Origin of the sequence: Qipengyuania gaetbuli (genome assembly GCF_009827315.1) — a bacterium.
Classification (GTDB): domain Bacteria; phylum Pseudomonadota; class Alphaproteobacteria; order Sphingomonadales; family Sphingomonadaceae; genus Qipengyuania; species Qipengyuania gaetbuli.
The window spans coordinates 207,610-265,280 of the sequence record NZ_WTYF01000003.1; the positions used below are offsets into that span (position 1 = coordinate 207,610).

48 protein-coding genes (2 of these 48 only partly in view) are annotated in these 57,671 nt (G+C 65.2%); 28 read left to right on the forward strand and 20 right to left on the reverse strand.

From position 1 onward, the window contains the following. The 15 genes from GRI42_RS01220 to GRI42_RS01290 form a co-directional block, all read left to right on the forward strand. A protein-coding gene (locus GRI42_RS01220; RefSeq protein WP_160606248.1) for a UDP-N-acetylmuramoyl-tripeptide--D-alanyl-D-alanine ligase crosses the window boundary here: on the forward strand, positions 1-872 show its 3' portion. 595 nt of this gene lie to the left of the window's left edge; only the last 872 of its 1,467 coding nucleotides appear in the window; its start codon lies beyond the left edge, outside the window; the stop codon is at positions 870-872. A gap of 17 nt (positions 873-889) precedes the next feature. Next, positions 890-1,960 (forward strand): phospho-N-acetylmuramoyl-pentapeptide-transferase, encoded by a 1,071-nt coding sequence (mraY, locus tag GRI42_RS01225; RefSeq protein WP_160606249.1) that lies wholly within the window; start codon positions 890-892, stop codon positions 1,958-1,960. Further along, entirely contained in the window at positions 1,957-3,276 is a 1,320-nt protein-coding gene (gene murD, locus GRI42_RS01230) for a UDP-N-acetylmuramoyl-L-alanine--D-glutamate ligase (RefSeq protein WP_160606250.1), read from the forward strand. The genes mraY and murD overlap by 4 nt, the downstream gene beginning before the upstream one ends. Before the next feature lie 5 nt (positions 3,277-3,281). Further along, positions 3,282-4,541: an FtsW/RodA/SpoVE family cell cycle protein gene (locus tag GRI42_RS01235; protein ID WP_234033776.1), complete on the forward strand. Its 1,260-nt coding sequence runs from the start codon at positions 3,282-3,284 to the stop codon at positions 4,539-4,541. Then, positions 4,538-5,734: an undecaprenyldiphospho-muramoylpentapeptide beta-N-acetylglucosaminyltransferase gene (gene murG / locus GRI42_RS01240; RefSeq protein ID WP_160606252.1), complete on the forward strand. Its 1,197-nt coding sequence runs from the start codon at positions 4,538-4,540 to the stop codon at positions 5,732-5,734. The genes GRI42_RS01235 and murG overlap by 4 nt, the downstream gene beginning before the upstream one ends. Next, positions 5,731-7,152 carry a UDP-N-acetylmuramate--L-alanine ligase gene (murC, locus tag GRI42_RS01245; RefSeq protein ID WP_160606253.1) on the forward strand — a complete coding sequence of 474 codons (1,422 nt, stop codon included), beginning with the start codon at positions 5,731-5,733 and terminating at the stop codon, positions 7,150-7,152. Before murG ends, murC begins: the two co-directional genes overlap by 4 nt. A 38-nt stretch (positions 7,153-7,190) precedes the next feature. Further along, positions 7,191-8,114, forward strand: coding sequence for a UDP-N-acetylmuramate dehydrogenase (gene murB / locus GRI42_RS01250; RefSeq protein ID WP_170289988.1), 924 nt, complete (start codon positions 7,191-7,193; stop codon positions 8,112-8,114). A 4-nt stretch (positions 8,115-8,118) separates the two neighbouring features. Beyond that, positions 8,119-9,084, forward strand: coding sequence for a D-alanine--D-alanine ligase (locus GRI42_RS01255; RefSeq protein ID WP_160606254.1), 966 nt, complete (start codon positions 8,119-8,121; stop codon positions 9,082-9,084). Further along, positions 9,077-9,973, forward strand: a complete 897-nt coding sequence (locus tag GRI42_RS01260; RefSeq protein ID WP_160606255.1) for a cell division protein FtsQ/DivIB — start codon at positions 9,077-9,079, stop codon at positions 9,971-9,973. Before GRI42_RS01255 ends, GRI42_RS01260 begins: the two co-directional genes overlap by 8 nt. Then, positions 9,946-11,265, forward strand: coding sequence for a cell division protein FtsA (ftsA, locus tag GRI42_RS01265; protein ID WP_234033754.1), 1,320 nt, complete (start codon positions 9,946-9,948; stop codon positions 11,263-11,265). Before GRI42_RS01260 ends, ftsA begins: the two co-directional genes overlap by 28 nt. Positions 11,266-11,398: 133 nt before the next feature. After that, a complete protein-coding gene (gene ftsZ / locus GRI42_RS01270; RefSeq protein ID WP_160606256.1) occupies positions 11,399-13,087 on the forward strand; it encodes a cell division protein FtsZ in 1,689 nt (562 codons plus the stop codon). Positions 13,088-13,143: 56 nt separating this feature from the next. After that, complete coding sequence (locus GRI42_RS14040) at positions 13,144-14,775, forward strand: SPOR domain-containing protein (protein ID WP_160606257.1); 1,632 nt, start codon at positions 13,144-13,146, stop codon at positions 14,773-14,775. A gap of 148 nt (positions 14,776-14,923) precedes the next feature. Next, a complete protein-coding gene (locus GRI42_RS01280) occupies positions 14,924-15,427 on the forward strand; it encodes a type III secretion system chaperone family protein (RefSeq protein ID WP_160606258.1) in 504 nt (167 codons plus the stop codon). Between the two features lie 132 nt (positions 15,428-15,559). Next, positions 15,560-16,342, forward strand: coding sequence for a Bax inhibitor-1/YccA family protein (locus tag GRI42_RS01285; RefSeq protein ID WP_160606259.1), 783 nt, complete (start codon positions 15,560-15,562; stop codon positions 16,340-16,342). A 172-nt stretch (positions 16,343-16,514) separates the two neighbouring features. Beyond that, on the forward strand, positions 16,515-17,459 hold the full coding sequence (locus GRI42_RS01290; protein ID WP_170289983.1) for a hypothetical protein: 945 nt from the start codon (positions 16,515-16,517) through the stop codon (positions 17,457-17,459). A 6-nt stretch (positions 17,460-17,465) separates the two neighbouring features. Here the strand turns inward: GRI42_RS01290 and GRI42_RS01295 are convergent, their stop codons facing one another. The 7 genes from GRI42_RS01295 to GRI42_RS01325 form a co-directional block, all read right to left on the reverse strand. Then, entirely contained in the window at positions 17,466-18,962 is a 1,497-nt protein-coding gene (locus tag GRI42_RS01295) for a tryptophan halogenase family protein (RefSeq protein WP_160606261.1), read from the reverse strand. Continuing rightward, entirely contained in the window at positions 18,962-20,998 is a 2,037-nt protein-coding gene (locus tag GRI42_RS01300; RefSeq protein ID WP_160606262.1) for a glycoside hydrolase family 97 protein, read from the reverse strand. The genes GRI42_RS01295 and GRI42_RS01300 overlap by 1 nt, the downstream gene beginning before the upstream one ends. Continuing rightward, positions 20,995-22,596 (reverse strand): alpha-amylase family glycosyl hydrolase, encoded by a 1,602-nt coding sequence (locus GRI42_RS01305; RefSeq protein ID WP_407692147.1) that lies wholly within the window; start codon positions 22,594-22,596, stop codon positions 20,995-20,997. Before GRI42_RS01305 ends, GRI42_RS01300 begins: the two co-directional genes overlap by 4 nt. 17 nt (positions 22,597-22,613) lie before the next feature. After that, positions 22,614-24,455, reverse strand: a complete 1,842-nt coding sequence (locus GRI42_RS01310; RefSeq protein WP_160606264.1) for an alpha-amylase family glycosyl hydrolase — start codon at positions 24,453-24,455, stop codon at positions 22,614-22,616. Then, the gene (locus GRI42_RS01315) at positions 24,452-25,969 is read right to left on the reverse strand and encodes a tryptophan halogenase family protein (RefSeq protein WP_160606265.1); all 1,518 of its coding nucleotides are present in this window, start codon (positions 25,967-25,969) and stop codon (positions 24,452-24,454) included. Before GRI42_RS01315 ends, GRI42_RS01310 begins: the two co-directional genes overlap by 4 nt. A gap of 114 nt (positions 25,970-26,083) precedes the next feature. Next, positions 26,084-28,891, reverse strand: coding sequence for a TonB-dependent receptor (locus GRI42_RS01320; protein ID WP_160606266.1), 2,808 nt, complete (start codon positions 28,889-28,891; stop codon positions 26,084-26,086). 190 nt (positions 28,892-29,081) lie between these two features. After that, complete coding sequence (locus GRI42_RS01325; protein ID WP_325065279.1) at positions 29,082-29,831, reverse strand: DUF6445 family protein; 750 nt, start codon at positions 29,829-29,831, stop codon at positions 29,082-29,084. 60 nt (positions 29,832-29,891) lie between these two features. On the opposite strand from GRI42_RS01325, the gene GRI42_RS01330 reads away from it, so the two are divergent. The 7 genes from GRI42_RS01330 to cysN all read left to right on the forward strand — a co-directional run bounded on the left by GRI42_RS01330 (position 29,892) and on the right by cysN (position 39,144). Further along, positions 29,892-30,923, forward strand: coding sequence for a LacI family DNA-binding transcriptional regulator (locus GRI42_RS01330; RefSeq protein ID WP_160606268.1), 1,032 nt, complete (start codon positions 29,892-29,894; stop codon positions 30,921-30,923). 103 nt (positions 30,924-31,026) lie between these two features. Further along, on the forward strand, positions 31,027-32,562 hold the full coding sequence (locus tag GRI42_RS01335) for an MFS transporter (RefSeq protein ID WP_160606269.1): 1,536 nt from the start codon (positions 31,027-31,029) through the stop codon (positions 32,560-32,562). Further along, positions 32,559-33,446, forward strand: coding sequence for an ROK family protein (locus GRI42_RS01340; protein WP_160606270.1), 888 nt, complete (start codon positions 32,559-32,561; stop codon positions 33,444-33,446). The genes GRI42_RS01335 and GRI42_RS01340 overlap by 4 nt, the downstream gene beginning before the upstream one ends. A gap of 2 nt (positions 33,447-33,448) precedes the next feature. Further along, positions 33,449-34,786 carry a sugar porter family MFS transporter gene (locus GRI42_RS01345; RefSeq protein ID WP_234033755.1) on the forward strand — a complete coding sequence of 446 codons (1,338 nt, stop codon included), beginning with the start codon at positions 33,449-33,451 and terminating at the stop codon, positions 34,784-34,786. After that, the gene (locus tag GRI42_RS01350; RefSeq protein ID WP_160606272.1) at positions 34,783-36,186 is read left to right on the forward strand and encodes an alpha-amylase family glycosyl hydrolase; all 1,404 of its coding nucleotides are present in this window, start codon (positions 34,783-34,785) and stop codon (positions 36,184-36,186) included. Before GRI42_RS01345 ends, GRI42_RS01350 begins: the two co-directional genes overlap by 4 nt. A 142-nt stretch (positions 36,187-36,328) precedes the next feature. Beyond that, a complete protein-coding gene (gene cysD / locus GRI42_RS01355) occupies positions 36,329-37,237 on the forward strand; it encodes a sulfate adenylyltransferase subunit CysD (protein WP_160606273.1) in 909 nt (302 codons plus the stop codon). After that, a complete protein-coding gene (cysN, locus tag GRI42_RS01360) occupies positions 37,237-39,144 on the forward strand; it encodes a sulfate adenylyltransferase subunit CysN (protein WP_160606274.1) in 1,908 nt (635 codons plus the stop codon). Before cysD ends, cysN begins: the two co-directional genes overlap by 1 nt. A gap of 12 nt (positions 39,145-39,156) precedes the next feature. Here the strand turns inward: cysN and GRI42_RS01365 are convergent, their stop codons facing one another. After that, on the reverse strand, positions 39,157-40,425 hold the full coding sequence (locus GRI42_RS01365; RefSeq protein WP_160606275.1) for an acetyl-CoA C-acetyltransferase: 1,269 nt from the start codon (positions 40,423-40,425) through the stop codon (positions 39,157-39,159). Between the two features lie 114 nt (positions 40,426-40,539). On the opposite strand from GRI42_RS01365, the gene GRI42_RS01370 reads away from it, so the two are divergent. The 6 genes from GRI42_RS01370 to GRI42_RS01395 are packed head-to-tail and all read left to right on the forward strand — an operon-like array spanning position 40,540 to position 47,992. Next, positions 40,540-41,301 carry a crotonase/enoyl-CoA hydratase family protein gene (locus GRI42_RS01370; protein WP_160606276.1) on the forward strand — a complete coding sequence of 254 codons (762 nt, stop codon included), beginning with the start codon at positions 40,540-40,542 and terminating at the stop codon, positions 41,299-41,301. Between the two features lie 44 nt (positions 41,302-41,345). Beyond that, positions 41,346-42,509: an acyl-CoA dehydrogenase family protein gene (locus GRI42_RS01375; RefSeq protein ID WP_160606277.1), complete on the forward strand. Its 1,164-nt coding sequence runs from the start codon at positions 41,346-41,348 to the stop codon at positions 42,507-42,509. A gap of 59 nt (positions 42,510-42,568) precedes the next feature. Next, the gene (locus GRI42_RS01380) at positions 42,569-43,942 is read left to right on the forward strand and encodes an O-antigen ligase family protein (protein ID WP_160606278.1); all 1,374 of its coding nucleotides are present in this window, start codon (positions 42,569-42,571) and stop codon (positions 43,940-43,942) included. Beyond that, the gene (locus GRI42_RS01385; RefSeq protein ID WP_160606279.1) at positions 43,942-44,655 is read left to right on the forward strand and encodes a polysaccharide biosynthesis/export family protein; all 714 of its coding nucleotides are present in this window, start codon (positions 43,942-43,944) and stop codon (positions 44,653-44,655) included. The genes GRI42_RS01380 and GRI42_RS01385 overlap by 1 nt, the downstream gene beginning before the upstream one ends. Further along, positions 44,652-46,862, forward strand: coding sequence for a GumC family protein (locus GRI42_RS01390; protein WP_160606280.1), 2,211 nt, complete (start codon positions 44,652-44,654; stop codon positions 46,860-46,862). The genes GRI42_RS01385 and GRI42_RS01390 overlap by 4 nt, the downstream gene beginning before the upstream one ends. After that, positions 46,859-47,992 (forward strand): tetratricopeptide repeat protein, encoded by a 1,134-nt coding sequence (locus tag GRI42_RS01395; RefSeq protein WP_160606281.1) that lies wholly within the window; start codon positions 46,859-46,861, stop codon positions 47,990-47,992. The genes GRI42_RS01390 and GRI42_RS01395 overlap by 4 nt, the downstream gene beginning before the upstream one ends. On the opposite strand, the gene GRI42_RS01400 is transcribed toward GRI42_RS01395, so the two are convergent. The 12 genes from GRI42_RS01400 to GRI42_RS01450 form a co-directional block, all read right to left on the reverse strand. Beyond that, positions 47,989-49,041, reverse strand: a complete 1,053-nt coding sequence (locus tag GRI42_RS01400) for a glycosyltransferase (protein WP_160606282.1) — start codon at positions 49,039-49,041, stop codon at positions 47,989-47,991. The genes GRI42_RS01395 and GRI42_RS01400 overlap by 4 nt on opposite strands. Positions 49,042-49,112: 71 nt before the next feature. Next, positions 49,113-50,123, reverse strand: a complete 1,011-nt coding sequence (locus GRI42_RS01405) for a fumarylacetoacetate hydrolase family protein (protein ID WP_160606283.1) — start codon at positions 50,121-50,123, stop codon at positions 49,113-49,115. Positions 50,124-50,128: 5 nt separating this feature from the next. Continuing rightward, on the reverse strand, positions 50,129-50,770 hold the full coding sequence (gene maiA / locus GRI42_RS01410) for a maleylacetoacetate isomerase (protein WP_160606504.1): 642 nt from the start codon (positions 50,768-50,770) through the stop codon (positions 50,129-50,131). A 153-nt stretch (positions 50,771-50,923) separates the two neighbouring features. After that, on the reverse strand, positions 50,924-52,099 hold the full coding sequence (locus GRI42_RS01415) for an acyl-CoA dehydrogenase (protein ID WP_160606506.1): 1,176 nt from the start codon (positions 52,097-52,099) through the stop codon (positions 50,924-50,926). A gap of 92 nt (positions 52,100-52,191) precedes the next feature. Beyond that, positions 52,192-52,641: a lasso peptide biosynthesis B2 protein gene (locus GRI42_RS01420; RefSeq protein ID WP_160606284.1), complete on the reverse strand. Its 450-nt coding sequence runs from the start codon at positions 52,639-52,641 to the stop codon at positions 52,192-52,194. A 37-nt stretch (positions 52,642-52,678) separates the two neighbouring features. Beyond that, positions 52,679-53,065 carry a four-helix bundle copper-binding protein gene (locus GRI42_RS01425; protein WP_160606285.1) on the reverse strand — a complete coding sequence of 129 codons (387 nt, stop codon included), beginning with the start codon at positions 53,063-53,065 and terminating at the stop codon, positions 52,679-52,681. Positions 53,066-53,139: 74 nt separating this feature from the next. Continuing rightward, positions 53,140-53,511 carry a response regulator gene (locus GRI42_RS01430; protein WP_199800383.1) on the reverse strand — a complete coding sequence of 124 codons (372 nt, stop codon included), beginning with the start codon at positions 53,509-53,511 and terminating at the stop codon, positions 53,140-53,142. Positions 53,512-53,574: 63 nt separating this feature from the next. Further along, complete coding sequence (locus GRI42_RS01435; protein ID WP_160606286.1) at positions 53,575-54,051, reverse strand: hypothetical protein; 477 nt, start codon at positions 54,049-54,051, stop codon at positions 53,575-53,577. Next, entirely contained in the window at positions 54,048-54,179 is a 132-nt protein-coding gene (locus tag GRI42_RS14045; RefSeq protein WP_267904344.1) for a hypothetical protein, read from the reverse strand. Before GRI42_RS14045 ends, GRI42_RS01435 begins: the two co-directional genes overlap by 4 nt. Continuing rightward, on the reverse strand, positions 54,179-54,919 hold the full coding sequence (locus tag GRI42_RS01440; protein WP_160606287.1) for an OmpA family protein: 741 nt from the start codon (positions 54,917-54,919) through the stop codon (positions 54,179-54,181). The genes GRI42_RS14045 and GRI42_RS01440 overlap by 1 nt, the downstream gene beginning before the upstream one ends. 61 nt (positions 54,920-54,980) lie before the next feature. After that, positions 54,981-56,606, reverse strand: coding sequence for a vWA domain-containing protein (locus GRI42_RS01445; protein ID WP_160606288.1), 1,626 nt, complete (start codon positions 56,604-56,606; stop codon positions 54,981-54,983). 192 nt (positions 56,607-56,798) lie between these two features. Beyond that, positions 56,799-57,671 carry the 3' portion of a lipopolysaccharide biosynthesis protein gene (locus tag GRI42_RS01450; RefSeq protein WP_160606289.1) on the reverse strand. The gene runs 621 nt beyond the window's last position, so the window shows 873 of its 1,494 coding nt (coding positions 622-1,494); its start codon lies beyond the right edge, outside the window — the gene reads right to left on this strand; it ends in the stop codon at positions 56,799-56,801.

Consider the following 57,671-nt stretch of genomic DNA (forward strand, 5'->3'; position numbering starts at 1 on the left):
ATGTCGCGGTCATCACCACGATTGCGCCCGCCCATATCGAGAATTTGGGTTCGATGGAGGCCATCGCCGACGCCAAGGCGGAAATCTTTGCCGGGCTGGAGGCTGGCGGCACCGCGGTCATCCCCGCCGACACGCCCCACTACGAGCAGCTGCGCGCCGCTGCAGAGCGTCACGGCGCGAAGATCGTCAGCTTCGGCAAGGCGCGCCATGCAGACATGCGCCTGCTCGATGCCATTCCCAGCGCCAATGGCGGTAGCCTCGTCACTTGCGAATTCGATACCGGCCGCCTGTGCTACACCGTGGCCGAGCCGGGCGAACACTGGATCATCAACTCGCTCGCCGTGATGGCTGCCGTGCGGGCAGCGGGCGGCGACATGGCCGCAGCCGGCCTCGCGCTTGCCGAGATGGGCGGCCTCAAGGGCCGCGGTGCGCGCCACGGGATCGACGCGCCGGGGGGCAAGGCGCTGCTGATCGACGAAAGCTACAACGCCAACCCCGCCAGCATGCGCGCCACGCTTGCGCAGCTGGGCGCAACGCCGTCCACTCGCCGCATCGCGGTACTGGGCGCGATGAAGGAGCTTGGCGACTTCGGCCCGCAATTCCACGCCGACCTCGCGCAGCACGTGATTGCCGCCGACATCGACTATGCGGTGCTGGTGGGCGACGAGATGCGCGCGCTGGCCCGCGAACTGGGGAAACCGGTACTGAACTCGCTTGGCAAGCCGCTCGAGTGGGAGCATTGCCAGACCGCCGACGAGGCGATGGAGCTGCTCGAGGATTTCGGCATCGTGTCGGGCGACGCAGTGCTGGTGAAAGGCTCCAATTCGGTCGGTCTCGGCCGGCTCGTGGACCGTTTCACTCGCCCTGAATAGGAGGCCCGCGCGGCCCGATGCTTTACCTCCTTGCCGAGTACCTGAATTTCGAAGGCCTGTTCAACCTGGTCCGCTACCAGACGGCGCGCGCGGGCGCGACGCTGCTGACCGCGCTGCTGATCGGCCTCGTCATCGGTCCGCGCTTCATCGACATGCTGCGCGTGCGCCAGGGCAAGGGCCAGCCGATCCGCGAAGACGGGCCGCAGACCCACCTCGCCAAGCGCGGCACGCCGACCATGGGCGGCCTGATGATCCTCGTCAGCTTGTTCATTTCCATGCTGCTGTGGATGGACCTGTCGAACCCCTTCATCTGGGCCTGCCTTGCCGTGACCGGCGGTTTCGGCCTGATCGGTTTCCTCGACGATTACGACAAGGTGTCCAAGGCCAGCCACAAGGGCGTGTCGGGCCGCACCCGCCTGTTGTTCGAATTCATCGTGGCAGGCGCAGCCAGCTGGATCATCGTCAGCCAGATCAACACCTTCCTTTACGTGCCGTTCGTCAATGATTTCGGCATCGAGCTGGGCTGGTTCTATTTCGTCTTCGCCGCCTTCGTTATCGTGGGCGCGGGCAATGCGGTGAACCTGACCGACGGGCTGGACGGGCTGGCAACCATGCCGGTGATCATCGCGGCAGGCACCTTCGCCATCATCGCCTATCTCGTCGGCCGCGTGGACTATTCCGCCTATCTCGGCATCCCGCACGTGCCGGGCGCTGGCGAAATGGCCGTGTTCTGCGCCGCGATCATGGGCGCGGGGCTCGCCTTCCTGTGGTTCAACGCGCCGCCGGCTGCGGTCTTCATGGGTGACACGGGCAGCCTTGCCCTTGGCGGCGCGCTGGGCGCGATTGCCGTGGCAACGCATCACGAGGTTGTCCTCGCCATCGTCGGCGGGCTGTTCGTGTTCGAGGCATTGAGCGTCATCATCCAGGTCTTCTGGTTCAAACGCACGGGCAAGCGGGTCTTCCGCATGGCCCCAATCCACCACCATTTCGAGCAGCTCGGTTGGTCCGAGAGCAAGGTCGTGATCCGGTTCTGGATCGTCGCCATCGTGCTCGCACTCCTGGGGCTCGCGACGCTCAAGCTACGATGATCACCTCGCTTGCCTGGAAGGACAAGAGATACGCGGTGCTCGGCCTCGCGCGGTCCGGGCGGGCGACGGTGCGGGCGCTGCTTGCGAGTGGGGCTGAAGTGCTTGCCTGGGACGACAATCCCGAGGCCTGCAAAGCGGTGCGCGACGAGCATAGCGACTTGATGGACGACCGGCTGTTCATCGACGACTTCACCGATTGGACAATGTTCGAATTCGACGCGCTGGTGCTGTCGCCCGGCGTCCCGCTCAACACGCACCCGCTTGCCGCTGCTGCGCGCGAGCAGGACATTCCGATCATCGGCGATATCGAGCTTTTCGCGCAAGCGCGGGCGGATCTGCCGCCGCACAGGGTCGTCGGCATCACCGGCACCAACGGCAAGTCGACCACCACCGCGCTGGTCCACCACATCCTTCAAACCGCAGGCGTGCCGACCACCATGGGCGGCAATATCGGCCTCCCGATCCTGGAGCAGGAGCCGCTGCCCAAGGGCGGTGTCTATGTGCTGGAGCTCTCGAGTTACCAGATCGACCTGACCTATTCCCTCGATTGCGATGTGGCTGTGCTGCTCAACGTGACGCCTGACCATCTCGACCGGTACGACGGGTTCGAGGCCTATCGCGCATCGAAGCTGCGCCTGTTCGCCATGCAGTCGGAAGGGCATACCGGCGTCGATGCCAGCTGCGATCCGGAAATTGCCGAAGCGATCAGGCAGATCGACGGGCCCGGAGAAGTGACCACGCTTGCGACAGGGGCGAAAGACAGCGCGTTTCTCGACCTCGATGGCGCCCTCTCGCTGCAGGGTCCGCACAATGCGCAGAACGCCTATGCGGCCTGGGCTGTCGCTTTCGACCTCGGTGTCGACCGACCGACAGTGAATGCTGCGCTCGCCAATTTCCGCGGCCTTGCCCATCGCATGGAGCGCGTCGCTGAAATCTCCGGCGTCGCCTATGTCAACGACAGCAAGGGCACCAACACTGCTGCCTCCGCACCCGCTCTCGCAGCGTTCGACAACATCCACTGGATCCTCGGAGGGCTCGCCAAGGAACCCGGGCTGGGCGAGTGCGAGGCCGAACTGGGCCACGTGAAAGCCGCCTACACCATCGGCAAGGCGGGTCCCGACTTTGCAGCACTCCTCGAAGGCCGCGTTCCGGTGGAGCAGTGCGAAACGCTCGACCGCGCGGTGAGCGCTGCCGCCGCGAAGGTAGAGGCGGGCGACACCGTCCTGCTCTCGCCGGCCTGCGCCAGCTTCGACCAGTACCGTGACTTCGAAGCGCGCGGCGACCATTTCCGCGAATTGGTGGAGGGCCTGAAATGAGCACCATGCAGCCCTTCGTCCCCGGCGCGAAACGCAAGCCTGCGCATATGCCCGCGGGCAAGCTCTCCCGCTGGAGCGAACTGAAGATCTGGTGGCGCGAGATCGACCGCGCGCTGCTCGGCCTCGTGCTGCTGATGATGACGCTCGGCACGATTGCGGTTGCTGCGGCAAGTCCTGCGAGTGCGGACCGCCTGTCGACCTCGGCGACCTCGCTCGATCCGCTCTACTTCTTCTACCGCCACCTCGCTTGGCAGGCGATCGCGCTGGCGGTGCTGCTGGGCGTATCCATGCTCAGCCGCGAGAACGCGCGGCGCCTTGCCCTGTTGCTGGGCGCCGCCATGCTGGCGCTGCTGTTCGTCGTCCCCTTTATCGGGGTGGAGATCAACGGTGCGCGGCGCTGGATATGGCTCGGCATGCAGTTCCAGCCGTCCGAATTCCTGAAGCCCGCCTTCGCCGTGGGGATGGCGTGGATACTTGCCTGGCGGATGCGCGATCCGAACCTGCCGGTGCTCGGCATATCCACGGCGCTCACGGGTCTCATCTTCTGCCTGCTGATGCTGCAGCCGAATTTCGGCGAGGCGATCCTGTTTGCCGGGATGTGGCTGGTGATGATCCTGGTCGCGGGCATTCCGGTAAAGCGCCTCGGCGGCGTCATCGGCGGCGGCATCGTCGGCATCACCGCGACCTATTTCCTCTACGACAACGCGCGCCACCGCATCGATGCCTTCTTCGGCGGAGGTACGGCGTACGACCAGGTCGATCTTGCCAGCCGCACGCTGCTGGCAGGCGGGTGGACCGGCGCCGGATACGGCCTCGGCATTCGCAAGATGAGCCTGCCTGAAGCGCATACCGACTACATCTTCTCGGTCATCGGCGAGGAATTCGGCCTGATCGCCTGCGCGGTGATCGTCCTGCTCTATCTCGGCATGGTCATTCGCGTGCTGATGCGCCTGATCGACGAGGACGATTTGTTCGCGCTGCTGGCGGGCACCGGCCTTGCCGCGCTGCTGGGCGGGCAGGCCTTCATCAACATCCTCGTCAACCTGCAGCTCTTCCCGTCGAAGGGCATGACGCTGCCGCTCATCAGCTATGGCGGTTCGTCCACCATCGCCGTGTGTTTCGGCATCGGCCTGCTGATCGCGATTACGCGGCGTAATCCGTTCCTGAAAAGGTCGACCCGGGGGCTTGGCGACCTGCTCGGTTTAGGGCAGGCGGAACCGATGGATACCAAACAGGTGCGTGTGACGCGCGATATCTACCAATGAGTGCTTCCAACCGACATTACGTGCTTGCTGCCGGCGGGACCGGCGGCCACCTGCTGCCCGCTTTCGCCCTTGCTGCCGAACTCGACCGGCGCGGTCATCACGTCGCGCTGATCACCGACGAGCGCGGGGCGGAAATTCCCGGCAAGCCCGATTTCATGCCCGCCCATGTCCTGCCCGCGGGCCGGTTCGGCAAGAACCCGCTGCACTGGCTGAAGGGCGCGCGCGCCGTTGCGCAGGGTCGCAGCATGGCGCTGCGCCTCTACGACAGCTTCCAGCCGAGCGCGGTGGTCGGTTTCGGCGGCTATCCCTCGCTTCCCGCCATCCTCGCCTCGACTTCGGCGGGCATCCCCACCGTGGTGCACGAACAGAATGCCGTGCTGGGCCGCGTGAACCGCCTGCTGTCGGGCCGGGTGGACGCCATCGCCACGGCCTATCCCGACGTGCAGCGTCTCAAGCCCAAGCACGAGGGCAAGGTCCACCTCGTCGGCAATCCGGTGCGCGCAGGCGTCCTGTCACTGCGTGACGAACCGTTTCCCGCATTCGGCGAAGATGGCCTGCTGCGGGTCCTGGTCACCGGCGGCAGCCAAGGCGCACGCGTGCTGTCCGAAATCGTGCCCGACGGGCTGGCGATGCTGCCCCCTGCCATCCGTGACCGGCTGCAGGTCACCCAGCAGTGCCGCGCCGAAGACCTCGACAACGTGCGCGAACGCTATCGCAGCCATGGCATTCCCGCCGAACTCGCCACCTATTTCGAGGATATGGCGAGCCGCCTTGCCGATGCGCACCTCTTCATCGGCCGCGCGGGGGCCTCGACCATTGCCGAACTGACCGCCGTGGGCCGGCCCGCGATCCTCGTCCCGCTGCCCATCGCGACCGACGACCACCAGGCCGCCAACACGCGCGAGATGGTGAAGGCCGGCGGCGCGCGCATGATCCGGCAGGAGCGGTTCGAGGCGAAGGAACTCGCCAAGCAGATCCGCGTGCTGGCTGACGATCCCAAGGGCCTCGCCAATGCCGCCCATGCGGCGTGGAACTGTGGCAGGCCCAAGGCGGTGGAAGACCTCGCCGATCTCGTCGAAAGCTTCGGCGGGGCGGACATGATGGACGTCATCCGCGTCGGCGGAAACAATGCCCGCGGGGCGTCGCAGGGTATCCCCGCGGGGCAGGGCGCGAACCGGGAGATGGCCGAATGAAGGGCGTACCAACCGACATCGGCACCATCCATTTCGTCGGCATCGGCGGCATCGGCATGTCGGGCATCGCGGAAGTGATGAACAACCTCGGCTACACGGTGCAAGGCTCCGACATCAACGAAAGCCCGGTGGTCGAACGGCTGCGCGAACAGGGCATTGCGGTAAAGATCGGGCACCAGCCCGAAAACGTCGAGGGCGCGGCCGTGGTAGTCACCTCGACCGCCGTGCGCCGGACCAATCCCGAAGTCGCCCATGCGCTGGAAAACCGCATCCCCGTGGTGCGCCGCGCCGAAATGCTCGCCGAACTCATGCGCCTCAAGTCGACAATCGCGGTCGCGGGCACGCACGGCAAGACGACCACGACCAGCATGATCGCGGCCCTGCTCGATGCGGGCAATATCGATCCCACCGTCATCAATGGCGGCATCATCGAACAGTACGGCTCCAACGCACGCCTCGGCGACAGCGACTGGATGGTGGTCGAGGCGGACGAGAGCGACGGCAGTTTCCTGCGGCTCGACGGGACGATCGCCGTCGTCACCAATATCGATCCCGAGCATCTCGACCATTACGGCGATTTCGACGGGGTGAAGGACGCTTTCGTGGAGTTCATCCACAACGTGCCCTTCTACGGCGCTGCGGTGATGTGCATCGACCATCCGGAAGTGCAGGCCGTGACTGCCAAGGTCCGCGACCGCCGCGTGATCACCTACGGCTTCAGCCTGCAGGCCGACATCTGCGGCGTCAACGTGCAGCCGCACGAAGGCGGCAACCGCTTCGACGTCATCGTCCGCCAGCGCGGCGAGGAAGACCGCCGGATCGAGAACGTGGCCCTGCCGATGCCGGGCCGCCACAACGTTCAGAACGCGCTCGCCGCGATTGCGGTGGCCATCGAGATGGGCTGCCCCGACGATGTGATTTGCAACGGCTTTTCCAGCTTCGGCGGCGTGCGCCGGCGTTTCACCAAGGTTGGCGAAGTCGCCACGCGCGACGGCAAGGCGACCGTCATCGACGATTACGGTCATCACCCGGTCGAAATCCGAGCCGTGCTGGGCGCTGCGCGCGAGGCGACGGGCAACCGCGTGATCGCGGTGATGCAGCCGCATCGCTACACCCGCCTGCGCGACCTGATGGACGACTTCCAGAGCGCCTTCAACGAGGCCGACCTCGTCTACATCACCCCAGTCTATGCCGCGGGCGAAGACCCGATCCCCGGCGTCGATGCCGAAGCGCTTGCCGCCGGTATCAAGTCGCGGGGCCACCGTTCGGTCGCCACCGTGACCGACCGTGATGATCTCGCCCGGCAACTTGCCGGAGAGGTGCAGCAGGGCGATCTCGTCGTCTGCCTCGGCGCCGGCGACATCACGAAATGGGCCGCCGGACTTGCGGACGCGATCGCCAAGGAGCGCGGCGCGTGATGGAGCAGCCCGACGACGTCTTCAACTGGGACAACGGCATGGCGCCCGACTGCGAGGTCGAGGGCGGTGTCGCTACGCCCGTGTCGACGGAAGGGCTGCGCGGCAAGCTGACGCCGGACGCTCCGCTCGCAAAGCTGGTGTGGTTCAAGACCGGCGGCAATGCCGACTGGATGTTCGAACCCGAAGACCTCGACGACTTGCGCCTGTTCCTCGAACGGCTGGAAGGCGAGCTTCCGGTGATGGCGCTCGGCCTCGGATCCAACATGATCGTGCGCGATGGCGGTGTGCCGGGCGTGGTGATCAAGCTGGGCAAGCCCTTCGCCAAGGTTTCGGTCGACGGGCAGGTCGTGACTTGCGGCGGCGGCGCGCACGGCATCCTTGTCGCCAGCGCGGCGCGCGATGCGGGCGTTGCGGGCCTCGAATTCATGCGCGGAATTCCCGGCACCGTGGGCGGCTTCGTGCGCATGAACGGCGGTGCCTACGGGCGCGAGGTGTCGGACTGCCTGATCGACTGCCAGGTAATCCTGCCCGACGGCGCGCTGGTGACGCTGCCGGCGGCGGACCTGCAATATACCTATCGCCATTCCGCCCTGCCCGACGGGGCGGTCGTGGTGTCGGCGCGGTTCGAGGGCACGCCGGGCGATCCGGAAGCCATCGGCGCGGAAATGGACCGCATCGCCGATGCGCGCGAGGCCAGCCAGCCGCTGCGCACCAAGACCGGCGGATCCACTTTCAAGAACCCGCCCGGGATGAAGGCATGGGAACTGGTCGACAAGGCCGGTTGCCGCGGCCTCACCATGGGCGGCGCGCAGGTGAGCGAGAAGCACACGAACTTCCTCATCAACACCGGCACGGCCACCAGCGCCGATATCGAAGGTCTGGGCGAGGAAGTGCGCCGGCGCGTCTACGAAAACTCGGGCGTCATGCTCGAATGGGAAATTCAGCGGGTTGGAAGGCCCTGATACGATGAGCATTCTTGACGCCAAGATCCACGTCGCCGTCCTGATGGGCGGCTGGGCCAACGAACGGCCCGTTTCGCTGATGTCGGGCGAAGGCGTCGCCAAGGCGTTGGAAGCGCGTGGCCACAAGGTCACGCGCATCGACATGGACCGCCAGGTCGCCGCCCGCATTGCCGAGGCCGCTCCCGATGTCGTGTTCAACGCGCTTCACGGCGTTCCGGGCGAAGATGGCACGGTGCAGGGCATGCTCGACCTGATGGGCGTGACCTATACGCATTCGGGCCTCGTCACCTCGGTCATCGCGATCGACAAGCAGCTGACCAAGCAGGCGCTGGTGCCGCATGGCATTCCCATGCCCGGCGGCCGCATCGTGAAAAGCGCAGAGCTGTTCGAGCGCGATCCGCTGCCGCGCCCCTACGTGCTCAAGCCTGTCAACGAAGGCAGCTCGGTCGGCGTCGCGATCGTCACCGACGAGGGCAATTACGGCAATCCGATTGCGCGCGATGCCAAGGGGCCGTGGCAGGAATTCAGGGAACTGCTCGCCGAACCATACATCAAGGGGCGCGAGATGACGTCGGCCGTGGTCGATTTCGAGGATGGTCCGCGCGCGCTTGCGGTCACCGAACTCAAGCCCAAGAGCGGCTTCTACGATTTCGATGCGAAATATACCGACGGCATGACCGACCACGTCTGCCCGGCCGACATTCCCGACAATATCCGCGACCTGTGCCTCGAAATCGCGCTCAAGGCGCACAGGGTGCTGGGCTGCAAGGGCACCAGCCGCACGGACTTCCGCTGGGACGAGGAACAGGGCGAGGACGGGCTCTTCGTGCTCGAGACCAATACCCAGCCTGGCATGACTCCGCTCAGCCTCGTGCCTGAACAGGCGCGCCACATCGGCATGGACTATGGCGAACTGGTTGAAACCATCATCGCCGCAGCCCTGCGCGAGAAGGGGCGGCGCGATGGCTAAGGTCACCCGCAAGCCCACCGGCGTCAGGCGCTCGGCTGCGGCGCGCAGCCGCAACCAGAAGGCGCGGGCGGCCAAGCGGCATACCAGCGGGATGCTCGACAAGGTGATGGCGGCGCTGCCTTTCACCGAAGAGCAGTGGAACAAGTTCTTCCTCTTCCTGATCGTCGCAGCAGGGCTGGGCATCGCATGGACGGTGGCAAGCTTTGCCGGCGTTCCCGAACTCGCGCGTGCCGAGCTGGCGAAGTCCGCCAGCCGTGCAGGTTACGAGGTACGCACAGTGCGCGTCACCGGCGTCGACCGGATGAGCGAACAGCTCGTCTACCAGAAGGTGCTGGGCGAAACCGACCGGCCGATGCCGCTGGTCGAGCTGGAGGAAATCCGCGAGCGCTTGCTCGAATTGCCGTGGGTCAAGGATGCACGCGTCTCGCGCCAACTGCCCGATACGCTGCGCATCGATATCGTCGAGCGCGAGCCGCATGCCGTGCTGGCGAAGCCCGACCGGCTGATGCTGGTCGATGACGAGGGGCACGAGCTCGAACCCGTGTCGGCCGATGCTGCCAAGGGCAAGCTGCTGATTTCCGGTCCGGGCGCGCAGAAGCAGGTCGCCGACCTCGGCCGCCTGCTCGATGCAGCGCCGGCGCTGAAGCCGCAGATCGTTGCCGCCGAATGGGTCGGCAATCGCCGCTGGAACCTCACCTTCCGCACCGGCCAGATGCTGGCGCTTCCCGAAGGCGAGATGGGGCCGGCGGCGCTGGTCAAGTTCGCCGAGATGGACGGGCGCAACCGGCTTATCGGGGGGCAGGCGGTCGCCATCGACATGCGCGTCCCCGACCGCGCCTACCTGCGGTGCAAGGACGGCCCATGTCCGCGCGGGATGAGCGCGCAGTAATGGCCACGCAGCTTCCTCTGCCGCGCGTCACCCGCGTGTTCGGTGCAGTGAACATCGGTTCCTTCCGCGTCTCGGCCATGATCATGGGCCAGGCCGAAGACGGCGAAATGGTTGTGCTCGGCTCGTCCCACCGCAAGAGCGAGGGCATCAAGCGCGGCTATGTCACCGACATGCGCCTTGCGACGCACGCCATCCGCAACGCCGTCGAAAAAGCGGAAGCGAACGCCAACACCTCGGTGTCGAGTGTTTGGATCGGCTGTGCGGGCGCTGGCCTGTCGAGCAAGATCGCCAGCGTCGAAATCGCCATCGGCGGGCGCCGCATCGACGAGGACGACCTCGAACACCTGCTCTATGCCGCGCGCGACCATATCCAGCCCGACGGGCGCATGGTTCTGCACGCGCAGCCAGCCCACTACACGCTCGACGGGGCGCACGGCATTGCCAATCCCACCGGCCTTCATGCGGAATCGCTGGGCGTGGATATCCATGTTACGCTGGCCGAGGGCGCGCCGGTCAGGAACCTCATCGAAGCGGTGCAGAGCGCGCATCTCGATGTCGAAGGCGTGGTCGCCAGCCCGCTTGCCGCGGCCTATGCCTGCCTGTCCGCCGAAGAGCGCGAGCTCGGCGTGGCGCTGGTCGAAATCGGCGCGCAGGTTACCAATGTCTCGGTCCATGCCGGCGGGATGCTGCTGGGCCTGCGCTCGATCCCGGTCGGCTCCAACGACATCACCGATGCCATCGCCTCTTCTCTGGGTATCCGGCGCAGCCAGGCAGAGCGCCTCAAATGCGTTTCGGGATCGGCCATCGCGACGCCGAGCGACCACCGCGAGATGATCCCGGTGAACGCGCCGGACGAGGAACCCAGCGGCCAGCCTGCGCGCGGCGCGGACGAACACAACCGCATCCCGCGCGCCGAACTCGTGTCGGTCGTCACCGACCGGCTGGGCGCGATGACCTCCGAAATCGCCAAGGGCCTGAAAGCCATGGGCTTTTCTGGCAGCAGCGGCGGACAGGTCGTCCTGACGGGCGGCGGGGCGGAACTGCACGGCATTGCCGAATTCATGCAGGGTGCGCTCGGCCTGCCAGTGCGGACCGGCAAGCCGCCGGCCCTGCGCGGCCTGCCCGAAGCCCATGCGACACCCGGCTTCGCGACGCTGGCGGGCCTGTGCCTTTATGCCTCGGAAGACCCGGTCGACATCCGGTCCATCGGCCCCAGCTACCAGCCCTCGCGGCGCTATTCCGGTCTCGGCTTGCTCAACCGCGTGGTCCAGGCGGTGAAGGAGTACTTCTGATGGTTGAACACCGAGGTAACACGCGCTTTAGGCCTTGTGGATAAGGCTATTTACCTTTGGCGCGGCGATTCGCTTTCTGCCAAAGGTGTGACATAACCGTTTTCAGTCGACTTTTTACTTCGAGGAAAGCTCAATGAGCATCAATATCGGCCCCGCTTCCAGCGACGATTTGCGTCCCAAGATCATGGTGATCGGCGTCGGTGGCGCCGGCGGCAATGCGATCGCGAACATGATGGCGGCCGAGATCGAGGGCGTGGAATTCATCGTGGCCAATACCGATGCGCAGGCACTGTCCAGCTCGTCGGCCGAAAAGCGCATCCAGCTCGGTCCCGACATCACCGGCGGCCTCGGCGCAGGCGCCCGTCCCGAAGTGGGCAAGGCTGCGGCCGAAGAAACGGTCGAGGACATCGAAGACGCGCTCGACGGCTGCAACATGGTCTTCATCGCGGCCGGCATGGGCGGCGGCACCGGCACCGGTGCAGCGCCCGTCATCGCAGAAGCCGCACGCCGCAAGGGCGTGCTGACCGTCGGCGTCGTGACCAAGCCGTTCCTGTTCGAAGGCACCCGCCGCATGCGCGCTGCGGAAGCCGGTATCGAGGAACTGCAGAAGCACGTCGACACGCTGATCGTCATTCCGAACCAGAACCTGTTCCTGGTCGCGAAGGCGGAAACCACCTTCAAGGAAGCCTTCATGCTCGCCGACGAGGTGCTGCAGCAGGGCGTGCGTTCGATCACCGATCTCATGGTCATGCCGGGCCTCATCAACCTCGACTTCGCCGACGTGCGTTCGGTGATGAGCGAAATGGGCAAGGCCATGATGGGCACCGGCGAGGGCGAGGGCGAGAACCGCGCGCTCGAGGCCGCCGAACTGGCGATTGCCAACCCGCTGCTCGACGGCGTGTCCATGGCCGGCGCCAAGGGCGTGATCATCTCGATCATCGGCGGCGAGGACATGAAGCTGCTCGAAGTCGACGAGGCCGCGAACCACATCCGCGAGCTGGTCGACGAAGACGCCAACATTATCTGGGGTAGCGCATTCAACCCCGACCTACAGGGCAAGATCCGCGTCTCGGTCGTTGCCACCGGCATAGAACAGAGCGGTTCGGCTGCTGCAGCGCCGACGCGCAGTTTCTCCATGTCGGAATCGCGTGCGCCGCAGCGCCCGGTGCTCGACCTGCCGAGCGAGAGCGTGACCGACGACGAACCTTTCGAACTGAGCGAAGGCCTCTCGGCCGAGCCGGAAGAAGACGTGCTCGACACCATGGCCGAAGACGAGGGCATCTCCTCGCTCGGGCTGTCGTCCGCCAGCGCCGACGATTTCGGTGACGAGGACGAGGAAGACGACGATGTCGACGGCATCGTCGATCCGCTCGCCGGCCTGCGCAACGAAGAGACCGAGCGCTTCGACAACTATGACGAGGACGACCTGCCTTCGCCTGCCGACGACACCGGCTTCGGTGACGGCTGGACCGACGATGGCGACGGCGCTGCCGGTTCGCCGCTCGACCTGTCCGACCCGCTCGACGGCGATGCCGGCCAGGACGAACTGCAGCTCGGCGCGGACCAGTATGCCGATGGGCAGAGCCCGCTCGCCAGCAAGCCCGGCCGCAAGCAGGCGATCCTTGGCGGCGGCGCAGGTGGCGGTGACGCCGGCGGCAATGCGCCGGCTTCGCAGGGCAGCACGCTGTTCGAACGCATGGCGAACCTGTCGCGCGGCTCGTCCCAGTCCGAAAGCGACGACGATGACGATGGCGACGAGGACGAGGGCAGCAGCGGCTCGCTCAACATCCCGCGCTTCCTTGGACGCCAGAACAACCAGTAAGGTTTTCGAACCCCGCTGCGCCCCGGGCGCGGCAAGGGCAGGCCATGTATCGACCGATGAAAAACAGCAGATGGCGCGGCGCGGCCCTGGTCGCGCTCGCCATCGCCGCGACCCCGCTTGCAGCGCAGGAAGTGGTCCAGCCGCTCCCGCCGGAAGGTTCTGACGACCTCAATTCGGCATTGCAGCGGCTGGCGCGCAATTCGGGCGACGTCGCAGCCCTGCTCGACGCTGGTGAAGCGGCGCTCAAGCTTGGCGACATTCCCGCAGCCATCGGTTTCTTCGGCCGTGCCCAGGACATCGCGCCGGCCAACTCGCGCATCACGCTGGGCCTTGCGCGCGCCTATACCTATTCCCGCCGTCCGGTTGAGGCGTTGCAGCTTTTCGCCGAGGCAGAGCGGGCAGGGGTGGCACCGGCGCTGATGGCCGCCGACCGCGGGCTTGCCTTCGACCTCGTCGGCGATGCGGCGAGTGCGCAGGCGCTGTACCGGCTGGCGCTGTCGCAGGGCGAGAATTCCGATATCCGGCGCAATCTTGCGCTCAGCCAGGCAATTTCCGGCGACAAGGCCGGGTTCGAGGCGACGCTGCTGCCGTTGCTGCAGCAGGGCGACAATGCCGCGTTCCGCACCCGCGCGTTCGGCCTTGCCGTGCTGGGCGAGGTCGAGGCTGCGGTGAAGATCGCGCGCGACATGATGCCCACGCCCATGGCTTCGCGCGTGGAACCTTACCTGCGCTACATGCCGCAGTTGACGCCCGCGCAGCAGGCCGCGGCCGGGACGCTTGGCGTATTCCCGCGCACGGCAGCGATCGGGCGCGACGATCCGGCGATCGCCGGTTTCGACAGCTCTGCAGTGCGCGGCGCGGATGCAGGCCTCGCCCCGCAAGGCCCGCCGATGGGTTCGCAGCTCGAGCGCACCCGCGCGCAGCAGCAGGCACAGGCCCCAAGGCCGACACCGGCGCCGACGCCTGCCCCATCGCCCGAACCGCGCCGCGCCGCACCGCAGGTGGCGAGCACGATCCCGGCCTTCGAGCGCTCGGTCACGAGCCGTCCGCGCGTCGAACCCGTGGTGCAGCGACCTGCGCCGCCGCCGCCACCTCCTCCGGCGCCTGCTCCCGCGCCGACGCCCGCGCCTGCACCCACACCGCAGATTGCGTCGACCGTCAGCGAGCCGGTAGTCGTTGCGCGCGGAGAGCTTCCGGCCATGACACCCGTGTCGCAGGCCGCGCCTCCTCCGGCGCCTCCGCCAGCACCGCCGCCTCCCGCGCCTGCACCGGCCGAGCCGGAGCCGAGCGTCGCGGATGCTTTCGCCGATTTCGACCTTGTGCAAACCAGTGCCACGCCGCGCGCCGGTGCGGTGGATATCACCCGCATCAAGGCCCCGCGCGAAGTGGAAGCACCGCCTCCGCCGCCCCCGCCGAAGCATCCTGCCCGCCATTGGGTACAGGTCGCGACCGGCAAGGATCTGAAGGCGCTGGGCTTCGATTGGCGCCGGATTTCGCGCAAGGCGGATGGCGCGCTCGGCAAGAAGGGCCCGTTCACCACGCCGTGGGGTGAAGCGAACCGCCTGCTGGCCGGGCCTTACGAATCGCGCGATGCCGCGCGTGCCATGGTGACCCGCCTGAAAGAGCTGGAAATCGACAGTTTCCCGTTCTCCAGCGACGAGGGCCAGGAGATTGCACCGCTCGATTGAGCGGACCTCGCCTATCCGTATCCGGCAGCTTGTGCACAGGGTTTGCACAAGCCGCTTGCGTTCTCCCCAGCACCCTCGCGCAGGCCGATTGCCAAGCCGCCACGCCGTTCTGCAAAAGGCCTCCCATGAGAGCCACGGGATCGCCAGAATGAGAACCTCGGAAAGCCGGTTCGAGGCCGAAGAGGACGCCGCTCCACTCGACATGCTGATGGCCCTGTTCGAGGCCCGCGGCTGGGCCTGCGGGTCGTCGGGCGAGGAAATGAGCGGCGAGGTGCCGGGCAGCTGGACCAGTTACCAGCTGCGCGGGATATGGCGCCCTGAGGACCTGGTCCTGCAACTGCTGTGCCTGCCGGAAATCCGCATCCCGGATGAAAAGCGGGCGGTTGCGCAGGAGCTGGTGACGCTGGTCAACGAGCAGATGTGGCTCGGCCATTTCGACATCTGGTCGAACGGCGGCGTGCTGCTCTATCGCAACGGCACCATCCTCGGCGACGAAGGGCTGCTTAGCCTGTCGCAGGCGCAGTCGCTGGTCGAAATCGCGGTCGAGGAATGCGACCGCTTCTACCCGGCGTTCCAATTCGTGCTGTGGGGCGACAAGACCCCGCGCGAGGCGCTGAAGGCGGCCATGGTGGATGCGGCCGGAGAAGCCTGACCGCAGGGCCCAAATGGTTGATTTGCGTTAGCCAAGGGCATTCCGGTTTCGCTTGAAATCGACCGGAGAAACACCGATATTCGTGTCCGGAGCGCCGCACTATTGTGTGAGGCGCGCAGAGGAGTTTTGACAATGTCCGACTGGAACGACACCGACCGTAGGACGGGCGCAACGTCCGTACCGCGCGCGGGCGACGCCGTATCCCGCCAGACCACTTTCGATGCTGGCCTGCGCCAGCACATGCTGTCGATCTACAACATGATGGCATCGGGCGTGCTGCTGACCGGCATCGTCGCGCTGCTGTTCGTCAACACCGCGCTGTTCGAAGCGGCCTACCGGGTCGTGCCGACCGCGGCAGGCAACGCCATCCAGCCGACCATGCTGGGCTGGATCATCTCGCTTGCGCCACTGGCCTTCATCCTCGTCCTCAGCTTCGGCGGGGTGGCGCGGTTCAGCAAGACCACGCTGCAGGCCATGTTCTGGTCCTTCGCGGTGCTGTTCGGCATGTCGATGTCGACGATTTTCGCCACTTACACCGGTGAATCGATCGCTTCGGCCTTCTTCGCCTCGGCTGCTGCCTTCGCGGGCCTCAGCCTGTTCGGCTACACCACGCAGAAGAACCTGTCCGGTTGGGGCAGCTTCCTGCTGATGGGCCTGATCGGCATCATCGTGGCAATGCTGCTGAACGCGTTCTTCTTCCAGTCGGGCGCCATGGGCCTGGTGATCAACATTCTCGGCGTGCTGATCTTCGCCGGTTTCACCGCCTACGACACCCAGCGCCTGAAGAATGAATACAGCTATGTCCGCGGTACCGAATATGCGGGCAAGGCCGTCGTGATGGGCGCTCTCAGCCTCTATCTCGACTTCATCAACCTGTTCATGTTCCTGCTGCAGTTCCTGGGCAACCGCGAGTAATTCGCTCCGCCCGTCGCAGCAGCGACTCTCTTCATCGTGCCCGGGGCGTAACTTGCGCCCCGGGCATTTTCTTTGGCCCTGCTTGCGGCTAGGTTTCGGCCACGCTTCATCGCCGGTCAATGCAGGCAGGCGCATGTTGGGGTCGCACATGCTTGAGGAGGGTCAGCGCGCCGTGAGCCGCCGTTCGAACATCACAATCCGCTTCACCGCCGTCGCCGGCGGTCTGCTAGCTCTTGCCGCCTGTGCCACTCCGCCGCCGCCGCCCCCGCCGCCTCCGCCGCCTCCGCCGCCTCCGCCGGTGGTGGTCCCGCCGCGTCCGGTCCCGCCGATGGGCGCGACGACCGGCATGACGATCCCGCTGGTGGCGAATGGCGTTCGCCAGACCGTCAATGCCAACCTCACACCGTCGCAGACGACCTGGAACCTGCGTTCGGCGCTGAACGTGGCTGCGCTCAATTGCCCCGAGCCGATGCGCACCTCGATCGTCGACAATTACGGGGCATTCCTGAAGCGCAATGCGCGCCAGCTATCCGCCACCAACCGCGCCCTGCAGAGCGAATTCCGCCAGAAGTACGGCGCGACTTATCGCGACGTGCAGGATTCCTACATGACGCAGGTCTACAACTATTTTGCTCTGCCGCCGGCGTTGAAGAACTTCTGCGACGTGTCCTATTCCGTCAGCCAGGAAGTGCTGCTGGCAGAGCCGAACACGCTCGACAGCTTTGCGGCGGTCGCGCTGCCGCGGATCGAGTCGGTGTTCAACGATTTCTACCGCGCATACGAGCAGTACCGCGTCGATCTGGCGGCCTGGGATTCGCGTTACGGCCCGCCGTCGGTGACCACCACGGTGCAGGGCTACACCAACCCGCTCGACCCGAGGGTCAATGTCGCACCGGGCCAGACGCTGGTGAACTCCATGCCGGCTACCGCGCCGCGTAGCGCCACGGCTTCGACGCAGGCACCCCCCGCTTCCGCGCAGCAACCGGTCGTGGTCGCCACGCAGAACCCCGCGACGGGCGAAACCACCACGGCACTGCCGACGCAGGGACCGATCTTCCAGTCGGGCGAAGTCGTGCAGGGCCAGGTCGGTCAGGTCGATACGCCGGACCCGCGATAAGCGTCGTCAGACCGGCGAATAGTCGGGAAAATTGCGCGCGCAGGCGGCCAGCATCGCGCGGGTCGCCTCCACATCCGCCACATCCAGCCCTTGGGGTGCGGCCTGCATCTTCTCGCGCGGGGGGAAGGTGCCATAGCCTGCAAACAGCGCATGCCAGCTCATCGCGGCATAGGCCGGTTCCTGCCCGTAAATGGCAGCGTTCGCCTCGGTAATGGGCTGGTGCGTGAACCATGCCGTCATCATCGATTTGAGATTGTCGGACAGCGCCTGATTGGCGGCATTTTCCCGCCAGTAATCCGTGTCGCTGCGCTGGTTCACCCGGTAGTGGGCGACGATGTAGTCGCGGATTCCGTCGTAGCGGGCAGCGATACGCTGGTTGAACTCGTCACGGTGCCGGTCGGTAAAGCCGCCGCTTTCATAGGCGCTGGCGAAATCGAGCGCGGTGGCGATGACGATATGCAGCGCAGTCGCCTCGAGCGGTTCGATGAAACCTTGTGAAAGTCCGGCTGCAAGGCAGTTGCGCGTCCAGCTGTTCTCCAGCCGGCCGACCTTCATCTGCAGGAAGCGCGCCTGCGGTTCGTCCGGTCCGAGGCCGAGCGCCGCGCGCAATTCGGCTTCTGCCTCCTCGTCGGAAATGTGGCGGGAGGAATAGACATAACCGTTCCCCACGCGCGTCGTCAGCGGGATCGACCAGCGCCAACCGGCCTTCATCGCCACGCTTTCGGTCTGAGGGACCACGGGACCGGAATGAGGGGTGGGCAAGACCACTGCGCGGTCGTTGAACAGGTTCTCGTCGAAAGGGATGAACCGTTCGCCTAGTTTCTGCTGGGCGATCAGCGCGGCGAAGCCCGAACAGTCGACGAAGAGGTCGCCCTCGATCCGTTCCCCGCCTTCGCACAGGAGCGCAGCCACGTCGCCGTGCGCATCCAGTTCGACGTCCTCCACCTTCAGCGCCCGGTGTCCGACGCCGCGCGGCACGGCCCAGTCGCGCAGGAACGCACCGAGCTTGTGGGCATCGAAATGGTAGCCGTAGCTTTGCGGGAACGGAAAGTTGGCGTCCGGCTGCGGCCCCTTGCGGCCCGCAGCGAGCGTCGCAGCAAGAAACCAGTCATCCGGGTGGGCGGGGACATCCACCCCGCGTCGGCGCAGTGCGCAATTATGGGTGAAGCCGGGCTCGGTGTGCAGGTCGACAGGGCCGGGGAAAGGATGGAAATAGCTCTCGCAGCCCTCCCGCTCGCTCCACCCGGTGAAACGGATGCCGAGTTTGTATGTTGCGTCGCAGGCAGCCATCCAGTCCGCTTCGGCAATGCCGAGATGGTCGAAAAAAGCCTTGAGCTGCGGGGTAGAGCCTTCGCCCACGCCAATGATGCCGATGGCGGGGCTTTCGACGACAGTGACGCTGCCCCCGCGGCCGCCCCATTCGCGGCGCAGCAGGCAGGCGGTGATCCAGCCTGCACTGCCGCCGCCCAGCACGACGACGCGGGGCGGTTTGGCCGCGTCCATCACCCCAGCGGCACGAACTCGATCGCAAAGCCGCCCGCAGGGGCAAGGCGAAGGTCGAGCGTCTTGTCGGAGGTCACGGTCATGGTCTCGACCTCCATCGCATGGCGATCGGCTCCAAGTCCATCGGCCTTTGCCCCGTCGCGCCACACGGTCGCGCGGTAGCTCTTGCCCGGGTCGAGGAAGCTGAGTGGCACCTTTGCCTGCCGTTCCTTGTCATCGGTCACGGCACCGACGTACCAGTTGAGCGTGTTGCGATCCCGCCGGGCGATAACCGCGAATTCGCCGACCTTGCCGTCGACCAGCATGCTTTCCGCCCAGTCGGCCGGCACGCGCTTCACGAAGTCCAGCGCCTGCGGATACTTCGCAATGTTTTCCGGCAGGTCGGCAACCATCTGGATGGGCGAATAGATCGCCACGTAGAAGGCCAGTTGGCGGGCAAGCGTGCTAGGAATGTCTGCCGCTTCGGCCCCGCGTCCTTCGAGCGAGAAGACGCCCGGCGTATAGTCCATCGGCCCTGCCAGCAGGCGGGTGAAGATCATCTCGGGTACGTGCCCGGCATCGTTCTTGGGCACGCCCCAGGCATCATACTCCGCACCGCGCGCGCCTTCGCGGCTGACCCAGTTGGGGTAGGTGCGGCGCAGGCCCGTGTCCTTGATCGGCTCGTGCGGATTGACGGCGATCTTGTGCTCGGCGGCTTCCTTCACGACCTTGAGGTGGTGGCGCGACATTTCCTGCCCGTCGTGCCAGACCAGGATCTCGCCTTCGCCGTTTTCGTCTGCGGGGGCGATCACGCTGCCCGCATCGGCGACATAGCCGGTCTTGACCGCATCGATGCCGAGCCGTTCGTAGAACGCCATGGCGTCGGCCAGCTGCTCTTCGTAGACCTTGATGTTGCCGCCCGTCTCATGGTGGCCGATGATGCGCACGCCCTTTTCGCGGGCATAGGCGGCCACCGCCTCGATATCGAAATCGGGATAGGCGGTGGTGAAGTCGAAATCGCGGCCATTGCCGAACCAGTTGCCGTCCCAGCCCAGGTTCCAGCCCTCGATCAGCACACCGCGAAAACCGTGTTCCGCGGCGAAATCGATGTGCTTCTTGGCATTCTCGGTGGTCGCGCCATGCTTGGCACCGCTCGCCCAGCTGGTGTTGTCGAGATGCATTTCCCACCAGATGCCGATGTACTTGTGGGGCGTGAACCAGCTGACGTCGCCGAGCTTGTTCGGCTCGTTGAGGTTGAGGATGATATTGCTCTCGAATAGGCCCTTGGGGTTGCTAGCGATCTGGATCGTGCGCCAGGGCGTGGTGAAGGCACCTTCGCGGATGACCTTGGGCCCGCGGGGCGAAGGCGAGAGCAGGGCCCGCAGGCGCGTGCCGTCCATGCGCTTCAGCCACATACCCGAATAATCGACCAGCGCAGCCTCGTGGAAGGAGAGGTGGAGTCCATTGTCCATGACCATGGTGACTGGCGTGTGGACCGTGGAAAGCGCGCTTACCGGAGTCTTCTGGTAGAGGTATTCGTAGCGGTTCCAGTCACCTGCAGGGATCGACCAGGCGGTGCCGTCGCCCGCGATGTTGAACTCGGTCAGTTCGTCGGCGATCCGGTAGACCGGCTGCGACGCGCTTTCGGGAAATTCGATGCGAAAGCCCATGCCGTTGTCGAACACGCGCATCCGCACCGTGATCTCGCGCGCCGATGTATCGCGCTGGCGGAAGGTCACTGCGAGCTCGTTATGAAAGTCCTGCACCCACTGGCGTTCGCCCCAAGGTTGTTCCCAGCTGCTCTGGTGCGCTTCCTCGCGGAAGGAGACGACTTCGAAATTGCGGCGCATGGGATCGGCATCGGTGAAGTTGAAGCCGAGGTTCGACTTGGTGATCACTGGCACGCCGTCGCGTGTGACCTCGTAATAGGGAATGCCTTCGCCGTCCGCGTCCAGCGTTACCTTGATCCGGCCGTCGGGCGAGGTGACGGTTTCCGCCTGTGCCGCACTGATGGGAAGGAGCGATGCGCCCAGCAGCAGGGCAAGTTGGCGGATCATGCGGCAGTCTCCAGGATGATGGCGGAGTAGGGGGGAAGTGCGGTCAAACTGGCGCCGCCGATGGCGACCAGCGGCTGGCCGTTGCAATCCTCGCAGGCAATCGTGCCCGCGCCGAGGTTGAAACGGCAGCACAGGCGCTGGCCGCCGGCCTCGCGGACCAGTTCGAGCAGGTCGCCGTCATGCTTGCAAGCGACCACGGGGCCGTGGTGCAGCGCCGGATTGGCCTTGCGCAGGGCAATCGCCTGGCGCGTGAATTCGAGTAGCGAGCCCGGCGCGCCGTCTTGGGCGGATACGGCCTTGCCGAGATTCTCGTCGCCCACCGGCAGCCATGGCTGGCTGCTGCCGAAACCTGCATCCCCGCTGGCATCCCAAGGCATGGGAGTGCGGGCGCCGTCGCGACTAAGGGTCAGCGGCCAGTTGGCGATGGCTTCGGGATCGTGCAGCTGGTCGAACGGGATATCGACCTGCGTGAGGCCCAGTTCTTCGCCGTAATAGAGGATGGCATTGCCGCGCAGGCTCATCAGCAGGAGCACCTTGAGCCGGGCAAAGGCGTCGCGGTCCTGCGGAGCGCACCAGCGGCTCAGCGCGCGGGGCGCGTCGTGGTTCTCGAATGCCCAGCTCGGCCAGCCGATACCGTCTTCATCGGGCCATTCGGCCAGCGCGGAGCACACCAGCGTCGGCGTCAGCTTCTCGGCATAGAGGAAGTTGAACCCGTAGGCGGAATTGAGATGGCTCTCGCCTTCCGTGAAGGCCTTCATCTCGCGTTCTGCATCGTCCCCGCCAACTTCCGCGACGGTGAACACACCTTCGTATTCGTCGGTCAGGGCGCGGATACGCTCGATGAAGGCGGGAATGTCGGGGTGCGACTGGTTGTAGGTCTTGAGCTGGAAATCGAACGGGCGCGTGCGCTGCCGGTCGGTCGCCGGCGCCGGCGGATTGTCGCGCAGTTGCGGGTCGTGCATCGCGAAATTGAGCGCATCGATGCGGAAGCCGTCGACCCCTCGTTCCAGCCAGAAGCGCATGACGTCCAGCACTGCCTGCTGTACCTGCGGATTGTGCAGGTTCATCTGCGGCTGGCTGTTGAGGAAGTTGTGCAGGTAATACTGGCCGCGGCGCGCGTCCCAGGTCCATGCCGGCCCGCCGAACACCGACTGCCAGTTGGAAGGTGGCGAGCCGTCCGGCTTGGCATCGGCCCAGACATACCAGTCGGCCTTTGCATTATCGCGGCTGGAACGGCTTTCGGCGAACCAGTCGTGCTCGTCAGAGGTGTGCGAATAAACCTGGTCGATCAGCACCTTGAGGCCCAGTTCGTGCGCGCGGGCGACCAGCGCGTCGAAATCGGTCAGCGAGCCGAAGATCGGGTCGACGTCGCAATAGTCGGACACGTCGTATCCGAAATCCTTCATCGGCGACTTGAAGAAGGGCGAAATCCAGATCGCATCGACACCCAGGCCGGCAATGTGCGGCAGTTTTTCGGTGATGCCGGGAAGGTCTCCGATGCCGTCTCCGTTCGAATCGCGGAAACTGCGCGGATAGATCTGGTAGATCACCGCACCCTTCCACCAGGGCAGGTTGGCAGCGTCGGTGTGAACGTTCACAATTCGACTTGCGCGGTTCATTTCGAGGTCTCCGAAACGCGGCACACGGCCCAGCCGAACGCGGGAAGGTTAAAGGCGGCGCTGCCCGGCGCGGTTACTGCTGCGGGACAGGCTCCTGCAAGCGTGTCGAGGCGGCGGGCATCGTAGCCGAGCATCACATTGGCGCTGCGCTGGGCGCCGGTGGTATTGAACACGGCGAGATATTCCGTCCCATCGTCCGGATCGAACCTGCTGACGGCGAAAATGCCCGGCTCCTGCTCGTAATGGCGCACTTCCTGGCGGCCGCGGGTGAGGGCGGGGTGCGCGCGCCGGATGGCTGAGAATTCCGCGATCAGGCGGAACAGCGGATGGTTCTCGTCGAAATTGCTGTCGGCAGTGGTTGCATCCGTGCCGATCAGGTCGTTGTCGTTGTAAACCGCGGTGCGCGAAGGGAACATGTCTTCGCGGGCTAGCTGGTCGTTGCCGTCGCCGACGAAGCCCTGCTCGTCTCCGTAATAGATGACCGGGCTGCCGCGCAGGCTCAGCATCATTGCATGGCCGAGCATAACCCGCTTCAGCAGTTCGTCCTGTGAGATATCGGGCTTGTCCCATCTGATGAGCGTCGAGAAGCGGCCCATGTCGTGGTTGCCGAGGAAGGTGGGCAGTTTGCCCGCGGTTTCCTCGCCGCCTTCATACAGAACGTCGCCGTCGAACATATGCGCCAGGACGACCGTTCCCTTGTCCCGCCCGAGCAGTTCGCGCATCGCTGCCTGGAAAGCGAAATCGAGCACGGCGGGCAGTTTGTCGCGGCGCGTGTATTCGGCGATGTAGCCGTTTTCCGGGATGTCCTTGTAGACCTCGCCGAACATGTGGAAGTTGGGGATGCCGTTCTCTTTCGCCACGGCTTCGAGGGCGGGCACGAACTCCTGCCAGAAACCGGGATCGACATGGCGCGCGGTGTCGATGCGGAAGCCGTCGACGCCGGTATTGCGTACCCAGTCGCCGAAAATCTCGATCATGCCTGCCCGCACGCGCGGGTGCTCGGTGAACAGGTCGTCGAGGCCGGAGAAATCGCCGAAGCGGCTGTCTTCGCCCGTGAAGGAGCTGTTTCCGCGGTTATGGTAGAAGATCGGATCGTTGAGCCAGGCGGGGACCTTCACGTCCTTTTCCGCCTCGGGCACGACAGGGATGTAGGCGTAGTTCGGATCGGTCAGCTTGGCGAAATTTGCCTCGCTGCTGTCGCTATCGCCCATGAAACCTTCGTTGATGCGCGCACCATCGGGGCCGCCGCGCGTCGAATAGGGATAGTCGCCCTTGCTGCGGTATTCGAAATTGGTCGCATCGCCATCGGCATAGGTGATGACGTCGGCCGTGTGGTTGGTGATGATGTCCATGTAGACCTTCATGCCGCGCGCATGGGCGGCGTCGACGAAGGCCTTGAACTCTTCCCGCGTGCCGAAATGGCCGTCGGGACGGGTGAAATCGGTGACCCAGTAACCGTGGTATCCCGCGCTCTCGTCACCCGGAGGTCCCTGCACCGGCTTGTTCTGGAAGATCGGCGCGAACCAGATGGCAGTGACGCCCAGCTTCTCCAGATAGTCGAGCCGGTCGGTCAGCCCCTTTAGGTCGCCCCCGTGGAAGAAACCCTTGGCCGTGGGGTCGTAACCCGTCTGCAGGCGGTCGCCCGTGAAATCGCCCAGATCGTTCGTCGGGTCGCCGTTCTCGAACCGGTCGGGCAGGACGAAATAGACGATTTCCTCGCTTGGCAGGCGGTCCCTGAAATTCACTTCCGGCCCGGTCGAAACGGCAGCGGGCGGGGTCTGCGCCGTCGCACAGGCCGCGAGGCCCAGGGCCAGGAGGGGAAGGGACTTGCGGATCATGCGGGGACTTCCTGCTGGGGAGGGGCTTTGATGAATTGCTGCACGAAATCGAGATGTCGCGGCATCTGCTTCACCTCTTCGATGAGGGCGAATTCCGTGCCGTCGAGGAGCTGGCGCAGTTCCTCTTCTGCAAGCGTGTCGGCGATCGGGTTGTAGCCTCGCGCTTCCACGCCCTGTCCGACGAACACTTGGAACCAGCCCACTTCGGTGAACAGTTCCTCGTGCTCGCGGTGAATGAAACCGGAGGCCCGCCAGTTTTCCAGCTTGGCCTCCAGCGTGTCCGGCAATTCCATGTGCCGGACTGTGTCCCAGAAGGGCTCTCCCTCACGTTCGTTGGCCGTGTAGTGAAGGACGAGAAAATCGCGGATGCGGGTCCATTCGAAATCGGCCTGGTCGTTGAACCAGTCGACGATGGCCGGATCGGGCCGGCCAGCCGGAAGGACCGACAGGAACCTGCTGATCGCGCTCTGGATGAGGTGGATGCTGGTCGATTCCAGCGGCTCCATGAAACCGGCTGCGAGGCCCAGAGCAAGGCAATTGCCCTGCCAATGGCGCCGGCGCTTGCCGGTGGTGAAGCGGATGGGGCGCGGATCACCCAGCGGCTCGCCATCGAGGTTGGAAAGCAGGGTTTCGGCAGCCTCGTCGTCCGACAGGTGTGCCGAGGAATAGACCATGCCGTTGCCGATGCGATGCTGCAGCGGGATGCGCCACTGCCAGCCTGCCTTGCGCGCACTGGACCGCGTATAGGGTGTGAAATCGCCGCCATTGGCGCAAGGGACGGCCATGGCGCGGTCGCATGGTAGGTATTGGGTCCAGTCATCGAACCCAGCGCCCAGCGCTTGTTCGATCAGCAGGCCGCGAAACCCGGTGCAGTCGATGAAGAAATCGCCCTCGATGCGCTCTCCACCCTCGAGCGAGAGGGCTGCGATGGTGCCGGTGTCGCCGTGCTGTTCGACCTGCGCGATCATGCCTTCCTTGCGCACGACCCCCCGGGCCTCCGAGAAGCGCCGGAGGTAAGCGGCATAGAGGCCTGCGTCGAAATGGTAGGCATAGGGCATTTCGGGCGATTGCGGTGTGCGGCGCCCGCGCTGCATGCGCATGGTACGCGCAGCGAGTTCATTGAGCGAATAGCGGATCAGCGGCTTGGCAATGCCGAGCTTTGCAGCACGGAGCCAGTAATGCTGGAAGGGCAGAAGTCCGACGCCGCGGCCGATATTGCCGAAGGCGTGCATGTAGCTTTCGCCTTCGCGCCGCCAGCCGTCGAATTCGATGCCGAGCTTGAAGCTGCCCTTGGTTTCACGGACGAACTCCGCCTCGTCGAGACCGAGCGCGCCGTTGAACAGATGGATCTGCGGGATCGTTGCCTCGCCTACGCCGACCGTGCCGATGGCATCGCTTTCGACGAGAGTGATCGAGGTCCCGGGCTGGGCGAAACGGGCAAGGGCCGCCGCTGCCATCCAGCCGGCGGTTCCGCCCCCGGCTATCACGTATCTGGTAATGGTGTCCTGGGTCATGGCTCTGGGCTCCCGTCACGCCGGATGCGCGGGCCATAGCATGGCTGCGCATCCGGCGTATCGGGGACGGGGCGGTCCGGAGGAGATGTGGACCGCCCCGCCGTCGATAGCCGATCAGAACTTGTAGGAAACGCCGACCAGGTAAGTCCGGCCGTATTCCTCGTAGTCGACAATGAACTCGCGATTGCCGTCGGTGTAGTTGATGAACGGCTCATCGGTGAGGTTCAGCGCCTGCAGGGTGAAGGCGAGACCGTCGAGCGACGAACCTTCCTGGAAGCGATAGCCGATCTGCGCATCGAAGATCGATTCCGCATAGGTCTGGCGGAACGAACGGCTGGCCGAGATGCCGATAAATTCGGCAAGGAAGCCGGTACGATAGCGGTGGCTGACACGCGCTTCGAAGCCGCTGTTTTCATAGTAGACGGTGGAGTTGACCACCCACTTCGACAGACCGGGTGTGTCGACGTTGAACGTGTCGCCATTGGACAGGGTCACGTCGAGCTTGCTGTCGGTGTACGACGCGCTCGACTGGACGCCGAAGCCCGGGAGGAAACCGGTCATGTCGCCCAGCGGGAGGGCGATGCTGCCTTCCACGCCGAAGATGTAGCCTTCCGCACCGTTGTCCGGACCACCCACGAGGCCCTGCGTCTGGTTGCCGGTGGCAGCGAATGCAAGCTGCTGGGTCGGCGTCAGGGTCGGGACGAGGTAGGAGAAGTCACGCAGAACCGGAGCGTTCGGGTTCACGAAGTCGTCCAGCCACTTGTAGTAGGTCGCAAGCGCCAGGTAGCCTTCGCCGCCGAAGTACCATTCGAACGAGGCGTCGATGCCGTCTGCGACATAGGGACGCAGCTGCGGGTTGCCGCCGCCACCGCTGAAGATCGAGTTGAACCCGCTCGACGGGGGCTGGTTGGCGATGCTGGCGTTATACGAAGCGTTCAGCTGGTCCATGCGCGGACGGGCCAGAGTGCGGGCTGCACCCAGGCGCAGCTTCATGTCCGGCGAGATTTCGAAGTTGAACGTCGCGCTGGGCAGGACGTGGGCGTATTCGTCGCCGCCGGCCACCGGGATCAGCGCTGCGCCGATACCGCCGTTCGACTGGAAGCCGTCCGAGCTCTGGTCGGTGAAGACCAACTGCACGCCGATGTTGCCTTCGACCGGGATCGCGCCGAGCGAACCTTCGAGGTCGGCACGAAGCCAGCCGTTCCAGACCTTCTCGTTAACGGACCAGTCACCCGGGAAGGGCAGGCTGGAGCTCTGCACGTCGGTCAGGATGTAGGTGCCGTTGTTGAGCAGGACGAAGGGATCGTAGGCGACCTGCGGACCGAAGCCGAGGAAGTCGAGGCTGGCGATCGGGGTCAGCAGCGCATCGCTCGGGATCGGCAGGCGGGTCACTGCGCCGTTGGCGGCATAGACCGAGGGGCCGCCGGCAAGGCTCAGGAAGTTCTGCACGATGTCACGCGACTTGGTGCGATCGTCGAAGGCGATACCGGCAACGAGGTTCTTGACCCAGCCGCTGTCGACCTTGCCGATGACTTCCGCACGGGCCGACCACAGTTCGTCGTCCGTCGAGGTGTCGTTGATGAAGCCGGCCTGCACGATGCCGCCGGCACCCCAACCACGCGGGTCGGTCAGCTGGATGAGGCTGGTGTCCGAATAGTCGATCGTGTTGGTGAAGTTGAACGGGAAACCGCTCGACGGACGGGTGTAGGTCACCGTGTCCGACGGACCGGAAGCATTGGCCGCATAGGTCAGGCCCGAATAGCTTTCGATCTGCTGCAGGCGGCGGTCCGAGCTCGAGTAGGAGACGTCGAAGTTGAGGATGACGTCGTCGTTCTCGTACTTGGTGTTCCAGCCGGCAGCGAAGGTTTCGGTGTCCTTGCGGTCGTAGTCGTTGCGGACCACGGGCTGGACGCCGGTGAAGGTCACGCTGTCGGGGAATTCACCGCCGCTGTTGTCGGTGATCGTTGCACCCGAACCCCAGCCGGGGTTGAGCGGGAATTCGATGCCGCGCTGCGGGATACGCTCGCGATAGTCGGCATAGAAGATGTCGATCGTGGTGTTCCACTCGAGGCTCGGCTCCCATTCGAGGGTCCCGAACACGCCCAGGCGATCGAGGTCGACCGACTTGGCGAAGGGCTTCATGCCGCCAAGGACGTTGTAACCGGCGTCGTTGGGATAGCCCCAGGCGTTGAACTTCTTCACCTGGCTCGGGCTCGACTGGTAGGCGACGCCGACCGCGAGGCCGAGCGTGTCGTCGGCGAACTGGTCGACATAGGTACCGGTGGCGCGATAGCCCCAGCCCTTCACGTCGGGGTTGAGCGAGCCGTCTTCGTTGAACTCGAGGCGACCCGAAAGCGAAACGATGCGCTCACCCTTGGCGAGCGGGCGGATGGTGCGAAGGTCGACCGTACCGGCCAGGCCCTGGCCGATGAGACCGGCGTAAGGCACCTTGTAGATGACGCCCTGGTCGATGAGTTCGGCTGGATACTGGTCGTATTCGACGGCGCGGTTGTCGCCAGAGGACACGAGCTGGCGGCCGTTCAGCAGCGAAGTCGAATAGTCGGGGCCGAGGCCGCGGATCGAGAGGCTCTGCGCACGGCCGTCGATACGCTGGACGGCGAGGCCGGGCAGGCGGCCCAGCGTTTCCGCGATCGAGACGTCGGGCAGCTTGCCGATGTCTTCCGAGCTGAATGCTTCTGCGATAACCGGCGCGTCGCGCTTCAGGTTGATCGCGGTTTCGAGCGCCTGGCGGTAGCCTTCGACGACGATGATGTTGTCTTCGCCCGGCTCTTCCTGCGAGGCGGTTTCATCGCCCGGCTCGACCGAGGCTTCCTGCGCCATTGCGGGCGTTGCGAATGCGGCCAGTGCGATAGTGACGGCGCCGGCGCTGATGCCCCCGACGAGCTTGGAACGAAATGCCATAATCGTGCTCTCCCTGATGGCCGGTCCTGGCTTTTCTTAAGGACCGACTCGATACCCCACAGGCGGCGGAAACCCGCCCGTATTGCGGCTTGAATACGTGTCCGCAGGCGGGCTCAGGAAGACAGCATACGTATACGCAACCGGTTCGCAGGGGGGCGAGTCGCGGAAATGCCACACAGCTGAAAGCCGGTCAGTCGAGGAACAGATTGAGTGTCAGCCGACCTTTTCTCGGGTCGGGATCGGGCACGAAATCTGCCCCCAAATCAGCGCAGTGGAGCGTGTTTCCGCGATAGATGACCATGGAGTTGAATGCGTCGGAGACGCGGTGGATTTGCTCGAAAATCGCTGTGTCGCCGGAGATGTATGCGGGGCCCGGAAGCCCGTGTTCGGCAGTCGCGGCCTCCAGTTGCGAGCGGTAGGTGCCGAACCGCTCGCCATCGACGCTTTCAAAGCCGGTTGCCCGCTGGCGATAAAAGGCTGTCCCGCCGCGATGGGCCTTGTCGAGGTAGAGCAGCACCGCAAGCCGCTCGCGCTCGGTGCCGTCGAAATGCGGCAGGCGCTGGATGGGTGCCAGGTCCGCTGGCGCATGGGTGACAACCGAAAGGTAGCACTCGCGAAAACGCGACAGCCGCGGCAGGGCGAAGACCTCGGCCAGTCGTTCCAGCAGCGGTGCGACCAATGGCATGCTGATCTTTTCGGACACGGCCGCGCGGATGCCGGGATAGAAGGCCCCATGGGTCCCGAACCGGTGCCGGGCCGCGATCTCGACCACCGCATTGGCATCTACCAGCGCATCGGCCACGGTCACGACCGGCTGCGCTTCGGCGCCGAATGTCTCCATTGAGATTGTAGCTCGGGGCGAAAGGGCGAGGGGGCTTTCCATCTTCGCCACGTCCAATACCGCGTTTTTATTCGCTTTGAAGGGCCTGCCGCTTTGCATGATCGCTTTGTCGCGCTTATGGTCCGGCCGTGGACCGGTTCTCCGGTCCGGAGGAGAGAGATGGGACGCAAGCCGACTGGTCGCCCGACCAGTTTCGACATTGCCTATGCTGCCGGAGTATCGCAGCCGACCGTAAGCCGCGCCCTTCGCGGCGACCGTTCCGTGAGCGCGCAGACGCGAGAGAAAATCCGCCAGATCGCGCAGGATCTCAATTACACGGTCGACAAAAACGCATCCTCGCTCCGCTCGCAGCGCTCCAACACGATCGCCTTGCTGTTCTTCGAGGACCCGACGCCCGACGAGAGCATGATCAATCCCTTCTTCCTTGCCATGCTGGGTTCGATCACGCGGGCCTGTGCGGATCGCGGGCTGGACCTGCTCATCTCGTTCCAGCGCATGGAGGACGATTGGCACGTGAAGTACCAGGATAGCCACCGTGCCGACGGGCTCATCCTGCTCGGCTATGGCGACTACACGCTTTACACGCCCAAGCTTCAGAAGCTGGTGGATCAGGGCACGCATTATGCGCGCTGGGGTTCGGTCAGTCACGATGCCAGCGGCGCGACCGTGGGGACCGACAATGTCGATGCCGGCAGGCAGGTGGCCGCCCATTTCCTCAAGACCGGACGGCGTGACGTGGTCTTCCTTGGCGAGGCGGGGGACACCAGCCCGGAATTTGCCGGCCGCTACGAGGGGCTGCGCTCCGCTCTGGAAGAGGCTGGCCTTGCCGCGCCGCCCTGCTTCGCTGCGATCACCACGGAAGAGGCGGGTTATGCCGCAGCCCGGACCTTGCTTGCCAGCGGCCGTGCCTGCGATGCCATTTTCGCCGCGAGCGACCTCATCGCGATCGGCGCCATGCGCGCGCTTGCCGAAGCGGGCAAGCGGGTGCCGGCGGACATCGCGGTGGTCGGATTCGACGACATTCCTGCCGCCAGCCTCACCACCCCGCCGCTGACAACGGTGATGCAGGACATCAAGGGGGCCGGGGAGGCGCTGGTCGATGCGCTTCTTGCACAGATCGAAGGGCGCGAAATTCCGCCGCACAAGCTGCCCGGCAAGCTCGTCACGAGGGGCAGCACGGCGCCGGTCTGAGGCGCTACGTATTCGTATACGTGTTTGCGCAAAGGCCCGCTTCGTGCGAGCCACCTTCCGGATAGACCGGGCATGACGACCCGGCCGGGAGAGGACTGTTCGCATGGCGACCACGAGCGCGGCCGAAACCGCACAGCTAGAAACACGCAAGCCGCAGGTCGGCTGGGGCCAGCTGGCCAACATCAGCTTCGGATTCTTCGGCATCCAGATCGGCTTCGTGCTGCAGAATTCCAACATGAGCCGCATCTTCCAGACGGTGGGCGCTTCGCTCGACGACTTGCCCGCACTCTGGGTCGCTGCACCGCTTACCGGCTTGATCGTCCAGCCCATCATCGGGCACCTGTCGGACAAGACCTGGAACCGGTTCGGCCGCCGCCGGCCCTATTTCATGACCGGTGCGCTGCTGGCCGCGATCTCGCTGCTGCTCATGCCGCTGGCACCTGCATTCGGCGCGCCGTTGCTGTTTGCCGCTGCCCTGCTGTGGGTGCTCGATGCCAGCCTCAACATCTCGATGGAGCCGTTTCGCGCTTTCGTCGGCGACATGCTCGACAAGTCGCAGCATGCAACCGGCTACGCGGTCCAGACCGCCTTTATCGGCGCGGGCGCGGTCGTCGCCGCCATCTTCCCTTGGCTGCTCGAGCAATTCGGCGTGAGCAACGTGGCCCCGGCAGGCGAAATTCCCGACACGGTCAAATGGAGCTTCTGGGCGGGCGCTGCAGCATTGTTCGTCGCCATCGGCTGGACGGTCGTGACCACCAAGGAATTCAGCCCCGAGGAAATGGCCGCCTTCGAGAGCGAGCGCGAAGCCGAAGCAGGCCAGAGCGTGCGGGCGCTGGCGGCGAAGACCTACACCTCTGCCGCCGTCTGGATGGCACTGGGCCTCGCAGTCGCTCTTAGCGTGAGCCCGCTCGGGCTGGAGAAGGAAATCCTCCTGCTTGGCGCGCTGCTCGCCGGTTACGGCCTGCTCAGCATGATCGCCATCTCGATGGCGAAGAAGGGCCAGCACGCCAACATGCTGTCGAGCATCGTGGGCGATTTCAGCGGGATGCCAGACACGATGAAGCGGCTGGCCGTGGTCCAGTTCTTCAGCTGGTCGTCGCTCTTCATCATGTGGATCTATTCGGGGCCCATCGTGTCGCAATATTTCTACGGCAGCGCCGACCCGACCACCGCCGCCTATAACGAAGGCGCGAACTGGTGGAACCTGATCTACACCGTCCAGAACGGTGTTGCCGCGGTTGCCGCACTCATCCTGCTGCCTGCCTTGTCGAGGAAGATCGGCAAGGCGTGGACGCATACGACGTGCCTGTCGCTCGGTGCGCTCGGCTTCCTCGGGTATTTCGTGCTGCGCGATCCGAACCTGTTGATCGTGTGCGAAATTCTCAAGGGGATCGCCTGGGCCTCGATCCTGGCCATGCCCTATGCGATCCTCGCAAGCTCGCTGCCGCAGGCCAAGCTCGGCATTTACATGGGCCTGTTCAATATATTCATCGTGGTCCCCCAATTGCTGGTGGCGACGGTCATGGGCAGCATCATGAAGGCGTTCTTCCCTGGCGATCCGGTGTGGACGATGCTGTTTGCGGCCGGAAGCTGGATGATAGCTGCACTGGCCATGCGGCGAGTGGCCGTAGCGGCGTGAGCGGCACGGGCCTGATCGGCGCGGTCGAGGGCGGGGGGACCAAATTCGTCCTCGCGCTTGCAACGCCCGAGGGCGAGCTCGTCGAGCGCCACAGGATCGACACGAGGGCAGGCGAGGAGACACTTGCCGAGATGTCCGGCTGGTTTGCCGGGGCGCAGGCCAGGCACGGTGCCATCGCGGCTTTCGGGATCGCCAGCTTCGGTCCGATCGGGATCGATCCGCAAGCGCCCGACTACGGCGTCTTCGGCACTACCCCGAAACCGGGTTGGCCGGGGGCGAGCTACTGTGAAGCTCTCGACAGGTTCGGGGTGCCTGTCGCTATCGATACCGATGTGAACGGTGCGGCGCTGGGAGAATATCGCGCCGACAGCAGCTGTTCGACGCTTGCCTACACGACCGTGGGAACCGGCATCGGAACCGGCGTGGTCAAGCTGGGCCGCCCGCTCACGGGTTTTTCGCATTACGAAGCCGGACACATCCGCCCGGTCCGCGATCCGTCGCGGGACGAGTTCGCCGGGCGTTGCCCCTATCATGGCGATTGCCTCGAAGGTCTCGCCAGCGGTCCGGCGATCCTCGAACGCTGGGGGCATGACCTCTCCAGCGCGAGCGGGGAGCAGATCGCGCTCATCGCAGGCTATCTTGCCGATCTCGCTGCGACGCTCGTGCTGCTGCACATGCCCGACCGACTGGTATTCGGCGGCGGCGTCATGAAGGCGAGCGGGATCATGGACAGCCTGCGCCAACAGACACGGGCCAAGCTCGGCGGTTACGTGCCGGCTTATGACGGCGACCTTTCGGATCGCATCGTGGCTCCGCGCCTCGGCGATGATGCAGGGATCGTCGGTGCAATCGAACTCGGGCGCCGCATGCTGGAGAGGGTATGACGATGGGCAAGGCTTCTAGCTGGGCATTGGTCGCTGCACTGGCAGGCTTTCTATTCGGTTTCGACACGGCCGTGATTTCCGGTGCCGAACAGGCGGTGCAGCGGGTGTGGCAGATGTCGGATACCGTGCATGGCCTTGCCATCTCGGCTGCACTCTGGGGTACGGTCGTAGGCGCCCTGCTGGGCGGCTGGCCGGCCGACCGCTTCGGGCGCAAGAAAACGCTCGTCTGGATCGGTGTGCTTTACGCTGTTTCGGCCATCGGTTCGGCGCTGGCATGGGATCCGGCAAGCTTCATGTTCTTCCGCCTGGTCGGCGGAATCGGCGTGGGTGCAAGCTCGGTTGCCGCACCCGCCTATATCGCCGAGATCGCCCCGCGCGAGAGCCGTGGGCGACTGGTCGCACTGTTTCAGTTCATGATCGTTTTCGGCATCCTCGTTGCCTTTGCATCCAACTGGCTCATCGGCGGCATGGGCGAGGACAGCTGGCGCTGGATGCTGGGCGCAGAGACGCTTCCCGCGCTGGCCTACCTCCTGGCGACCTTTGGCATTCCGGAAAGCCCGAGGTGGCTTTGCGTCAATCGTGGCGAGACGGAAAAGGCGCGGGCAATCCTCGCCTCGATCAATCCAGACACGGTCGATGAAACGCTCGCGGCAATCCGAGCGGAAGCGGCGGAGGATGCGCGCAGCATGGCCTGGTCGCGGTTCTTCGACGGGCATTTGCGGCGTCCCATCCTGCTGGCTTTGCTGATTGCATTCTTCAACCAGTTGAGCGGCATTAACGCGATCATCTATTACGCGCCGCGCATCTTCGAAATGAGCGGAGCCGCTGCGTCGACCGCACTGCTCGCTACTGTCGGTATCGGGACGGTGAACCTTGTCTTCACCTTCGTTGGTCTCGCCCTGATCGATCGCGCGGGGCGAAAGCCGCTGATGTATCTGGGCAGCGTCGGGTACATAATCTCGCTTTCGATGACCGCCTACGGTTTTGCCAGCGGCCAGTTCGCCCTGGTTCTACCCTTCATCTTTGCCTTCATCGCCGCCCATGCCGTCGGGCAGGGTGCGGTGATCTGGGTCTACATCAGTGAAATCTTTCCCAGTGCCGCACGGGCAAAGGGCCAGAGCCTGGGAGCGGGCACCCATTGGGTGTTCGCCGCGGCACTGACGCTCGTCATGCCGGCCGTCCTCGCCAGCGTGTCGCCTGTGACCATCTTCCTGTTCTTTGCCGGGATGATGGTTCTGCAGCTCGCCTGGGTGCGGATTTCCATGATCGAAACGCGCGGGAAGTCGCTTGAAGACGTCGCCGCCGAACTTGCCAACCCGAACCGGAGTGCTTCCGAATGAAACGTCTGATTGCTGCATCCGCCGCTCTTGCACTGGCTGGCGGAGCCTACGCCATGGGTGATGCGCCCGAAGAGCCTGAAGCCAGCCCGTGGGAACCGCGCGACGTGGTCACGCTCGAGAACCCGGAATGGGCGCGCGACGCTGTGCTCTACCAGATCAACACCCGCCAGTTCACTGAAGAGGGCACTTTCCGCGCCGCGCAGGAGGAACTGCCGCGCCTAAAGGAACTGGGCGTCGACGTGCTGTGGCTCATGCCGATCCACCCGATCGGCAAGGAAAACCGCAAGGGCACGCTCGGCAGTCCCTATTCGGTACAGGACTATTACGGAGTGAACCCGGAATTCGGCACGAAGGAGGACCTCAAGGCCTTCGTCGATGCCGCGCACGCGCAAGGGTTCAAGGTCATCCTCGACCTCGTCGCCAACCACACCGCGTGGGACAACGCCCTGCGCACCGAACATCCCGACTGGTACGAGAAGAGCTGGGACGGCGATTTCCGCCCCACGCCTTGGTGGGACTGGTCGGATATCGTCGATCTCGACTGGACCAAGCCCGGCGTGCGCGAACACGTCGGCGGGGCGATGGAATACTGGGTGCGCGAATTCGGCATCGACGGCTACCGCGCCGACGTGGCCGGATATGTCCCGCTCGATTTCTGGGAAACCATGCGGCCGCGCCTCGAGGCGATCCGGCCGGTGTTCATGCTTGGCGAGGTGCAGCAGACCGCGTGGCACCACAAGGCCTTCGACGCGACCTATGGCTGGGACTGGCACGTCACCTCGAAAAACGTGGCGCAGGGCAAGGGAAATGCGACCAGCTTCTATGGCTATTACGCCGAGAACGAGAGCCTGTGGCCGCGCCAGGCCATGCGCATGACCTATATCGAGAACCACGACAGCAACGCCTGGGAAGGCACGATGGCCGAAAACTACGGCCCCGCGCTGAATGCCATGACGGCCCTGTCCTTCACCGGCGAAGGGCTCGCCATGGTGCACAACGGCATGGAGGCCTGCAATGCCAAGCGGCTCGAATTCTTCGAGAAGGACGCGATCGACTGGAGCCAGGGCGAGGGCTGCGACTACGCAGCGCTGGTCAAGGAACTGATCGCGTTCCGCAAGGCGAACCCCGCGCTCGAAAACGGCAAGTGGGGTGCGCGCATGCACCAGGTCGTCACCGACAGGCCGCAGGAAGTGCTGGCATGGGCGCGGCAGGAAGAAGGCAACAAGGTCGTCGGCCTGTTCAACTTCTCCGGCTCGGAAGTGACCGCGAAGCTGGCCGACGGGCTGGCCGCCGGCACCTATGATGAGTTCCGCGGCACGGACAAGGTGACGCTGAGGGCAGGCGACAGCGTGACGCTGCCGGCATGGGGTTTCCGCCTGCTTTCGACCAAGGGCGAATAGGGCCTCTCCCGGCTCTCGCCGTTTCCGGCTTGAAAACAATCCTATCCCGCAGGCGACCAAATGGCGCTTGCGGGACGGGAGGCTTCTGGCCATCTCACAGGCTCGCCGATAGAGATTACGCAGACCCCGGGCCCGACCGTCGATGACCCTTACCCATCTCCAGCGCCTCGAAGCCGAGAGCATCCACATCATGCGCGAAGTGGTGGCGGAGGCGGACAAGCCGGTGATGCTCTATTCGATCGGCAAGGACAGCGCGGTCATGCTGCACCTGGCGAAAAAGGCCTTCTACCCTTCGCCGCCGCCGTTCCCGCTGCTCCATGTCGATACGACCTGGAAATTCCGCGACATGTACGATCTGCGCGAGAAGAGCGCGCGCGATGCCGGCATGGAACTGCTCGTGCACCGCAATCCGGAAGCCGAGGAGCGGGGTATCAACCCCTTCGACCATGGCCCCCTCCATACCGACATGTGGAAGACGCAAGGGCTGAAGCAGGCACTCGACAAATACGGTTTCGATGCCGCTTTCGGCGGCGCGCGCCGCGACGAGGAAAAGAGCCGCGCGAAAGAGCGCATCTTCTCGTTCCGCACCGCCAGCCATGGCTGGGACCCCAAGAACCAGCGCCCCGAACTCTGGAACCTCTACAATGCCCGCAAGGCCAAGGGCGAGAGCATCCGTGTCTTCCCCCTGTCCAACTGGACCGAGCTCGACATCTGGCAATACATCCATCTCGAAAACATCGAGATCGTGCCGCTCTATTTCTCCGCCCGGCGGCCGACCTTCGAATACGAGGGCGGGCTGTTCATGGCGGACGATATCGAACGGTTGGAAAAGGTCATGGGCGGCCGACCCGAGATTACCGAACGTTCGATCCGTTTCCGCACGCTCGGCTGTTTCCCGCTGACCGGCGCGGTGGAGAGCGAGGCGGCGACGCTGCCCGAGATCATCCAGGAAATGCTGCTGACCACCACGTCGGAACGGCAGGGCCGCGTCATCGACAAGGATGGCGGTGATGCCTCGATGGAGAAGAAGAAGCAGGAGGGCTATTTCTGATGTCGCAGCCCACCTACCAGACCGACGCGCTGATCGCGGAGGACATCGACGCCTATCTCGACAAGCACCAGCACAAGTCGATGCTGCGCTTCATCACCTGCGGCAGCGTCGATGACGGCAAGTCCACGCTGATCGGACGCCTGCTCTACGACAGCCGCATGATTTTCGAAGACCAGCTCGCCGCGCTGGAAAGCGACAGCAAGCGGGTGGGGACGCAGGGGCAGGAGATCGACTTCGCTCTTTTGGTCGACGGTCTCGCTGCCGAACGCGAGCAGGGCATCACAATCGACGTCGCCTACCGCTTCTTCACGACCGAGAGCCGCAAGTTCATCGTCGCGGACTGCCCGGGCCACGAACAATATACGCGCAACATGGTGACCGGCGCCTCGACCGCAGACCTCGCCGTCATCCTGATCGATGCGCGCAAGGGCGTTTTGACGCAGACGCGCCGCCACAGCTTCCTGTGCCACCAGCTCGGCATCCGCCATCTCGTGCTGGCGGTGAACAAGATGGACCTGATCGGTTACGACCGGGCAGCCTATGACGCGATCGTGGCCAACTATGCGGATTTCGCGCAGAGCATCGGTATCGAGGGCTTCACCGCCATCCCGATTTCGGGCCTTGCGGGCGACAATATCACCGCGCGCTCGGGCAATACCGGCTGGTACGATGGCCCCACGCTGATGGAGCACCTGGAAGCGGTCGAGGTTCGAAGCGACGCCAATCTCGCGCGCCCGTTCCGCATGCCGGTGCAGTGGGTGAACCGCCCGAACCTCGATTTCCGCGGATTTTCCGGCCTGATTGCCTCGGGCAGCGTGAAGCCGGGCGACGAAGTGCGCTCGCTTCCCTCGGGCAAGACCAGCCGCGTGAAGGCGGTCGTGACGATGGACGGAGATCTTCCCGGAGCAGGCGCGGGCCAGTCGGTCACGCTCACGCTGGAAGACGAGATCGACTGCTCGCGCGGCGATGTCCTGGCTGCCGCCGACAGTCCGCCGCAGGTCGCCGACCAGTTCGAGAGCACGATCGTCTGGATGGACGAGGAACCGCTGGTCGTCGGGCGCGGCTACTGGCTCAAGCTCGGCACGCAGACCGTCAGCGTGACCGTGGCCGAACCCAAGTTCGAGATCGACGTCAATTCGATGGACCGCCTCGCGGCCAAGACGCTGCATCTGAACCAGATCGGCGTTGCCGAAATCACCACGGACCGACGTGTCGTGTTCGAGCCTTACGAGCAGAACCGCACGCTGGGCGGCTATATCCTCGTCGACAAGCTGACCAACCGCACGGTCGGGGCGGGGATGATCCACTTCGCCCTGCGCCGCGCGCAAAACGTGCACTGGCAGGCGACCGACATCACGCGTGACGACCACGCCGCAATGAAGAACCAGAAGCCGCGCGTGCTGTGGTTCACGGGCCTGTCCGGCTCGGGCAAGTCGACCATCGCCAACGAAGTGGAAAAGAAGCTGGCGATGATGAACCGCCACACTTTCCTGCTGGACGGCGACAACATCCGTCACGGCCTCAACAAGGACCTCGGCTTTACGGAAAGCGACCGCATCGAGAACATCCGTCGCATCGGCGAAGTCGCCAAGCTGATGACCGATGCAGGCCTTATCGTGCTGACCGCTTTCATCAGCCCGTTCCGTGCCGACCGCCAGCTGGTCCGCGACATGATGGGCGAGGGCGAGTTTATCGAGATTCACGTCGACACCCCGCTCGAAGTGGCGGAAGCGCGCGACGTGAAGGGCCTCTACAAGAAGGCGCGCGAAGGCAAGCTGAAGAATTTCACCGGCATCGACAGCCCCTACGAAGTCCCGGAAAACCCGGAAATCCGCGTGAACACGGTGGAAATGACCCCGGAAGAGGCTGCCGACTACGTGATCTCGAAGATCCTGCCCCTCAAATAGGGGAGGGCCGGATCAGTCGACGAAATCGTCGACCCGCTCGATGATGATCGCCGGGGCCATGCCGCCTGCCGCGCACATGGTGACGAGGCCGTAGCGCTTGTCCTGGCGTTCCAGCTCGTCGACCATCGTGCCGATCAGGATCGAACCGGTCGCCCCGATCGGGTGGCCGAGAGCGATCGAGCCGCCGTTGACGTTGACCTTGTCCCAGTCGAGATCGAGGTCGCGCACGAACTTGGCAGCGACCACGGCAAAGGCCTCGTTGATTTCGTAAAGGTCGATGTCGTCCTTGGTCAGGCCGGCCTTTTCCAGCACCTTCTTCGCGGCGGGGACCGGCGCGTTGAGCATCAGCGTGGGGTCATCGCCCATATTGGCAGTCGCCACGATGCGGGCACGCGGCTTGAGGCCGTGCTTCTGCGCATAATCCTTGCTGGTCACCAGCACGGCGGCGGCACCGTCGACCACGCCCGAGCTGTTGCCCGCGTGGTGGAAATGCTTGATCTCGAGGTCGGAATACTTGGCATTGACCAGGCCCGCGAAGGTCGTGCCGTTCTTGTCGAGCGGGACATTGGCGATCTTGGCGAAAGCCGGCTCCAGCTGGCCGAGGCCCTCCATGGTGGTTTCGGGGCGCGGGTATTCCTCGCGGTCGAGCACGACATTGCCGTCGTCGTCGACCACGGGCACGACCGACTTCGCAAACCGGTTCTCCGCAATCGCCCGCGCAGCGCGCTGCTGGCTGCGATAGCCGACCTCGTCCAGTTCCTCGCGGGTGAAGCCTTCCATCGTGGCGATGGCATCGCCGCACACGCCCTGGTGGCTCTGCGGGTGGGTGCGCATCAGGCGCTCGTTATAGCTGCCCATCATCGGAGGGCGCAGGCCCGCGGCCATCTTTTCCTTCGACATCTGGGCGGTAAGGCTCATCATTTCGGTGCCGCCTGCCACGACGCAATCTTCCATGCCGCTCATCACCTGCGCTGCAGCCAGGGCGACCGAAGTGATCCCGCCGCCGCAGAAGCGGTCGAGCGTCGTACCGGAGGAGGTGATGTCGTAGCCTGCATCGAGCGCGGCCATGCGGCCCATGTCGCCCGCCTGCATGCCGTCCTGCGTGCTAACCGACCAGATCACGTCGTCGACGGTCTTGGTGTCGAGATGGTTGCGGTCCTTGATCGCCTTCAGGCAGGTCGCGGCGAGGTGCTGCGGATGCATTGCGGCCAGCGCGCCCTTGCCCTGCTTGCCGATTCCGCGCGGAGTGCGGACGGCGTCGATGATATAGGCTTCGGACATGGCTTGATCCTCTCTCGTCTTGTCGAATCTTGCGGCTTTTGCCGGTTGACGTTTGCGTAAACCTCAAGCAGCAAGGGCGCAAGAACAGTTTCAGTTTGCAATGGAGAGAGCGAGATGTCCGAGGAAGTGCTGACCGAGGTCGACAACGGCGTCCTGATTGTCACGATCAACCGTCCCGAAGCCAAGAACGCCATGAACAAGGCTGCTGCCGAGGGAATCGCTGCGGCGATGGACCGTCTCGACGCGGATGACGACCTGCGCGTCGGCATCCTGACCGGCGCTGGCGGCACCTTCTGTTCGGGCATGGACCTCAAGGGATTCCTGCGTGGCGAATCGCCCAGCATCGAAGGTCGCGGCTTTGGCGGCGTGGTGCAGGCCCCACCCAAGAAGCCGCTGATCGCGGCCGTCGAAGGCTATGCGCTGGCCGGCGGGCTCGAACTGATGATCGCCTGCGATCTCGTGGTGGCGAACAAGGAAGCCAAGTTCGGCATCCCCGAAGCCAAGCGCGGCCTCGTAGCGGCAGCCGGCGGCGTGATGATGCTGCCCGACCAGATCCCCGAACGCGTTGCCATGGAACTGGCGCTGACCGGCGATTTCATCGGCGCGGACCGCGCATATGAACTCGGCCTCATCAACCGCGTGGTCGATGGTTCGGCGCTGATCGGTGCGCGCGAGCTGGCCGACCGGATCGTTGCCAACGGCCCGCTTGCGGTCCGCGTGTCCAAGCAGATCATCAAGGAATCGCGCGGCTGGCCGATGGACGAACGCTACAATCGCCAGGCCCAGCTGATCGCGCCCGTCTTCGTTTCCGAAGACGCACGCGAAGGCGCCGCCGCCTTTGCCGAGAAGCGCAAGCCGAACTGGAAGGGCAAGTAAGACCCTAAAGAGCGATAGAACGACACGAGAGAGGAACCCCCGGAATGCCCGTCATCGACGTACCCCAGCCCGCTTTCATGGACGACGAGGAAATCTCGATCTTCGCCGATGCCGTGGGCAAGTTCTACCAGCAGCATGCCCCTGAAAAGCGCGTGCTCAAATGGCGCGAGGAAGGCCAGGTCGAACGCGATTTCTGGCGCGAGGCGGGCGAGGCGGGCCTGCTCGGCGTGTCGGTGCCGGAGGAATACGGCGGCCATGGCGGCGACTTCCGCCATGACATGGTGGTGATTGACCAGCAGGCCAAGCACGGCGTCGAAGGCTTTGCCGCCAGCCTGCACAACACGGTGATCCTGCCCTACCTCGTGCGCCACGGCACCGAAGAGCAGAAGAAGAAGTACCTGCCCAAGCTGGTCACCGGCGAGCTCGTCAGCGCCATCGCCATGACCGAGCCGGGCGTGGGGTCCGACCTCCAGAGCGTCACCACGACAGCGCTGAAGGACGGCAATGGCTATCGCATCAACGGGGCCAAGACCTATATTTCCAACGGGCAGACGGCCGATTTCATCATCGTCGTCGCCAAGACCGACCCGAACGAGCGCGCCAAGGGCATTTCGCTCATGCTGCTCGAGACGGAAGGGGCCGAGGGCTTCCAGCGCGGCAAGAAGCTCGACAAGATCGGGCTGGACGCGGCCGATACCTCCGAACTGTTCTTCGACGATGTCTTCGTCCCGGCGGAAAACGTACTCGGCGGTGTGGAAGGCAAAGGCTTCTACCAGCTGATGGGCGAACTGCCGCAGGAACGCCTGATCATCGCCATGGGCGCGATGACCGGGATCGAGAAGGCGCTCGAGACCACGATGGAATTCGTCAAGTCGCGCAAGGCTTTCGGCCAGACTATCTGGGACTTCCAGAACACGCAGTTCGTGATGGCCGATCTGAAGGCGCGCGCGACTGCGGCACGGATTTTCGTCAACGATTGCATCGAAAAGCACCTCAAGCGCGAACTCAGTGTCGATACGGCCTGCATGGCCAAGTACTGGGTCACCGAGCTGCAGGGTGAAGTGGTCGACAAGTGCCTCCAGTTCCATGGCGGTGCAGGCTTCATCAACGACTACCCGATCGCGCGCATGTATCGTGACAGCCGCATCACCCGCATTTTCGGCGGGTCGAACGAAGTCATGAAAATGGTGATTGCGCGCTCGATGTAGTGTTCTGCCTCGATCCTTGGGGCTAGTGATCTGGTCCCAGGGAATTCGGGGAGGGGCTCTTGCACAGGCGCGCTCCATTATCGGTTTCGCATCACGGCCTGCTGGTCGCCGGCTTCCTTGCCTGGGCCATGGTGCTGGGTGGGGGCGGATCGCCCAGTCCCAAGGCCGAAATCATCGTCCAGATCGGTTTCGTCGGGGCCGCTATCGCCTGGCTGTGGTGGGCGCGACGCGGCGAAAGTGCTCCTGCCGGGCAGGTACCCCGGCAATTGGTGGTCCTCGGCTGCGCGCTGCTCGCAGTCCCTCTTGTCCAGCTCGTGCCGCTGCCGCCTGCGATCTGGCAGGCGCTGCCGGGCCGGGAGCTTGAAGCCGCCTCGCTGGCGCTGGTCGGGGCGCAGGACAGCTGGCGACCGCTGACCATCAGCGCACCGCGCACGCTGGCAGGGCTGCTGGCGCTGGTCCCTGCCGTTGGCCTCATGTGGGCGACCGCAACGCTCGGCTCGCGGGACCGCCGGGCCGTGGTGCTGACAATCGCGCTCGTCGCCATCGCAAGCGCTGTACTCGGCGCGCTGCAACTGGCGGGAAGCGAGGGGGCTTTCCAGCTCTACGAGAAGAGCCATCGCGGGTGGCTGACGGGCTTCCATTCCAATCGCAATGCAGCCGTGGACGTGCTGCTCATCGGATCGCTGGCGCTGAGCGCGTGGTTTGCCGGCAAAGCGATGCCGCCTGCCATCGCGCGCCGCCGTGTGCCTGTACTGCTGGCGGGGCAGGCCGTCCTGCTTCTGGCCGCAGTGCTGACGGGCTCGCGTGCAGGGATCCTGCTGATCCTGCCGGTGCTGGCGCTCAACTCCGCCATCCTTGCGCCGGTGGGGATGGGCAGTGCCCCTAAGTGGGCTGCACGGGGCGCTGCGGGTATCGTCCTGCTCTTGCTGGCCCTCCCGCTCGTTCTGGCAGGCAACCAGCGGCTGGCAGGCGTTGCATCGCGCTTCGACGTCACGAGCGATGCACGGCTACTGGTCTGGCGCGATACGTTGGCCGCCATCGAGGCCTATTTCCCCATCGGTAGCGGCGTGGGGACCTTTCCGGTGGCTTTCACGCCTTACGAGAGTTTCGAGAGCTTCGCGCCACCCTCGATCAACCGGGCACACAACGATTATCTCGAACTTCTGCTCGAGATGGGCATAGTCGCTCCCGTCCTGCTCGTGCTTGGTGCCGTTCTGCTGGTCTCGCTGGTCCGCATGGCCCTGCGCGAGCCGCCCGAAGAGCGCACTCCACAGTTCTTTGCCCTTGGCGTGCTTGGCGTCATTGCGCTGCATTCCCTCGTGGATTACCCCTTGCGAAACATGGCGATCGCCTGCCTTGCAGGGGTGGCGGCCGGGCTCCTTGGCCCAGTCAGGCCGCCCTTCCGGGCCCGACGGGAAACGGAACAGGATTGATGAGACGGCTCTTGCAGACGGCAGGCGGACAGCACGCAATCGCGTTTGCCTGCGTGCTGGGCCTCACGGCCTGTCAGGCGCCGCTCGATCCGGTGGTTCCTGCCGGACAGGCCGGATACGATGCGGTGGCAGTCGAACCCGCCGCGACCCTGCCGAGCCGCTACACCCTTTCGCCCGGCGATGTGGTGTCGGTTCGGGTCTTCGATGAACCCGAACTCTCGGTGGAAGAGGTCGCGCTCGACAATGCGGGCAATGTGACGCTGCCGTTGGTGGGAGAGGTTCGGGCGGTAGGCCTTAGCGCCGCCGAACTCGCTGCCGCGGTGGAGGCCGCCTACGCGACCAATTACCTGCGCGATCCCCGCGTCACTGTCCTTGTCAAGCAGGGGCGAGGCCGCACCATTGCCGTTGAAGGCGAGGTCGAGCAGCCCGGCGTCTTCCCTTATGCAGAGGGGCAGACTCTGCTGTCGGCCCTGGCCCTTGCGCGTAGCCCGACGGAAACAGCCAAGCTCGACGAGGTGATGATTTTCCGCACCGTCGACGGGCAGCGGCAGGCAGGCCGCTTCGACCTGCGGGCCATCCGCGGCGGCCGGATGCCCGACGTTGCGCTCGTCCCCGGCGATGTCGTGGTGGTCGGATATTCCAGCATCCGCGGCGCGTGGCAGGATGTCCTGCGCGCCTTGCCCGTATTCGGCATCTTCAGGCCCATCGGATGACCGAACAGACGCTTCCTGCCATGCCCACCGTGCGTGACCGCTATGCGGCCGCCTATGCCGCATCGGGCGAAAACGGCATCAGCGCCGCGATCCGCGCGGTGCTGGGCGCGATCCGCCGGTACGCCTGGATGGCGGTGGGCATCGTTGGTGCGGCCATCGCTCTGGCGCTGGTGGTCACCATGCTCGACACGCCGCGCTTCACCGCGACGTCCAGCGTCCAGATCAACGACCAGAGCGACGAAGTGCTGGGCGGCGAATTCGAAACCCAGATCGCCCCGCCGTCCGACTGGGACATCGACCGCTTCCTCAACACGCAGCTCGACGTTCTGCGCAGCCGCGCATTGGCGGAGCGGGTGGCCGACGGCCTCGACCTTGCCAATGACGAGCGATTCTTCGGCGCGATGGAAGTCGCGCCGCAGTCCGTGCCGACGGAAGAGCGCGAGAAGCGCAAGCTGGCGATCGACCTGCTGCAGGACAACACGGCGGTCGAACTGCGCCGGTCGACGCGCATCGCGCTGGTTGCATTCTCCAGCACCGATGCGGAAATCACGGCGCGCATCGCCAATGCCTTTGCGGAAGAATTCATCCAGCAGAACCTGCAGCGGCGGTTCGACAGTTCGGCCTACGCCCGCAATTTCGTGGCCGAGCAGCTGGAAGAAGCGCGCGCCTCGCTCGAACAGTCGGAAGCCGCGCTCAACGATTACGCGCGCCAGACGGGTCTTATCCGTACGCGCGATGCCTTTGCGCCAACGGGGCCGGAACTGGCCGCCGGCACGGTCACATCGTCCAGCCTGCTGCAATACAACCAGGCTGCGATCCGCGCGCGCGAGGCACGCATTGCCGCCCAGTCGCGCTGGGACGCGGTGAGGAATGCCCCGCTCCTCTCGTCGCAGCCGGTCCTGTCCAATCCGACGATCCAGGCCCTGATGACCCGCCGCGCGCAGCTTGAAAGCGAATTGCAGGTCGCGCGCGAACGCTATCTTGCAGGCCATCCCGCCACCTCGCGGCTCGAAGGCGACCTTGCCGCCGTCAATGGCCAGCTGACCCGAACCGCGAACGAGGTGCGCCAGTCGATCCGGTCCGAATACCTCGCTGCGGAAGCTGCGGAGAAGCGGCTGGAAGGGCAGGTCAGCCAGGCGCGCGGTGCCACGCTTGCCGAACAGGACCAGTCGGTGCGCTACAACGTCCTCGCGCGCGAGGCGGATACGGCCCGTTCGATCTACGATGGCCTGCTCCAGCGCTACCGCGAACTGAACGCCTCGGCGGGTATCGCCTCGAGCAACATCACCATCATCGACCGCGCCGAAGTACCCGGAGACCCGTCGTCGCCCAGCCTGCCGCGCAATCTCGCCATCGGCCTGCTGATCGGCCTTGCCCTCGCGGGTATCGCGATCTTCCTGCGCGACCAGTTGGACGATGTGATCCACACGCCCGAGGACGTGGAAGAGAAGCTCGGCCTTTCGCTGCTCGGCGTGGTGCCGCGGGCGGAAGGCCAGTCCCCGCTCGAAGCCTTGGCGGAGCCGAAATCGCCGATTGCGGAAGCCTACAACTCGATGCGCGGGGCGTTGCTCTATTCGACGCCGACCGGCCTGCCGAAGGTCATCGTGGTCACCAGTGCTCAGGCGGCCGAAGGCAAGAGCACGACCAGCTTCGCCATTGCCGCGGGCCTCGCCCGCATCGGTATTGCGCCGCTGCTGATCGATGCCGACCTTCGCCGACCTGCGCTGCACAAGCTGGTGGGCATCAGCAGTGAGCGTGGCCTGACCGACCTGCTGATCGCACAGGGCGAGCCGGGCGATGTGGCGACCCGCGTCAAGCATGGCGAGACCGAGTTCGACCTGCTTCCGGCAGGCCCGCTGCCGCCCAGCCCGACGGAACTTCTGTCCTCCCCGCGCATGGCCCAGCTGCTCGAAAGCTTCAGCCAGCGTTACGGCGTCGTCATCGTCGACAGCCCGCCGATCCTCGGCCTTGCCGATGCGCCGATGCTCGCCGCCATCGCCGATGGCACGATCTTCGTGGTAGAGGCAGAGCGCGGGCATAGCGGCGCGCTGAAGGCTGCCCTGCGGCGCTTGCGCTCGATGGAGCCGACCATCCTCGGCGCGGCGCTGGCCAAGTTCGATCCCAGCCGCTCGGGCAACCGGTACTCCGCCTATTACGGCTACGACTACTATTCCTACACCGACAAGGAAGGACGCGGCGCGGCATGACGATGCTGCGGGGGCGCTGGCCGGCAACGCTCGGCATCGCCCTCTTCGCTGCCCTTGCGCTCTTCTCCGGCTTCGACCGGCTGAGTTCGCACCAGCCCGGCGACGAGCGCCTCGTCCCGGCACCATTCCGCGCCGATGCCGCCCGGGTGACTGCCGCACGGCACCTGGTTGCGGGGGAGCTGGACCTTGCGGCGGCCTCGGCGCGCGAGGCGATCCTCGCGGATCCTGCCGATGCGCGCGGTCCGGCCTTCCTTGGCGCGGCAGCCTATGCAAGCGGCGACGAGGCCCTGGGCGGGGAAGCGATGAAGGTCGCGGCCGCGATCAGCGCACGCGAGCCGCTGGCGCAGGGCGCGTTCACGGCGATCGCGATGGACGAGGGCCGTGTCGCCGATGCCGCGCGCCATTTCGACATCCTCTTGAGGGTTCATCCGGAAACCCGCGTCCTCGACGGGCTGTTCGCAATCATGGAATCGCGCGAGGAAGGCAGGGCGGAACTTGCCCGGCGGCTCGGCACGCAGTCGCTCTGGACCGATGCCTATCTGCGCGCCGAAGGGCAGGATGCGGCCGTCCTGCGCGAGCGGGCGGCATTCCTGACCCGCAATGCCGGAGCCATTCCGCTCGGCTGTGCGCGGATCGACCCGCTGGTACGCGAGCTGGCCCGACGCAATTACCGCGCCGATGCGCAGGCTCTCCAGCGGGCTCAGTGTTCCGGAGCTTCCAACGGGCAGTTGCTGGCCGATCCGGCCTTCGACAAGCTGGGCGAGGATGCGCTGTTCGGCTGGCGGCGGCACGGGTCGGGCGGTGTCCGCATCGCGGCAGTGGGCGGGGCGGTGGAACTGACCAACCGGACCAGCGTGACGCGGCTCGTCCTCTCGCAGCCGGTGGCCTTGGAAGCGGGCGAGTACCGGGCATTTGCCAGCGTCGCGGGTTCGCAGAGCGATACGCTGCTCGCCTCGCTCGATTGCGGCCAGCCCGAAAGGCCGTCTCAGGCAGGCGGTGCGCTGGCGCGTGGCCAATTGCTGCGCGCAAAGGGGTGCGAGGACGAAGTCTTCAGCATCTGGCTGCGTCCCGGTAGCGGCACCGTGACGCTGGACAATGTGCGCCTCCAGCGGGTGGGGCAAGGCGACTAGAGCAGCGCAGCGTAGGCGGCCTCCCAGCGCTTCGCGACGCTGGCCTGCGAGAACGGACCCGAAGCGAGATTCCGCGCCGCAAGGGACATCGCATCCCATTCGCTATCGGGCATGGCAAAAGCTGCGAGCAGCGCGGCGGCGATTGTGTCGCTACCGGTACCGCAGTCGATGGCCGCGCCTGCAGCAAATCCTTCGGGCAAATGGCAGGCCTCGCTCATCAGCGTGGGCACGCCTGCCGCCCATGCTTCGAGCACCGCCATCGGCAGGCCTTCGCTTTGCGAGGGAAGCACGAGGAAACGAGCGAGGTCGAGCAGCGCCGCTTTCTGCGATCCGAAGGCCGTACCCACGATCTCGATACCCGATGCGCCGCCTTGCGGCATCGCGCTTTCCAGCGCCGCTATCCCCTCGTCGTCGCCCCATCCGGCTACCGTCAGCACTGCATCGGCGGGCAGGCGATCGCGCACCTGTAGCCATGCATCGACGAGGGCAGTCAGGTTCTTCTTGGGGTGGATCCGCCCGAGGTAGAGCGCCATCGGCGGGCGCTTGTCCATTTGCGCCCCCGACATGGGCGGGGCGGCGTTGGGCACGATATCGATCCGCGAAGCGCCGGTTTCGGCAGCGATGTCGCGGGCTTCCGCTTCGGTGAGGGCGTGGAAAGCGCTGGCCGAAGACCATGCCTCGCGCTCCCACAGGACGCGTGCTGCGTGCTTCTTCCACGCATTGCGAGAGGTGATCCACGGATCGAGCATGCCGTGCGGACTGATGACTAGCGGCTTTCCCGTTGTCCGGGCAAAGCGGCCCGCCACATGGCTGGGATACTGCCAGAGGCCATGCAGGTGGAGGAGGTCGAGCCCTGCGCCCGCCACGAGGGCGTCCAGGTCCGCCGCAAAACCCAGCGCCTGCGGTCCGCGCGGTTCGGCCAGCAGCACCTCGGCATCGCCGAAACGCCAGCGGTCCTCCTCGCTCGCTGCATCGCGCACGCCAATAACGACCGGCACCGCGCCGAGGGCGCGCAACATCTGCGCCTGCCCGATCACCGCTTCGAACACGCCGCCATTGCGGCGCGAGACCCACGAGGACAGCAGGCCGATCCGCTTGCCCGCGAGGGGGGAGAGGCTACTCAGGCCTCCACCACTTTCTGTTCGATCGCGCCGAAGATGGAGTGGCCTTCCGCGTCGCGCATTTCGACGCGCACCGTGTCGCCCGGCTTCATGAAGGGGGTCTTGGCTTCGCCGTCCGCGATCGTTTCGATCATGCGGATTTCCGCGATGCAGCTGTAGCCGAGGCCGCCTTCTGCGACCGGCTTGCCCGGATCGCCATCGGGGCCCTGGTTCGAGACGGTGCCTGAGCCGATGATGCTGCCTGCGCACAGGTTCCGTGTCTTGGCGGCATGGGCCACCAGATCGGCGAGGCTGAAGGTCGCATCGACGCCCGCATTGGCACGGCCGAAGGGCTGGCCGTTGTAATCGACCATCAGCGGCAGGTGGATGACATTGCCCGACCAGGCATCGCCCAGCTCGTCCGGCGTGACGGCGACCGGCGAGAAGGCGCTGGCAGGCTTGGACTGGAAGAAGCCGAAGCCTTTGGCCAGTTCGCCCGGGATCAGGCCGCGAAGGGACACGTCGTTGACCAGCATGACCAGCTTGATGTGCCCTGCTGCTTCCTCGGACGTGACGCCCATCGGCACGTCGTCGGTGATGACGGCGACTTCGCCTTCCATGTCGCAGCCCCACTTGGTGTCGCCAAGCGGGATATCGTCGCGCGGGGCGAGGAAGCTGTCGCTGCCGCCCTGGTACATCAGCGGGTCGTGGTAGAAGCTCTCCGGCACTTCCGCGCCGCGCGCCTTGCGGACCAGTTCGACGTGGTTGATGTAGGCCGAGCCGTCGGCCCACTGGTAGGCCCGCGGCAGCGGCGAATGCGCCTCGCGCTCGTGGAAGCGTTCGCACGGCACGACCTGGTGTTCGACATCGATGTAAAGCGCTTCGAGCCTGGGCGCGATCTCGTCCCAATTGTCGAGCGCGGCCTGCAGCGTCGGGGCGATGTTGTCGGCGGCGCAGTAGCGCGTCAGGTCCTTGGAGACGACCACCAGCTTGCCGTCGCGGGTTCCGTCCTTGATTGTGGCGAGCTTCATGTCGGTCAGTTCCTCTCAGGATTGTCTATCTGGTTGTCCGGATGCGCCCGCTTGAAGGCGGGCAGGGCAAGGCAGGCCTGCTCGATCCGGGTGATGTGGGGCATGGCGCCAAAGTCGAAAGCGAAGCGCTGCGCATTGTAGACCTGCGGCAACAGGCAGACCTCGAAGAAGCCGGGCCTGTCGAACAGGAAGTCGCCCGTTCCCAGCTGCGCAAGCCGCGCTTCGAGCGGTTCGAGCGTGCGGGCGAGCCAGTGGCGGTACCACACGCCGATCTCGTCCTGCGACTTGCCGTATTCATTGGCGAGGTACTTGAGCACCGGCAGGTTCAGCGGCGCGTGGAGTTCTGTGGCGATGGCATAGGCCAGTTCGCGCGCGGTGTAGCGGTCTTCGACGTCCGCCGGCAGCAGCGGGTTTTCGGGATAGGCCTCGTCCAGCCATTCGAGCTGCGCCATCGACTGCGCGCGGTCGCGCCCGTCGGCTTCGAGCAGCGGGACCGAGCCGAACGGATTGCGGCTGGTGAAGGCTTGGCCCTTCTGCTCCGAAGTCAGCAGGTTCACCGGCACGTATTCGTAATCCAGCCCCTTCAGTTCCAGCGCGATGCGCAGGCGATAGCTGGTCGACGAGCGGTAGTAGCCATGCAGCTTCATCATGCGGCCTCTCCTACAGCTTGGAACAGATGGAACACGGTCCAGGCGGAAAAAGCGCCGGGCGTGCCAGAGCCTGCTTTTGCGCGGGTTGCTGCGGTTCTCGGCTCTCTCATGAGACCCTGATGCCACCACGCGCAAAAGTAGGAAAGGGGATCAGAACGCGGCGATCCCGGTGATGGCTCGACCGAGGATCAGCGCATGGACGTCATGCGTGCCTTCGTAGGTGTTGACCGTTTCCAGGTTCACCATGTGACGGATCACCTGGTATTCTTCGGAAATGCCGTTGCCGCCGTGCATGTCGCGGGCCTTGCGCGCGATATCCAGCGCCTTGCCGACATTGTTGCGCTTCACGATCGAGATCATGTCGGGCGAGAATTTGCCTTCGTCCATCAGGCGGCCGACGCGCAAGGATCCCTGCAGGCCGAGCGAGATTTCGGTCATCATGTCGGCAAGCTTCAGCTGGTAGAGCTGCTTCGATGCCAGCGGCACGCCGAACTGGTGACGGTCGAGGCCGTACTGGCGCGCGGCGTGCATGCAGAATTCCGCTGCCCCCAGCGCGCCCCAGCTGATGCCGTAACGCGCGCGGTTGAGGCAGCCGAAGGGACCTTTGAGGCCCTGCACTTCGGGCAGCAGCGCGTCCGCACCCACCTTGACCTCGTCCATGACGATCATGCCGGTGGTCGAGGCGCGCAGCGACAGCTTGCCCTTGATCTTGGGAGCGGAAAGCCCCTCCATTCCCTTTTCGAGGATGAAGCCGCGGATGCCACCGCCGTGCGCCTCGCTCTTCGCCCAGACGACGAAGACGTCGGCGAAGGGGGCGTTGGAAATCCAGGTCTTGGAACCGGAGATCTTGTAGCCGTCGCCATCCTTCTTCGCGACGGTCTTCATGCCGGCCGGGTCGGAGCCCGCGTCGGGTTCGGTCAGGCCGAAGCAGCCGATCAGTTCGCCGCTGGCGAGGCCGGGCAGGTATTTGCGCTTCTGTTCTTCCGAACCATAGGCGTGAATCGGATACATCACGAGGCTGGACTGGACCGAAGCCATCGAGCGGTAGCCGCTGTCGACGCGCTCGATTTCGCGCGCGATGAGGCCGTAGGCGACATAGCTGGCACCTGCGCCGCCGTATTCCTCGGGCACGGTCGCACCCAGCAGGCCGGCCTGGCCCATCAGCGGGAAGAGTTCGGGCGCGTCCATTTCCTCGCGATAGGCGTCGGTGACGCGCGGCTGCAGTTCGCCCTGTGCAAAGGCATTGGCTGCATCGCGGATCATCCGCTCTTCCTCGGTCAGCTGGTCGTCGAGGTTGAACGGGTCTTCCCAGTCGAAGGGCACCATCCCGCTGTTAGGGCCGGCCATATAGTCTCCTTTGTTACGGGTCGGGCACTGGCACCAAGCGCGGCGCGGTGCAAGGCCGGACAAGCGCCCTTTCAGGCCACTTCTGCATCGCCTGTAGAAAAGAGGGCATATTCGCCCTCGTCGCATATTCCCGTGACCCATTCCTCGCCCACTTTGAGCCAGGCGTGGAAGCGTGGGTGGTCGCCTGGCGCGCGCTGGGTGCCGATGTAAAGGTCGGAGGCGATCCCGCGCCGCTCCAGCATCCAGCGGGCCGCCAGTGCCTGCGGCAGGCAATTGGGCGCGCCGGGCACATTGCGCAGCGCGCGCATCACGGCAAGGCGCATGCGCCTGACCGTGCCGAGATCGACGGCCTCGCGCCCGCCTCGGGGTGAAGCGCAGCCGATCGAACCGAAGCGCGAACGCCAGCGCCGCGGCGGCACCATCGCGACCAGCAGCCTTGCGTAAAGCAGCAGTCCCATCGCCTCGAAAGTGGCGATCCGCTCGGCGCCGTCTAGGGCAAGGAAGGACTGGAGCTTCGACATGAAGCCCCCAGCATATCACGAGCGGGCGTGCTTTGCCTCACTTAACGAGCGGCAGGGCCTTGCGGCAGTCTTCGGCACATTCGCGGCACATGGTCGCGCAAAGCTGGCAGTGCGGATTGTCGTGCTGAGCGCATTCGGCAGCGCAGGTCTCGCAGGCCTTGATGCAGGTTTCCAGCTGGGCGCGCAGGACCTCGATGTTCTGCGCGGTGCGGCGCACGGCGAGGCGGGCGGTGGCGGCGCAGACGTCGGCGCAGTCGAGGCAGTTCCTGATGCATTGCGCCATGTCCATGTCCTCTGCCACGCAGGCATCGGCGCAGGAGGTACAGAACAGCGAACACAGCATCGCGTGGCGCGCGGCGAGGACCAGTTCCTCGGTCTCGTCCTGCACCTGCGGATGGGCGGCGATCATCTTGGGAAGGGACATGGCGAACTCCTTGAATTGTCTTGCGTATGACAAGCCAATGGACGGAGCGCGCGGTAGGTTCCGGCAAGCGGAACTCAGTGGGTCAGGGCAGCTTCCTGCACCGAATGGATGACTTCGGCAGGCGGGCAGGGCTTCATCAGTGCGCGGGCACCGGGGAAGCGCTCATGCACCTCGTCGGGTGTCAACTGGCCGGAATGGAAGATGACCTTCACGTCTTCCGCCATCATCTGTTCGGCAAGCGGATAGACGATGCCATCGCCAAGCTGGACGTCGAGGATCGCGATGTCGGGCTTGTTCTTCTGGTAGGCGAGCATGGCCGACGAAAGGTCGTCGAACGGGCCTTCCACGACGTACCCGGCTTCCGCCACGGTATCGCACAGGTCGTAGCCGATAATCAGTTCATCCTCGGCCACGAGAATGCGCAACGGCTGCTGCAATTGTCCCATCCGTGTCTCCTCACGCGCTCTCGACCCAAATGATTAACGCGTTGGGAGGGGATGGTTCCCGGATCAGGCGGTGGCGCCGTATTTCTGCGTAAAGCCTGCCGTGTCGCCCTTGGCGAGGAAGGCGGCCTGGCCGACCCAGTCATCGCGGCGGATACGGCCTCCGAAGCGGCCGAGCTGCGCGTCGATCCGGTCGATTTCGGCATCGTCCCAGGCGGCGATCTGTTCGAACCGCGTCACGCCGAGCGAGGCGAGCGTTGCGGCAAGCTTCGGACCGACGCCCTTGATGCGGGTGAGGTCGTCACCGCCGGTCGCGGCGGGAGCGGGCGCAGCCGTTTGCGTCGCATCGCGCGTGGCGGCAGGCGCACTGTCGATCAGCGCGGCATTGCGCTGCGCTTTTTCCGCGCCTTCGTCCAGCACGTCGCTTTTCGCGCCGGTGACGCGGGTGCGCTTGCCTGCGTGGAAGAGGTAGAATGCGACGACCAGCCCGATGACGAGGGCGACGACGACCAGCAGCCACTGTTCGGCGATGAGTTCGCTCATAGCGTATCCTTCTCCTGCATATCTTCCGTATCCGGCGCTGGTGCGCGGCCCCAAATGGTCCAGCCGATGGCGAGGCCGATCCCGTAGGCGGCCAGCATGAGGGCGGTGGTTTCGAGCCAGATGGGCATCAGCGCGGTCCCGGCGTATCGACTGGCGTGGGTTTGAGCGGCTCGATCCGGACGACCGAGAATTCGATGCGGCGATTGGCCGGATCGTTGGGAGCCAGGCCCTCGACCGGCTCTGCCGATCCGACGCCCTGCGCGCGCAGACCATCGCGCGGGATGCCGCGCTGGACCAGCGCCTCGCGCACGGCACGCGCACGGTCCATGCTGAGCGCGATATTACCCGGCTCGGTGCCCGTGTCGTCGGTATGGCCGGTAATCGCGATGATCGAGCCGAGGCAGGGGCGCAGCGCGTCCGCCACCTCGTCGATCAGGATCATGCTGACCGGCAGCAGTTCCGCGCTCGCTTCCTCGAAACGGATCGAGCGGGTGCGCAGCAGCCCTTCGACGTCTTCCTGGCAGTGCAGCGGCTCGTATTCGATCGCGCCTGCTGAGGCATTGGCGAAACCGTCTTCCCAGCTCGTCCCGCCCACGCCGGGAAGCGAGGCGACCAGTCGTGCAGCTTCTGCGCGGCGGCCTTCGTCGAGCTTTTCGCCGCCAGAGAGCATGGGATGGCGCGTGGGCGCACCGAAGCGGTCCGTGAACTGCGCGCTGACCATGCCGAGACCGGCTTCCTTCAATGCCGCATCGGCCTGTCCGGAGAGGCGCGTACCCATTGCATCGGCGCCAGGACCGCTCGCCGCATAGCCGAGCGCCGCCACGAGGGCGGCACCGAGCGCGATTGTGAGGGCGGGGCGCGACGTCATCGCCCCGCCTTCTAGCCGCGCGCCGCGTGGGTGCAAGACCTGCGGCGCGCGGGGCGGGGTATTACATCTGCGCTTCGGCCGTGCGGGCGAGCTCGACGAACTCCTGTCGCCAGAAATCGCGCTGACTTCCGGCGAGCCGGACGACCTGGTCCCATCCGAAATCTGCGAGCAGCGCATCGCCGCGCAGCTTCTGTCCATAGGCCGCAACGGCAGTGGCAAAGGCGAAGTCGCCCTGCGGCAGGCGCCGTGTTTCCAGTGCAGTTGCAGGCAGGCGGTACTGCAGCAGCTTCGACTGCGATGCGCCGGGCAGCTTGTAACGCAGTTGGACGAAGGCGGCCTCGCTCGCGTCGCCTGCGGGCGCCTTGCCCTTGTTCGCCGCATAGCGCCGATCGCCGATCCAGCCTTTCGCACCTGCGGGGATCACCTCGTAGAGCGCGGTGACCTGGTGGCCTGCCCCGATATCGCCGGCATCGACGCGGTCGTTGGCAAAATCCTCTTCGCGCAGCACGCGGTTCTCGTAGCCGATCAGGCGGTACTGGCTGACCGCGGCGGGATTGAATTCGACCTGGATCTTGACGTCCTTGGCGATGGTGAAAAGCGTCGAGCTCATCTCGTCGCGCAGCACCTTCTTCGCTTCGAGCGCGCTGTCGATATAGGCGTAATTGCCGTTACCGTGATTGGCGATCTGCTCCATCATCGCCTCGTTGTAATTGCCTGTCCCGAAGCCGAGCGTGGTCAGCGTGATGCCGCTGTCGCGCTTCCGCTCGATCATGTCGATCAGCATATCGGTGTTGGAAATGCCGACGTTGAAATCACCATCGGTAGCCAGGATCACGCGGTTCACTCCGCCTTCGATGAAGCCTTTTTGCGCCATGGCATAGGCCAGTTCGAGCCCGGCAGCGCCCGCCGTCGATCCGCCTGCCTCGAGCTGCGAGAGCGCGGCGCGCACCCGGCCCGGACTGCTTGTGGGTTCGAGCACCACGCCGGTCGAACCGGCATAGACCACGATCGAGACCTTGTCCTGCGAGCGCATCTCGCCCGCGAGGCCCGACAGCGCGCGCTTGACCAGCGGCAGCTTGTCCGCGTCCTGCATCGAGCCAGAGCCGTCGACGAGGAAGACGAGGTTCGCCGCCGGACGCTGGTCTCGCGGCAAGTCGTATCCACGCAGCCCCACGCGCACCAGCTTCGCTTGCGCGTTCCACGGGCTGGCTGCCGTGTCGAGCGTGACCGAGAACGGCTTGGAGCGGTCCTGCGGCGCGGCGTAGTCATAGCGGAAGTAGTTGATCATCTCTTCCGTGCGCACGGCATCCTGCGGAGGCAATTGCCCCATGGTCAGGAAGCGGCGGGCATTCGCATAGGCGCCCGTATCTACATCGACCGAGAAGGTGGACACCGGCTCCACCGCGGCAATCCGGATGGGCGACACCGCCTCCCCGGCATAGCGTTCGCGGTCTTCCGGCGGGATCAGCGCGGGATCGCCGGTCCAGGGCGCCATGACGGGCGGGGGAGCGGCGACGGCCTCGGCACTTTCGTACATCGGCGCATAGGCCGGTTCGGCAATATCCAACGTGGTGACGTGTTCGACCTGCTCGTTCCGGTTGGTCGCTTCGCATCCGGCGAGCATCAGCAAGGCCATGGTGGATGCCAGCGCCATCGAGCCGCCGGCAAGACGTGTCCTATTGTCCATTTTCTTCCTCTCCACGATTCGTTCTCCCGGATGTGATGTTATTACATAAATAATGGCATCAACAAGGCCAAATTGTGGCATAAATAAGGCGGGAGTCAATCGGGCGTGCGTCGATGCGCGCCGAAACCGGCTGCAAGACGCAGGTAAAATCTTGAATCTATAGTGTTTCTGGAAAACGAGGCAGGACGCGTCCTATTCGGGCGTGTTTGCCTTATTTCGCTGGAAAAGCACCCGGTCTTCGGGGCCGAAGCCCCGTTTCCAGATGATGAAGCCGTATGTCAGCAGGATCGCCGGTATGCCGAATGCCAATTCGGCCCATTCGGGAAGCTGCGTCGCGGCCCAGCCGACCAGCACTGCCGGTGCGACTGCATAGACCAGCGCCCAGCGCCAGTTGTTGATCGGATATCCGAGGATGCGGGTCAGCAGCAGGGCCTTCACGAGGCTTGCCACGCCCAGCGCGATCATCAGGGCGATGGCGGCTGCTGCGGCCTTGAACGGCTCTCCGTAACCCAGCCGCTCGACCAGCAGGATCAGCGTGATCGTCAGCGCCGCCTGGAAAGCGATGGTGCCAACCGAGATGGCAAGGTTGCGGCCCCGCGCGACGTAGATCAGCACCGCTTCGGACACCACCGCAGTTGCCGCGACCACTTCTGCTGCCAGCAGGAAGGCCAGCGCGCCCGTGCCGCCGACGAATTCCGGCCCGACGAGGCCCATGACCGCTTCGCCCGGAACGCCCAGCGCCAACGCGATGCCGGCCTGTGCGGCAATGATCCAGAAGCCCACCTGGCAGACCTGCTTGGCGATCGCCTCGTAGTTCTTCGTCTTGAGGTTCTTGGTGATGACGGGCCCGAGGATCGGTTCGAAACTGGTCTTGAGCTTCTGCGGCAGGCTCGCGACCTGCTGGGCGATGTAATAGACGCCGACCGCGGCAGGCGCTGCGAACAGGCCGAGGATGAAAATATCGAGACGGCGCGTGCCCCATTCGATCGCATCGGCCGTCGCCAGCGGCAGGGCGCGCGCGGTGACCTTGCGCATATAGCCGAATTCGGGCCGCCAGCGGCGCGG

What these genes read in the sequence shown, in the direction of transcription:
- GRI42_RS01415 (WP_160606506.1), bottom strand. Translation starts at nt 52,099, where the DNA reads ATGGTGCCCTTCGACTGGGAAGACCCGTTCAACCTCGACGACCAGCTG.
- GRI42_RS01390 (WP_160606280.1), top strand. Translation starts at nt 44,652, where the DNA reads ATGACCGAACAGACGCTTCCTGCCATGCCCACCGTGCGTGACCGCTAT.
- GRI42_RS01330 (WP_160606268.1), top strand. Translation starts at nt 29,892, where the DNA reads ATGGGACGCAAGCCGACTGGTCGCCCGACCAGTTTCGACATTGCCTAT.
- cysN (WP_160606274.1), top strand. Translation starts at nt 37,237, where the DNA reads ATGTCGCAGCCCACCTACCAGACCGACGCGCTGATCGCGGAGGACATC.
- mraY (WP_160606249.1), top strand. Translation starts at nt 890, where the DNA reads ATGCTTTACCTCCTTGCCGAGTACCTGAATTTCGAAGGCCTGTTCAAC.
- cysD (WP_160606273.1), top strand. Translation starts at nt 36,329, where the DNA reads ATGACCCTTACCCATCTCCAGCGCCTCGAAGCCGAGAGCATCCACATC.
- maiA (WP_160606504.1), bottom strand. Translation starts at nt 50,770, where the DNA reads ATGAAGCTGCATGGCTACTACCGCTCGTCGACCAGCTATCGCCTGCGC.
- GRI42_RS01260 (WP_160606255.1), top strand. Translation starts at nt 9,077, where the DNA reads ATGGCTAAGGTCACCCGCAAGCCCACCGGCGTCAGGCGCTCGGCTGCG.
- GRI42_RS01280 (WP_160606258.1), top strand. Translation starts at nt 14,924, where the DNA reads ATGAGAACCTCGGAAAGCCGGTTCGAGGCCGAAGAGGACGCCGCTCCA.
- GRI42_RS01385 (WP_160606279.1), top strand. Translation starts at nt 43,942, where the DNA reads ATGAGACGGCTCTTGCAGACGGCAGGCGGACAGCACGCAATCGCGTTT.
- GRI42_RS01365 (WP_160606275.1), bottom strand. Translation starts at nt 40,425, where the DNA reads ATGTCCGAAGCCTATATCATCGACGCCGTCCGCACTCCGCGCGGAATC.
- GRI42_RS01405 (WP_160606283.1), bottom strand. Translation starts at nt 50,123, where the DNA reads ATGAAGCTCGCCACAATCAAGGACGGAACCCGCGACGGCAAGCTGGTG.
- murG (WP_160606252.1), top strand. Translation starts at nt 4,538, where the DNA reads ATGAGTGCTTCCAACCGACATTACGTGCTTGCTGCCGGCGGGACCGGC.
- GRI42_RS01315 (WP_160606265.1), bottom strand. Translation starts at nt 25,969, where the DNA reads ATGACCCAGGACACCATTACCAGATACGTGATAGCCGGGGGCGGAACC.
- GRI42_RS01430 (WP_199800383.1), bottom strand. Translation starts at nt 53,511, where the DNA reads ATGGGACAATTGCAGCAGCCGTTGCGCATTCTCGTGGCCGAGGATGAA.
- murB (WP_170289988.1), top strand. Translation starts at nt 7,191, where the DNA reads ATGGCGCCCGACTGCGAGGTCGAGGGCGGTGTCGCTACGCCCGTGTCG.
- GRI42_RS01285 (WP_160606259.1), top strand. Translation starts at nt 15,560, where the DNA reads ATGTCCGACTGGAACGACACCGACCGTAGGACGGGCGCAACGTCCGTA.
- GRI42_RS01375 (WP_160606277.1), top strand. Translation starts at nt 41,346, where the DNA reads ATGCCCGTCATCGACGTACCCCAGCCCGCTTTCATGGACGACGAGGAA.
- murD (WP_160606250.1), top strand. Translation starts at nt 1,957, where the DNA reads ATGATCACCTCGCTTGCCTGGAAGGACAAGAGATACGCGGTGCTCGGC.
- GRI42_RS01445 (WP_160606288.1), bottom strand. Translation starts at nt 56,606, where the DNA reads ATGGACAATAGGACACGTCTTGCCGGCGGCTCGATGGCGCTGGCATCC.
- GRI42_RS01425 (WP_160606285.1), bottom strand. Translation starts at nt 53,065, where the DNA reads ATGTCCCTTCCCAAGATGATCGCCGCCCATCCGCAGGTGCAGGACGAG.
- GRI42_RS01395 (WP_160606281.1), top strand. Translation starts at nt 46,859, where the DNA reads ATGACGATGCTGCGGGGGCGCTGGCCGGCAACGCTCGGCATCGCCCTC.
- GRI42_RS14040 (WP_160606257.1), top strand. Translation starts at nt 13,144, where the DNA reads ATGAAAAACAGCAGATGGCGCGGCGCGGCCCTGGTCGCGCTCGCCATC.
- GRI42_RS01440 (WP_160606287.1), bottom strand. Translation starts at nt 54,919, where the DNA reads ATGACGTCGCGCCCCGCCCTCACAATCGCGCTCGGTGCCGCCCTCGTG.
- murC (WP_160606253.1), top strand. Translation starts at nt 5,731, where the DNA reads ATGAAGGGCGTACCAACCGACATCGGCACCATCCATTTCGTCGGCATC.
- GRI42_RS01335 (WP_160606269.1), top strand. Translation starts at nt 31,027, where the DNA reads ATGGCGACCACGAGCGCGGCCGAAACCGCACAGCTAGAAACACGCAAG.
- ftsZ (WP_160606256.1), top strand. Translation starts at nt 11,399, where the DNA reads ATGAGCATCAATATCGGCCCCGCTTCCAGCGACGATTTGCGTCCCAAG.
- GRI42_RS14045 (WP_267904344.1), bottom strand. Translation starts at nt 54,179, where the DNA reads ATGCCCATCTGGCTCGAAACCACCGCCCTCATGCTGGCCGCCTACGGG.
- GRI42_RS01345 (WP_234033755.1), top strand. Translation starts at nt 33,449, where the DNA reads ATGGGCAAGGCTTCTAGCTGGGCATTGGTCGCTGCACTGGCAGGCTTT.
- GRI42_RS01420 (WP_160606284.1), bottom strand. Translation starts at nt 52,641, where the DNA reads ATGTCGAAGCTCCAGTCCTTCCTTGCCCTAGACGGCGCCGAGCGGATC.
- ftsA (WP_234033754.1), top strand. Translation starts at nt 9,946, where the DNA reads ATGTCCGCGCGGGATGAGCGCGCAGTAATGGCCACGCAGCTTCCTCTG.
- GRI42_RS01435 (WP_160606286.1), bottom strand. Translation starts at nt 54,051, where the DNA reads ATGAGCGAACTCATCGCCGAACAGTGGCTGCTGGTCGTCGTCGCCCTC.
- GRI42_RS01255 (WP_160606254.1), top strand. Translation starts at nt 8,119, where the DNA reads ATGAGCATTCTTGACGCCAAGATCCACGTCGCCGTCCTGATGGGCGGC.
- GRI42_RS01295 (WP_160606261.1), bottom strand. Translation starts at nt 18,962, where the DNA reads ATGGACGCGGCCAAACCGCCCCGCGTCGTCGTGCTGGGCGGCGGCAGT.
- GRI42_RS01350 (WP_160606272.1), top strand. Translation starts at nt 34,783, where the DNA reads ATGAAACGTCTGATTGCTGCATCCGCCGCTCTTGCACTGGCTGGCGGA.
- GRI42_RS01235 (WP_234033776.1), top strand. Translation starts at nt 3,282, where the DNA reads ATGCAGCCCTTCGTCCCCGGCGCGAAACGCAAGCCTGCGCATATGCCC.
- GRI42_RS01370 (WP_160606276.1), top strand. Translation starts at nt 40,540, where the DNA reads ATGTCCGAGGAAGTGCTGACCGAGGTCGACAACGGCGTCCTGATTGTC.
- GRI42_RS01320 (WP_160606266.1), bottom strand. Translation starts at nt 28,891, where the DNA reads ATGGCATTTCGTTCCAAGCTCGTCGGGGGCATCAGCGCCGGCGCCGTC.
- GRI42_RS01325 (WP_325065279.1), bottom strand. Translation starts at nt 29,831, where the DNA reads ATGCAAAGCGGCAGGCCCTTCAAAGCGAATAAAAACGCGGTATTGGAC.
- GRI42_RS01310 (WP_160606264.1), bottom strand. Translation starts at nt 24,455, where the DNA reads ATGATCCGCAAGTCCCTTCCCCTCCTGGCCCTGGGCCTCGCGGCCTGT.
- GRI42_RS01300 (WP_160606262.1), bottom strand. Translation starts at nt 20,998, where the DNA reads ATGATCCGCCAACTTGCCCTGCTGCTGGGCGCATCGCTCCTTCCCATC.